The sequence below is a fragment of the Aquisalimonas asiatica genome, from assembly GCF_900110585.1.
In the GTDB taxonomy this organism is placed as follows: domain Bacteria; phylum Pseudomonadota; class Gammaproteobacteria; order Nitrococcales; family Aquisalimonadaceae; genus Aquisalimonas; species Aquisalimonas asiatica.
On sequence record NZ_FOEG01000006.1, the window covers coordinates 56,809 to 113,756 of the forward strand.

The window sequence follows — 56,948 nt, forward strand, 5'->3', positions numbered from 1 at the left end:
GCGTGCGCCGCCCGGGCGATGGTGGACAGTTCATGGGCAGGCTGGCCGGTGCGCAGCTCGGCATTGACGTGGAGTCCGGCCTCCTCGAGGACGGACTTCTCCTCTTCCAGCCGGCGATGCGCGTCCTGGCGATGAACTTCGTCCTGGGTCTCCGAGTGATGGGAGAGGAGCACGTCGACCAGCGTGATCTCCTCGGTACCGAGCCGACGAAGCTCGTCCATCTCCTCCAGCAGTCGCGATGAAGCGGATGCGAAATGGGCGGCGACTACAACGTGCTTGAACATCGACTCTCTCCTCTGGCAATCAGGGTGTTCCGGGGCAACTGGCCCGCCGCGTCGCGGCGGCGGGGACCACCATCGCTATCTCCATCATTGGGGCCGTCTCCGGGCGCGTCAACAGCGGCGGTCTCATCGGCGCCGCCGGGACCAGCCGGAGACGCTACGTGCCGGCGCGCGGGTGACGGTGAGACTGTCCGCCTCGGTATCCCGGGTGAGGGTCGTGCCCGCGCCGAGAACGGAACCGGACGCCACTGATACCGGCGCCACCAGCTGGGTGCCCGAACCGATGAACGCACCGTCGCCGATGGTGGTGTGGTGCTTGTTGGTGCCGTCGTAATTGCAGGTAATGGTGCCCGCCCCGACGTTCACGTCGCAGCCAAGCGTGGCGTCGCCGATGTAGCTCAGGTGATTGACCTTGCTGCCCGGCCCGATCACCGCCTTCTTGATCTCGACGAAATTGCCGGCCCGCGCACCGGTTCCGAGCTCGGCCCCCGGACGCAGGCGGGCGAATGGCCCGACACGGGCATCACGACCGACGTGTGCGCCCTCGAGAATACTGTGGGCCTCGATCACGGCACCGCTCTCGATGGAGACATCACGAAGGCAGACGTAGGGACCGATGCGGACATTGTCGCCAAGCGTGACGGCGCCTTCCATCACCACCCCTACGTCCACGGTGCAGTCCTGGCCGAACCGGAGGTGACCGCGAAGATCGAAGCGGTTGCGGTCCACCAGGCCAAGCCCGTCGCGCAGGGCGGTGTCGGCCTGCCGCCGCTGGTAGATACGCTCGGCCGCCTCCAGTTGCAGGCGATCATTCACACCGGCCACTTCTCCGGGGTCGGACGCCTGCGTCGCGGCCACCCGCCGCCCGTCGGCCCGTGCCGCGGCGACGCAATCCGGGAGGTAGTACTCGCCCTGGGCATTGCTGTTGTCGCAACGCGCGAGCCAGTCCCGCAGGGCACCCGCCGGCGCGGCCATCAACCCGGTGTTGGTCTCCGTCAGGGCGAGCTCCGCCAGCCCGGCATCCTTGTGCTCCACGATCCGCTCGACGAACCCCTCGGCATTCCTGACGATGCGACCGTATCCGGCGGGATTCTGGAGATCGACGGTAAGCACGGCGGGCCCGTCGCCCACCGCCGCCACCAGGTCGGCCATGGTCTCGGCACGGACCAGGGGCACATCGCCGTAGAGCACGAGGACCGTCGCGTCGTCGCCGATGTCCGGCATGGCCTGCTGGACGGCGTGGCCGGTGCCAAGCTGCTCGGCCTGCTCCACCCAGTTGACGGCGGCGTCGGCGAGGGCCTCGCGCACGCGCTCTCCGCCATGACCATGGACCACGTGAATGGCCGCCGGCTCCAGGGTCCTGGCGGTATCCACCACGTGGCGCAACAACGGACGCCCGGCGAGAAGGTGGAGCACTTTCGGCAGGGCAGAGCGCATCCGCTTGCCCTGACCGGCGGCAAGAATCACGACGTGGAGAGGAGGGCGTGGATCAGACATGGGCGCAGCTCTCTGGACGGGCTCCAACAAAAAAGCCGCCGCTCCCGGCAGTCGGGGCGGCGGCTGTCACAAGGCGCGGTTGACCACGAACGGTGTCGCGGTCAGCTACCCCGCTTGCGGCGCAGACTCTGCAGTGCCCGCAGCTGCGCGGCAGCTGCAGCAAGCTCGGTCTGGGCGCGTGCGTAGTCCACTTCCGAACTGCGGTCGCGCAGCGCTTCCTCGGCGCGGCGCTTCGCCTGCTCCGCCTCCGCCTCGTCGATATCCTTCGCCCGCACTGCCGTGTCGGCGAGGATGGTGACAACGTGGGGCTGGATTTCCAGCATGCCGCCGGAGACGTAGAAGAACTGTTCATCGCCGCCGGGCATGCGCACGCGGACTTCACCGGGCTGGAGCTGTGCCATCAGCGGGGCGTGCCGCGGCATGATGCCGAGTTCCCCTTCGGTGGCTCGCGCCGCCAGGAACTCGACCTCACCGGCAAACACGGCTTCTTCCGCGCTGACGATGTCCAGTTGCATGGTATTGGCCATTAGGGCACCTATGCGACAGATTTACAGGTTCTTCGCCTTCTCGACGGCTTCGTCGATCGTGCCGACCATGTAGAAGGCCTGCTCGGGCAGCTCGTCGTACTCGCCGTCGACGATGCCCTTGAAGCCGCGAATGGTCTCCTTGAGGGAGACGTACTTGCCGGGCGACCCGGTAAACACCTCCGCAACGAAGAACGGCTGGGACAGGAACCGCTGGATCTTGCGCGCCCGGGACACGGTGAGCTTGTCCTCTTCCGACAGCTCATCCATGCCGAGAATCGCGATGATGTCCTTGAGTTCCTTGTAGCGCTGCAGGGTCCCCTGCACGGCGCGCGCGGTGTCGTAGTGCTCGTCGCCGATGATCAGCGGATCCAGCTGGCGGCTGGTGGAGTCCAGCGGGTCCACCGCCGGGTAGATACCCAGCGAGGCGATGTCACGGGACAGCACGACCGTGGCGTCCAGGTGAGCAAACGTGGTGGCCGGCGACGGGTCGGTCAGGTCGTCAGCAGGCACGTACACGGCCTGGATCGACGTGATGGAACCGGTCTTGGTGGAGGTGATGCGCTCCTGCAGGACACCCATTTCCTCGGCCAGGGTCGGCTGGTAACCCACCGCGGACGGCATGCGCCCGAGCAGCGCGGAGACTTCCTGCCCGGCCAGGGTGTAACGGTAGATGTTGTCGATGAACAGCAGCACGTCACGGCCTTCATCACGGAAGTACTCCGCCATGGTCAGACCGGTCAGGGCCACGCGCAGGCGGTTGCCCGGCGGTTCGTTCATCTGCCCGTACACCAGCGCAACCTTGTCCAGCACGTTGGACTCGGTCATCTCGTGGTAGAAGTCGTTACCCTCACGGGTCCGCTCCCCGACACCGGCGAACACCGAGTAACCGGAGTGCTCGATGGCGATGTTGCGGATGAGCTCCATCATGTTGACGGTCTTGCCGACACCGGCGCCGCCGAACAGGCCAACCTTGCCGCCCTTGGCGAACGGGCAGATCAGGTCGATGACCTTGATGCCGGTCTCCAGCAGTTCCGCGCTGGCGGACTGCTCGTCGTAGGCGGGCGCACTGCGGTGGATACCCCAGTTTTCCTCGTTACCGATGTCGCCCTTTTCATCGATGGGCCGGCCCAGCACGTCCATGATGCGGCCCAGCGTCTTCTTGCCGACAGGCACGGAGATCGCCTTGCCGGTGTTGGAGACTTCCAGCCCGCGCTTGAGCCCGTCGGTGCTCCCCATGGCGATACAGCGCACCACACCGTCACCGGTCTGCTGCTGGACTTCCATCACCAGGTCAACCTCGTTGACCGTCAGGGCGTCGTAGACATTGGGCACGGCGTCACGGGGGAATTCGATATCCACCACGGCGCCGATGATCTGGACAATTTTTCCTGAGCTCATACCCCAGTTCCTCTAAAAACGATTCTTGAAAACGGCACGGGCATCCTGATCGCGGGCCTCCTGACGCGCCGCCGGGCCTAGACGGCCGCGGCGCCGGAGACGATCTCCGTGAGCTCCGTGGTAATGGCCGCCTGGCGCGCCTTGTTGTAGACGAGCTGCAGGTCCTCGATGACGCTCTCGGCATTATCGGAGGCAGACTTCATCGCAACCATGCGCGCCGCCTGTTCACTGGCGATGTTCTCCACCACGGCCTGGTAAACCATCGACTCCACGTAGCGCTGCAGCAGCTCGTCGAGAACGTGCTCCGCGTCCGGCTCGTAGATGTAATCCCAGCTGTAGGGCTGCTCGTCCAGTACCGGATCCGTCAGGGCGGGCAGTGGCAGCAGGGTTTCCACCTGCGGCGTCTGCGTCATCGTGTTCACGAACTCGTTGTAGACGAGGCAGACCTGGTCCAGCTCCCCGTCGCGGAAACCGTCCAGCATGACCTTGATGGTCCCGATGAGATCGGCGATGTGCGGCGTGTCACCGAGATGGGTCACCTGGGCGACCAGGTTGCCGCTAAGACGCCGCAGGAACTGGGCGCCCTTGTTGCCGATGGCGCACAGGTCCACCTCGACGTTGCGCTCCTGGCACTTGCGCAGCTCGGGAATGAGCTTGCGGAACAGGTTGCTGTTCAGCCCGCCACAGAGCCCGCGATCCGACGTGACCACGATGAACCCCACCCGTTTGACCTCCCGCTCCGCCATGAACGGGTGCCGGTACTCGGGCTGGGCATGGGCCAGATGGCTGACGACGTTGCGGATCTTCTCGGCATAGGGCCGAGACGCTTCCATGCGCCCCTGGGCGGAGCGCATCTTGCTCGCCGCGACCATCTCCATCGCGCCGGTGATCTTCTGCGTGCTCTGCACGCTCTTGATCTTGGTACGTATCTCTTTAGCGCCGGACATCGGCGGACCTCGCTTGGCTTACCAGGAACCCTGCGACTTGAATTCGGAGATCAGCTTCTTCAGCTGACCCTCGATTTCGTCGTTGAAATCGCCGGTCTCGTTGATGGTCTTGCAGAGATCGGGATAGTTGGAGCGCATGTGTCCATGCAGCGCCGCCTCGAAGGTACCGATCTCCTTGAGATCCAGATCATCCAGGTAGCCTTCGTTGACCGCGTACAGCGACAGCGCCATCTCGGCGATGGGCAGCGGGCTGTACTGCTTCTGCTTCATCAGCTCCATGACCACCTGACCACGCTCCAGCTGCTGCCGGGTGGCCTCATCAAGGTCCGACGCGAACTGCGCAAACGCCGCCAGCTCACGGTACTGGGCCAGGGCCAGACGAATGCCGCCACCGAACTTCTTGATGATCTTGGTCTGCGCCGAACCACCCACGCGGGAGACGGAGATACCGGCGTTGATGGCCGGCCGCACACCCGAGTTGAAGAGGTCCGACTCCAGGAAGATCTGCCCGTCGGTGATGGAGATCACGTTGGTCGGCACGAATGCGGACACGTCACCGGCCTGGGTCTCGATGATGGGCAGCGCCGTCAGCGAGCCGGTCTTGCCGGTCACCTTGCCACCGGTCTGCTGCTCGACGAAGTCGGCATTGACGCGTGCGGCGCGCTCCAGCAACCGGGAGTGGAGGTAGAACACGTCACCCGGATAGGCTTCGCGGCCCGGCGGGCGCCGCAGCAGCAGGGACACCTGGCGGTAGGCCCAAGCCTGCTTGGTGAGGTCGTCGTACACGATCAGGGCGTCCTCGCCCTTGTCGCGGAAGTACTCGCCCATGGCGCACCCGGCGTAGGGCGCGATGTACTGCAGGGCGGCGGACTGGGACGCGGCGGCGGCAACGATGATGGTGTGTTCCATCGCGCCGTGCTCTTCCAGCTTGCGGACCACGCTGGCGATGGACGAGTTCTTCTGTCCGATCGCGACGTAGATGCAGGTAACGCCCGTGCCCTTCTGGTTGATGATGGCGTCGACGGCGACGGCGGTCTTGCCGGTCTGACGGTCACCGATGATCAGCTCACGCTGGCCACGGCCGATGGGCACCATGGCGTCGATCGCCTTGAGGCCGGTCTGCACGGGCTGGTCGACACTCTGGCGCGCGATGACGCCGGGAGCGACCTTCTCGATGGGCTCGCTCTGGGTGGTTTCCACCGGCCCCTTGCCGTCAATCGGGTTGCCCAGCGGGTCGACCACTCGGCCCTTCAGGGCGTCGCCCACCGGCACTTCCAGAATGCGGCCGGTGCACTTGACCGGATCGCCTTCCGAGATGTGGCGGTAGTCGCCCAGGATGACGACACCCACGGAGTCCCGCTCGAGGTTGAGCGCCATGCCGTAGGTTTCGTTCGGGAACTCGAGCATTTCGCCCTGCATGACGTCAGCCAGCCCCGCGACACGCACGATACCGTCCTGCACGGAGACGGCGGTGCCTTCATTCCGGGCTTCGGCGACGGCATCGAAGTTCTCGATGCGCTGCTTGATGAGATCGCTGATTTCCGAAGCTTTGAGTTGCATAGGAGTTATCCCCTTACCGGTTCAGGGCCGTCGCCAGGCGTGTCAGGCGGCCGCGCACCGAACCATCGATTACCAGATCCCCTGCCCGAATGATCGCGCCGCCCATGAGGCGGTCGTCGATCTCGCTGGTGAGGTGAACTTTCCGCTTGAGGCGCTTGCCCAGGGAGGCCTCCAGCTCGGCCTGGAGCTTGTCGTCCACAGGCTGTGCCGAGACGATGGTCGCCTCCAGCGTCCCCTCTTCCTCGGCGCGCAGCGCCTCGTACTGTTCCGCGAGCGCGGGCAGCGCAATGAGCCGGCCCTTTTCCGCAAGCAGACGCACGAGATTCTGCCCGGAGCCATCCAGGTGTTCACCGCAGATGTCCCGAATCAGGGCGTTCGCCTGGTCGGGCGACAGCCGGGGACTGGCCAGCAACGGGTGAACCCGTTCATCACTGGCCACGGCGGCAAGCAGCCCGAGGGTATCGGACCACTTGGCGAGCTCACCCTTGTCTCGGGCGAGCTTGAACACCGCTTGGGCATAGGGCCGTGCGATGGTGTTGAAGTCGGCAGCCATCGATATCGCCTCAGAGCTGTTTCGCCAGGTCCTGGAGCAGGTCGTTGTGGGCCTTGGCATCCACCTCGCGCTCCAGCACGCGGCTGGCGCCAGTGACGGCCAGGGTCACAACCTGATCCCGGAGTTCGGTCTTGGCCTGGTTGATCTCCTGCTCGATCTGCGCCTGGGCCTGGGCCAGCTGACGCTCACCCTCGTTGCGGGCCGTCTCGCGCGCTTCCTCGATGATCTCGCTGGAGCGCTTGTTGGCCTGCTCAAGGATGTCACTGGCCTGCTGACGGGCTTCCTTCAGGATTTCCGCCTGCTTGGCTTCGGCCTTTTCGAGCTCTTCGCGACCACGTTCGGATGCGGCAAGACCATCGTTGATCTTTTCCTGCCGCTCCTTCATGGCCGTGGCGAGATTCGGCCAGACGAACTTCATCGTGACCCAGACGAACACCCCGAAGGCGATCATCTGGCCTAAGAGCGTGGCATTGATATCCATGCCATCACCTCCCGTGCGTGTACCTATGAATTAGACGCAACCAGCGTTACGCGCCAGCCGCGGCTTCAATAGCACCGACGAACGGGTTGGCGAAGATGAAGAACAGGGACAGGCCCACGCCGATCATGGAGATGGCATCGAGCAGACCGGCCAGCAGGAACATGCGGCCCTGCAGCATGGCGGCGAGCTCGGGCTGCCGGGCAATGCTCTCGAGGAACTTGCCACCCATGATGGCGAAGCCGAGGGCGGTGCCGAGGGCGCCGGCGGAGAGGATGATGGCGACGGCGATGACGGTCATGCCCTGCACGTCGGCAATGAGTTCTGCGAGTTCCATTGTCTACCTCCGAGTCGTATGACAGATACGTAAAGTGAAATCGGTGAACGCTTAGTGATCCTCGGCCGCCATGCTGAGATAGACGACACTGAGCATCATGAAGATGAACGCCTGCAGCGGAACCACCAGGATGTGGAAGATGGCCCAGATCGACGCAAGAATGGTCTGCCCGGCGAACAGCATGAGACCACTGACACTGGTGAGCATCTCACCCCAGGCCGTACCGAAGCCGAGGGTCAGCGTCGCGATCAGGATGAAGATCAGCTCCGCCGCGTAAAGGTTGCCGAACAACCGCAGCGAGAGGGAGATCGGCTTGGCCAGCAGCTCGACGATGTTCAGCACCAGGTTGAACGGCATCAGCCACGGGCCGAACGGGTGGAACAGCAGCTCCTTGATGAAACCGCCGATGCCCTTGTAGTACAGGCTGAAGCCGATGATCAGCGCCAGCACCGACAGCGACAGGCCGAAGGTGATGTTCAGGTTCACCACGGGCAGGACCTTGAAGTAGTCCCAGCCAAGTGCACCCATGGTGTCGGGGACCAGGTCGATGGGAATGAGGTCCATGAAGTTCATGAGAAAGACCCAGACGAAGATGGTCAGGGCCATGGGTGCGACGAGGGAGTTCTTGCCGTGGAAGGTGTCCTTGCTGATGCCGTCGATGAACTCGACCATCATCTCCACGAAATTCTGTAGCGGCCCCGGAACGCCGGCGGTCGCGCGGCGGGAGACCATGCCAAAGACAAGCAGGAAGAGACCTCCGAGCAGAATGGACACGAGAAGGCTGTCGAGATGCAGTGTCCAGAACCCTTCGCCGACCTGCCAGTGCGTAAGGTGGTGCTCGATATAGCCCGTGACGCCCGAAGAATTATCGCTCATCGTTAGTTCACCGCTGTTCAGCCCGCGCCGGCTCTCAGCGCGAGCCAGTAAACGAGTATGGCCAGAATGTAGGTCGTAATCAGGGGAGCAAAAGCCGAAGCAAACACCTGCAGTGCGATGGCGAACAGCACCACGGTCAGGCCGAACTTGAGCACTTCCCCCCGATAAAACGCGCCGACGATCCGCTTTGGTTCAGCATCCGCCGGCACCGAAAACACTTTGACCGCGAGGTAGAGGGCCGGAAGTATGGCCACAACACCTCCAGCGAGCGCAGCCATCCCTGCTTGACCGCCCTGGAGGATGCCCCAGACGGCGCCGCTGATCAGAGTCACCACGCCTTGCCCGATGATTACGGTGCGGGCGGCATGTCTAGCGCTCATGGCGCACCGGGCCGGGGGCGCTTCGCCTGGTCATGCAGCAGGCGGGCTGCCGGTGGGTAATCGGTCCGGACGCCATTCGCTGTGCCATCACGATACGGTTTTGTCAGCACCGCGCTTCGCCTTGTGCCTGGCCGCGCGGTGTCACATTGAGCCGCGGAGTATAATGACTCCCCCCCGGGGGGTCAACGCTGTCACCGGCGGGGTCAGCGGATGCGCTCGATGATGCCGTCCAGTTCGTCGAGACTGCCGTACTGGATCACCAGTTTGCCTTTGCCCTGGCGCCCCTGCTGGATGGACACGCTGGCGCCGAGGCGATCGGCCAGGTCATCCTGAAGGCGGCGGATGTCCGGATCCAGGGCCTGGGTGCGCTGGGGCGTCTCCTGCTTGTTCTGCTCGAGAGCCTTGCGCACCAACGCCTCGGTGGCCCGCACGGACAGGCCCTTGGCGACGATGCGGGCGGCGATGGCGTTCTGCTCCGCGGTCGGCAGAGCGGCGAGGGCACGCGCATGGCCCATTTCCAGCTCGCCACGCTGGATCCGTTCGCGGACTTCGGGGCTGAGGTCCAGGAGACGCAGCAGATTGCTCACCGATGCCCGCGACCGGCCCACCGCTTCCGAAACGGCCTGGTGGGTCATGCCGAATTCGTCCACCAGACGGCGCAGGGCCACCGCTTCCTCCAGCGGATTGAGGTCCTCGCGCTGGATGTTCTCGATCAGGGCCACGGCGACGGCGACTTCGTCGGGGATTTCCCGCACGATCGCCGGCACCTCGGCGAGACCGGCCAGCTGGGCCGCCCGCCAACGCCGTTCCCCGGCGATGATCTCGAAGCGGTCGTCCTCGTCGATGGGCCGGACCACCAGGGGCTGGATGACCCCCTGGGCGCTGATGGAGTCCGCCAGCTCCTGCAGGGCGGTCGGGTCCATCTCCCGGCGGGGCTGATATCTGCCCCGCTCCAGCCACTCCACGGGCAGGCGACGCAGATCGCCCTGGTCGTCGCCGTCGATCTCGTCGGTTGCCCCCAGCAACGCGTCCAGACCGCGTCCCAGTCCTCGTTTCTTCGCGCTCATCAAGAGCCTCTGTGCGTTCAGGCGGTGGCCGCCGCCGTCATGTCCTTGCGGATGATCTCGCTGGCCAGGGCCATGTAAGCCAGCGATCCGCGGGAGTACCGGTCGTACTGGATCGCGGAAAGCCCGTGACTGGGCGCTTCCGCGAGCCGAATGTTCCGCGGAATCAGCGTGCTGTAGACCTGCTTCGGGAAATGCTGCATGAGCTGCGCCCCGACCTGGTTGGCGAGATTGTTACGGGGATCGAACATAGTCCGCAACAGCCCCTGGATTACCAGCTCGTTGTTGGCCTGCTGCTGCACGCGACGAATGGTGTCCAGCAGCGCGGTCAGCCCCTCCAGCGCGTAGTATTCGCACTGGATCGGGATCAGTACACCGTGCGCCGCGACCAGTGCGTTGACGGTGAGAATGTTCAGCGATGGCGGACAGTCGATCAGGATGTAATCGAAGTCATCCCGTACCCGCGCAAGCTGGCGGCGAAGGTGCTGCTCCCGCCCTTCGGAGTCCATCAGGCGGACCTCGGCGGCGGTGAGATCGCCGTTACCGGGGACGACCTGAAAGCTGCCTTCCGGCGCATCGATGAGCGCTTCGCGCACGGAGCGCTCGTCCATCAGCACATGGTAGCCGCTGACATCCACGCCGTTGCGGTCGATACCGGAGCCAACGGTGGCATTCCCCTGGGGGTCCAGATCGACCAGCAGCACCCGTTGGCGGTTCATGGCCAGCGCGGCCGCCAGGTTCACGCATGTGGTGGTCTTGCCGACCCCGCCCTTCTGGTTGGCGATGGCGATGATTCTACCCATCGGTCTCTCCGCTTGTGGCTTCCTGGCGGCGGATACGGACGACACAGCGCGCGGCATCCACTCCCGGCACCTCCAGCGTTTCGACGTCGTAACCCCAGCCCGGCGGCATCGCCGCCGTCTCGCTGTCACCGTCGAAGCGCCCCTTCATCGCCAGGATCAGGCCGCCCGGTGCGACGAGCCGGCCTGCACCCTGGACCAGTTGATCCAGTCGCGCGAATGCGCGTGCGATTACCGTGTCAAAAACGCAATCCGTGGACCAGCGTTCAATCCGGTCCTGCACCACGGTCACCTGTTGCAGATCCAGCTCCAGCGCCGCCTGACGCAGGAAACGCGTCTTCTTGCCATTGGTGTCCAGCAGGGTGACCTGAAGCTCCGGCCGGCACAGCGCCAGCGGGATCCCCGGCAACCCGGCCCCCGAACCCACATCAAGCAGCCGCGACCCTTCAACATAGGGAAGCGTCGCCAGGCTGTCCAGCAGATGCCGCGGCACCATCTCCAGCGGGTCGCGGACGGCGGACAGGTTGAACGCGCGGTTCCAGCGGCTCAACAGGGCCAGGTAGTCCACCAGGCCGTCCACGGGGGGCGCGCTCGGCAACGCCAGGCGGTCAATGCCGTCGACCACGGCGCGCGTGACCGCCGTCCGGGGGAAATCCTGCGTCATGCGCGCTGACGGTGCTGCGCCGGGTCATCGCCGCGGCGCAGGTGCACCAGCAGCAGGGACACCGCGGCGGGCGTGACGCCCTGGATGCGGGAGGCCTGACCAATGGTGGTCGGGCGATGATCAATCAGTTTCTGCCGCACCTCACTGGAGAGACCGGCGACGGCGTTGAAATCGACACCGTCCGGTATGGTCAGGTGTTCGAAACGCTGCGCGCGGTCGATCTCGTCACGCTGACGGTCCAGATAGCCGGCGTACTTCGCCTGAATCTCGATCTGCTCGGCCACCGCCGGGTCGGCCACGCCGGCATCTCCGGTCAGGGCCGTCAGCCCTGCATAGTCCACCTCCGGCCGACGCAGAATGGCGTCGAGATGCTGTTCACGCTTCAGCGGGCCGCCGAGCACACGCTGCGCGACGGCCGGGTCGACATCGGCCGGCCGCAGCAGGGTGGTGGCCAGTCGCTGCTGCTCGGCGGCGATGGCGTCGCGCTTGCGCTGGAAGGCATCCCAGCGCTGGTCATCCACAAGCCCCAGATCCCGGCCTGCCGGGGTCAGCCGGAGGTCGGCGTTGTCCTCTCGCAGCAGCAGGCGATACTCCGCCCGGCTGGTGAACATGCGGTAGGGCTCCTGGGTCCCGCGGGTGATCAGGTCGTCGATGAGTACGCCGATGTAGGCCTCGTCACGGCCGGGTGTCCACGGCGCTTCCTGGCGCACGGCGCGGGCGGCATTCAACCCGGCCACCAGGCCCTGGGCTGCAGCCTCCTCATAGCCGGTGGTGCCGTTGATCTGGCCGGCGAAGTAGAGCCCGCCCACGTAGCGGGTTTCCAGGCTGGGGCGCAGGTCCCGCGGGTCGAAATAGTCGTATTCGATGGCGTAGCCCGGCCGCGTGATATGCGCATTCTCCAGACCGACACAGGAGCGAACCAGCGCAAGCTGCACATCGAACGGCAGGCTCGTGGAGATGCCGTTGGGGTAGACCTCGTGCGTGTCCAGACCCTCTGGCTCCAGAAAGATCTGATGGGATGTCTTGTCGGCAAAGCGCACCACCTTGTCTTCCACCGAGGGGCAGTAACGCGGACCCACACCATCGATCTCGCCCGAGTACATGGGCGAGCGGTGAAGGGCGCCACGGATCAGCTCATGGGTCGCTTCGTTGGTGTGGGTGATCCAGCAACTGACCTGTTGCGGATGCTCGTCCCGGGACCCCATGAACGACGCCACCGGGGCCGGATCGTCCCCGGGCTGCTCGGACAGACGCGAGTAGTCGATGGTCTTGCCGTCGAGCCGCGGCGGTGTGCCGGTCTTCAGACGGCCGACACGGAACGGGCGCGCGCGCAGCTTCTGCGCCAGCGCATTGGCCGGCGGATCGCCGGCGCGGCCACCCTGGAAATTCTCCTGCCCGATGTGAATCTGCCCGCCGAGAAAGGTTCCCACGGTGAGCACCACGGCGGGAGCGTGGAAGCGCAAGCCCATCTGGGTCACCACGCCGTGGACGCACTCGCCGTCCATCAGCAGATCGTCCACACCCTGCTGGAAGACGGTAAGCCCGGGCTGGTTCTCCACCGCTTCACGGACGGCCGCCTTGTAAAGGGCACGGTCAGCCTGGGCCCGGGTGGCCCGCACAGCCGGCCCCTTGCGGGCATTGAGGGTGCGGAACTGAATGCCCGCGCGGTCGGTGGCGCGGGCCATGACACCACCCAGCGCATCCACTTCGCGCATCAGATGGCCCTTGCCGATGCCGCCGATCGCGGGATTGCAGCTCATCTGGCCAATGGTTTCGATGTTGTGGGTGAGCAGCAGCGTGCGCGCACCGGTGCGCGCCGAGGCGAGCGCCGCCTCGGTGCCGGCGTGACCACCGCCAACCACGATCACGTCGAAACGATCCGGATAATCCAAAGCTGCGACCTCCCGGCCAGACAATCAGTTACGAAGAACACGGTAGTGTAGCAGGCTGTCCGGACCCGGTCCCAGTGCGCGGGCTCCGGATCCGGTTCCACGTGGAACGCCGTGGCTGGCTACTTGCCGATGCAGAAGGTGGAGAAGATCTCGCCCAGCAAATCTTCCGTGGTGAACGCGCCGGTGATCTCGCCCAGCGCATCCTGCGCGCGACGCAGATCGTCGGCCACCAGCTCCCCCGCCCCCAGGCCCAGCTGCTGGTTCGCCGCAGCCAGGGCCGTGTCCGCCCGGGCGAGTGCATCCAGGTGGCGCCGGCGGGCAATGAAACCGCTCTCCGTTGCGGCGTAACCCATGGCGTCCTTGAGGTGCTGGCGCAGCGCCGGCAGGCCCGCGCCGGTCATGGCGCTCAGGGTGACGGTGTCATGGTCACCGGCCCGATCCACTCCGGGCTCCGAGCCGCTCAGATCGGCCTTGTTGCGCACCACGGTAACCGGCAGCCCCGTTGCCAGTCGGGCAAGAATGTCCCGTTCAGGTGCCCCGACACCATCCCGGTCATCCACGACCAGCAACAGACGGTCGGCCGCGTCGATGGCCTGCCAGGCCCGGCGAATCCCCTCCTGTTCCACCGGCTCGTCGCTGTCCCGAAGCCCGGCCGTGTCAATGACATGAAGGGGCATGCCGTCGATCTGGATATGCTCGCGCAGAACATCCCGGGTGGTGCCGGCGATATCGGTGACGATTGCCGCACTGTCGCCCGCAAGGGCGTTCAGGAGACTGGACTTCCCCGCATTGGGCCGGCCGGCGATCACCACGGTCATGCCATCCCGCAGCACCCGGCCCTGTCCTGCAGCGGCACGGACTGCGTCCAGATCGGCACGGACCCGCTGCAGGCGCGCGGCGACCTCCCCATCCCCCAGAAAATCGATCTCCTCGTCCGGGAAGTCGATGGCGGATTCCACGTACACACGCAGTTCGACAAGGGCATCGGTGAGCGTATGAACCCGCGACGAGAAGGCGCCCTGCAACGAGGCCATGGCCGCCTTCGCCCCCGCCTCGGAGCCTGCGGCGATGAGGTCCGCCACGGCTTCCGCCTGGGTCAGGTCCAGACGGCCATTGAGAAAGGCGCGTTCCGAGAACTCCCCTGGACGGGCAAGGCGGGCACCCAGGGCTGTCAGACGCCGGAGTAGCCGGTCCATGACCACGGGTCCACCATGGCCCTGGAACTCGACCACGTCCTCGCCGGTAAACGAACCCGGGCCGGGAAACCACAGCACCAGGCCCTCGTCCAATGCATCACCGCCATCGCCACGGAACGGCCGGAAAACGACCTGCCGGGGCTCGGGTAACGTACCGGCAACAGCCTCAAGCAGATCCCGCGCAGCCGGCCCGGAGACCCGCACCACGCCGACGCCCCCCTGTCCGGGGGGCGTGGCGACGGCGCAGATGGTCTCGGTATGCACGGCGTCTACCGCGGATCTACTCGCTTTCGCCGCGTTCGATCCGGCGCGTGATGAACCACTGCTGCGCGATGGAGAGCACGTTGTTCGCCACCCAGTAAAGCACCAGCCCGGCCGGGAAGAACATGAAGAACACGGTGAACACCACGGGCAGCGCCATCATGATCTTCTGCTGGATCGGGTCCAGCGGTGCCGGGTTGAGCTTCTGCTGCAGCAGCATGCTGGCACCCATGAGCAGCGGCAGCACGAAGTAGGGATCCGGGCTCGACAGATCATTGATCCAGAGGATGAACGGCGCATGCCGGAGCTCCACACTTTCGAGCAGCACCCAGTACAGGGCGATGAACACCGGTATCTGTACAAGGATCGGCAGACAGCCGCCGAGCGGATTGATCTTCTCCTCCTTGTACATCTTCATCATGGCCTGGTTCAGGGCCTGACGGTCGTCCCCGTACCGCTCCTTGAGCTGCTGCATACGCGGCTGCAGCTTGCGCATGCGCGCCATGGAGCGATAGCTGGTTTCCGACAGCTTGTAGAACACCAGTTTGATACCCAGCGTCAGAATGACGATCGCCCAACCCCAGTTGCCGACAACCCCGTGAATCCATGACAGGGCGATGAACAGGGGCTTGGAGATGATCGTCAGCCAGCCGTAGTCGACGGTGAGATCAAGCCCCTCGGCGACTTCGGCGAGCCGTTCCTGCTCCTTGGGACCAACCCAGAGCTTGTGCTCGAATGTCCCCGACGAACCGGCCTCAATGGTCTTGCGCGGCGACGACAGCCCGAGCAGGTACTGATTGTCGTCCAGCGAGCGGGTGTAGTACGTGTGCCGCTCGTCCCGCGGCGGAATCCATGCACCCACGAAGTAATGCTGGAGCATGGCTGCGTAGCCGTTGGTGAGGTCCCGGGACAGATCGCTGCTGCGCATGTCGGAGAAGGAGATCTTGTCGTAGCGCTCCTCCTCGCCGTGGACCACACCCCCGGTGTAGGTGTAGATGAACCAGGAGGTGCCGTCGTCGATCTCGCCGCTGCGCAGTTGCGCGTACTGGAACGGTGCCCAGTCGGCGTCCGAGGCGTTCTCCACTTCATGGCGGACGTCGATGACGTAACTGTCCCTGGAGAAGATGTAGCGACGGGTGACCCGCACGCCGTCCTCGTTCTCCCAGACCATGGGGACCTCGAGGGTGTCCTCGTCCTCCCCGAGCTCGAACTCCGTGGACTCGACGGAGAATTCACTCCGCGGTCCCGGGCCGTCACCCTCTCGCGGCAACAGTCCGATCTGGGCGATGAAGAGCTCGTCGAGCCGATCGCTCATGAGCCGGAGCGGCTCTTCCCCGTCGATGGTCTTGAAGTGCTGGAGGAGATCCACCTGACGGATGTCGCCGCCCCTGGTGCTCAGCTCCACGTCCAGCTTGTCGGTGCGCACGCGCACGGTATCGCCGCGCTCGAGCCGCTCACCGGATGCGGTGGCCGGCGTTGCGTCATCCTGGGCGGAGGGCTGGTCCTCCGGGGCCTCGTCGGCGGGGGACTCCGGATCGGCCGGCTCGGCCGGCGCATCGGCGGGGGCTTCCGCTTCCTCTTCGGTCACCGTCTCTTCCGGCACACCGGCGCCGTAATCTTCCTGCCAGGCTGTCCAGATCAGGACGAGCACCAGGCCGAGGGCAAAGAACTGAAGTATCCGTTGCGTATCCATCGAGTCTCAGTCTTTCGCACGTGGTTCGGGAACGGGGTCAACCCCACCGGGATGCCAGGGATGACATTTGAGCAGGCGCCTGACAGCAAGCCAGGTCCCCCGCAGGACACCATGGCTGTTGACAGCCTCGATGGCGTACTGCGAACAGGACGGGTGGAACCGGCAACACGGACCGAACAGCGGACTGATGATCAGCTGGTAGAGCCGGAGGATGCGTGTGACGACTGTTCGCATCGTTTCACCAATCGCTGCCAGAGATTCGCCAGCGCACCGTGAAGATCAACCCTGCTGGCGTGTCGGGCTGCGGGCCGGGCCATCAGCACCACGTCAACCGGTGGCAGCGAGGCGCGTTGATGGCGAAAGGAGTCCCGCGCGATTCGTTTTATTCTGTTCCGGTCCACCGCGCGCGACGCGGCCTTGCGTCCTACTGCCAGCCCCAGGCGCGCGGTCGACCGATCCGACACCCTGAAAAGAACAGTGAAATACCGGTCGGACACGCGATCCGCGCCGGCGAACACCCTTCCGAAATCGTGCGGCGTCAACAGACGCGCCGCGCGCGGGAATGCCAGCCGGTAGTCGCCCATCCGGTGGCGATTCAGGGGGTCAGCCGGGCACGACCCTTGGCACGACGAGCCTTGATCACCTGCCGGCCATTCTTGGTGGCCATGCGGGCGCGAAAACCGTGTGTCCGCTTGCGCTTGATAACGCTGGGCTGATAGGTGCGCTTCATGATTCAGTTCCGTTTTCTGGTGGCGTACCGGATGAATGGATACGGCGGAAATGGAGCCGGCGAATTTACCGCCGTCACCGGCCCGTGTCAACGAAAGCCGCGCGCAAGCCCTCGGTCGGCGGGGCATTCCCGCAACAGCGCCGACCACTCCGTTCGGGTTGTGGATAGACAGGGGCTGTGGGTATAGACTTCGGAGATTCATGAAGACGGCCGGTGTCAGTCGGCATAAGGGCGCTGCCCTCGACGCAACCGCGCGGAATCGATCACGTCTTTGCACTGCCTCTCGCGACACACGGCTGACATGTGGCCGGCAGGACCGGGAGGGAGTCACGATTCCAGAATCTTACTCGACATCAAGACTGCCTGAATCTTACTCGACATCAAGACTGCCTGTTATTGGGGGCCACTCGTGGGCAACTCAGCGTGGAATTATTGTCTCTCGCGGCTGGAAGGCGAGATTCCCGAGCAACAACTGAACACCTGGATCCGCCCCCTGCAGGCCGTGGAGGAACAGGGGCAACTGCGTCTGCTGGCGCCGAACCGGTTCGTCATGGACTGGGTTCGCGATCACTTCCTGGACCGGATCCGGAGCCTGATCACCGCTCCGGACGGTCCCGGCCTGAACGCGGTGGTGCTGGAGATCGGCAGCCAGGCGGCGCCGGCAGTAAAGACGAACAGCCGCACCGCCAGTCAGCCGCAGCAGGAGCAGGCACGCACGCCCGCCAGCAGCAACATCAACCCGAAGTTCACTTTCGACACCTTTGTCGAGGGCAAGTCAAACCAGCTGGCGCGGGCCGCATGCACGCAGGTGGCCGGTAACCCCGGTGCCGCGTACAACCCCTTGTTTCTCTACGGTGGTGTCGGCCTGGGGAAAACACACCTGATGCATGCCGTGGGCAATCTCATCCTCCGCGACCGGCCCGGGGCAAAAGTTCTGTATCTCCACTCCGAGCGCTTTGTCGGAGATATGGTGAAAGCGTTGCAGCACAATGCCATCAATGAGTTCAAGCGGCATTACCGGGGCGCCGACGCGTTGCTGATCGACGACATTCAGTTCTTCGCGCGCAAGGAGCGGTCCCAGGAAGAGTTCTTCCATACCTTCAACGCGCTGCTGGAGGGCCAGCAGCAGGTGGTGCTCACATGCGACCGCTACCCCAAGGAAGTGGACGGGCTGGAGGAACGCCTGAAATCCCGTTTCGGTTGGGGGCTGACCGTCGCCATCGAGCCGCCCGAGCTGGAGACCCGCGTCGCCATTCTCATGAGCAAGGCCAGCCAGGACGGCGTTGATCTGCCCGATGAGGTGGCCTTCTTCATCGCCAAACGCATCTGGTCGAACATTCGCGAGCTGGAAGGGGCGCTGAAGCGCGTCGTCGCCAACGCCCAGTTCACCGGCCAGGCCATCACACTGGATTTCACCAAGGAAGCGCTCAAGGACCTGCTGGCGCTCCAGGACAAGCTCGTCACCGTGGAGAACATCCAGAAGACCGTCGCCGAATACTACAAGATCCGCGTCGCGGATCTCCTGTCGAAGCGGCGCAGCCGGTCCATCACCCGCCCCCGGCAGGTCGCCATGGCGCTGGCGAAAGAGCTCACCAGCCACAGCCTGCCGGAGATCGGTGACGCGTTCGGTGGGCGCGATCACACCACGGTGCTGCATGCTTGCCGTAAGGTCGAGGAACTGCGCCAGGGTGACAGCCGCGTCGACGAGGACTTTGGAAACCTGTTGAGAACCCTGACCACTTGATGTGGATAACCCATGGATAACTTTCAGCCGCAAATCACGGGCCGATTTATCCACAGGTTGTCTTCAGGCTGTACGGTGATATGTACATGCATCCATACAGCAGTGGCGGGCGAGCAAGTCACTGACTTGCAGTGTGATTACCAGGTTGCCCACAATCCGGGGCAGTTGTAATAACAACAACAGGTTCTTTAGGTAAAGAAAAGATAGTAATGATAACCAGGTGGACACTGACATGAAGATCAAGCTCCAACGCGAAGCGCTCCTGCGACCGCTACAGTCAGTCATCGGCGTCGTTGAGCGCAGACAAACCCTTCCGGTTCTGGGCAACGTTCTCCTGGTTGCTGATGAACAAGGCATCGCCTTGACCGCCACGGACCTGGAGGTGGAACTGGTCGCCAGGACCAGCACCGGTGTGGAAGAGCCCGGACAGATCACCCTCCCCGCCAGGAAACTGATGGACATCATGCGCAACCTCCCGGAAGGTGCCGAGGTGTCCATGAGCCTGGACGGCGACCGGGCCGTGATCACCGCGGAGCGCAGCCGGTTCACCCTGGCGACCTTGCCGGCCACGGAGTTTCCGACCGTGGAGGACATTGGCGAGACCCGCCCGCTGCTGCTGCCTCAACCGGAACTGCGTCGGTTGATCGAGAAGACGCACTTCTCCATGGCACTGCAGGATGTGCGCTACTACCTCAACGGGTTGCTTCTCGAGCTGGAGCCGGGGCGTCTGCGGGCCGTGGCGACGGACGGTCACCGCCTGGCGCTGGGAGAGCTCGAGGGTGACGTGGCGGCGGAGGAACCCTCCCAGGTCATCGTGCCGCGCAAGGGCGTACAGGAGCTGCTGCGACTGCTGGATGACACGGACGAACAGGTTCGGGTGGAACTCGGCGGCAATCACATCCGGGTCACGCTTCCTGAGCTGCGATTCACGTCGAAACTCATCGATGGGCGGTTCCCCGATTACCAGCGGGTTATCCCCACCGTGGAGGATCGGATCATGCAGACCGACCGGGAGCCGCTCCGGCAGGCTCTTGTCAGGGCGTCCATCCTGTCCAACGAGAAGTATCGCGGTGTGCGGTTCATGCTGGAAGCCGAGCAGCTGCGAATCCAGTCCAACAACCCCGAACAGGAACAGGCCGACGAGGAACTCGGGGTGGACTACCAGGCCGAAGGGATGGAGATCGGTTTCAACGCCAGTTACCTGCTGGATGCATTGAATGCAATCGACGGGGACCGGATCCAGATGGGGCTGGTGGATTCCAACAGCAGTACGGTGGTTGAAGATCCCGACGATGGTCGGTACCGGTACGTTGTCATGCCCATGCGCCTGTAGCGTCCAGAGCATCGGTGGCAATCGCGAGCCTGACAGTCTCCGGCGTGCGGAACCTCGCCGATGCGACCCTCGAATGTGACCCGCGGTGCAATGTCATTGCCGGGGCCAATGCGGCGGGCAAGACCAGTGTGCTCGAGGCGATACACGTACTTGCCCGGGCCAGGAGTTTTCGTACGGCGCGACTGGACCAGGTCCGGCGTGACGGGACAGCGGAGTTGCTGGTGCGCGGCGATGTGCAAGTGGGCACCGGCGCACACAGGCTCGGTGTTGCGCGGGGGGAAAGCGGCACACGGGTCCGGATCGATGGTGCCGACGCGCGCGGACTGTCCGAACTGGCGCGCTGGCTGCCGGTGCAGGTCATCAACACGGAAAGTCAGCGGCTGCTACAGGATGGCCCGTCCGCGAGGCGGAGTTACCTGAACTGGTCGGCGTTCCACGTGGAACATGGTTATCACGAGGCGTGGCGCCGTTATGATCGGGCGCTGCGACAGCGTAACGCCGCGTTGCGCGAGGGTGATAGCCGAACGGCACGTGCGCTCGAGGGTGAGCTGGTGTCTGCGGCCGGCGCTGTCGATACGCTCCGCTCCGGAGTGCTGGCCGAGCTTCAGCCCCATCTCGATGTCTATCTCCAGCGCTGGTTACCGGAGACGCCCGTGCAGATCGTGTATCGCCGGGGGTGGTCGCAGTCCAGGACCCTGGCGGACACACTGGCCGACCAGCACGAGTCGGAGTTGAACATGGGGTATACCCTCTCGGGTCCGCATCGCGCGGATCTTCAATTGCGGGTCCACGGAATGGATGCGCAGCATCGACTGTCCAGGGGGCAGCAGAAAGTCCTAGTGGTTGCCATGCTGCTGGCTCAGGCGTCGGTGATTGCGACCCAGGGCGGCGTTCAGCCCGTGCTGCTGGTCGATGATCTCCCGGCGGAGCTTGATGTGGAGTACCGTGCAGCGGTGCTTCAGGCCATCGAAGAGAGTCAGGGGCAGGTCTTTTTCACGGCGATCGAGACCGAAGCGCTGGCGGTGTCCGCGGGACGGCTGTTCCACGTGGAACAGGGCACACTGCAGGAAATGATATAATGCCGGCACACAGCAAAAGGGAACCGTCATGAGCACCAATCCCAGTTATGATTCCGGAAGCATCAAGGTCCTGCGAGGGCTGGATGCTGTCCGTAAACGTCCGGGCATGTACATCGGGGACACGGACGATGGCACCGGCCTCCACCACATGGTGTTCGAGGTGGTGGACAACTCCATCGATGAGGCCCTGGCCGGTCACTGTTCCACCATCAGCGTGCAGATTCACACGGACAACTCGGTGACGGTGACCGATGACGGGCGCGGGATCCCGGTGGACACCCACACGGAGGAAGGCCGCTCCGCCGCCGAAGTGATCATGACGGTCCTCCACGCCGGCGGGAAGTTCGACAACAACAGCTACAAGGTCTCGGGCGGTCTTCACGGCGTCGGTGTCTCCGTGGTTAACGCCTTGTCGGAGAACCTGCAGCTCACCATCAAGAAGAACGGGCAGATTCATCTGCAGGAGTTCCAGCTTGGTGAACCGGTCGCGCCCCTGAAGGTCATCGGCGAAACCGACGAGTCAGGCACCCAGATTACATTCCGCCCCAGTGCCGAGATCTTCACGAATATCGATTTCCATTTCGACCTCCTGGCAAAACGGTTCCGCGAGCTGTCGTTCCTGAATCCGGGGATCCGTATCGAGCTGCGCGATGAGCGTACCGAGAAGTCGGATGTATTCCAGTACGACGGCGGCATCCGTGCCTTTGTTGAGCATCTCAACAAGAACAAGAACCCCCTGCACAAGGACGTCATCCACATCACCGCCTGGCGCGGCGATCTGGGGGTGGACGTCGCGCTGCAGTGGAATGATTCCTACCAGGAGAATATCTTCTGCTTCACCAACAACATCCCCCAGCGGGATGGTGGCACGCACATGGCCGGGTTCCGGGGCGCACTGACGCGAACGCTGAATCAGTACCTGGAGCGTGAAGGTTTTCTCAAGAAGGTGAAGACAACCCCCACCGGTGATGACGCGCGAGAGGGGTTGACGGCCGTTGTGTCCGTAAAGGTGCCGGACCCGAAGTTCTCTTCCCAGACCAAGGACAAACTGGTGTCGTCCGAGGTCAAGACGGCCGTGGAGTCGGTCATGGCCGAGAGCCTCAGCGAGTTCCTGTCGGAGCATCCGAACGAGGCCAAGGCCATCGCGGAGAAAGTCGTTGATGCGTCGCGGGCGCGTGAGGCGGCGCGCAAGGCGCGGGAGATGACGCGGCGCAAGGGCGCGCTGGACGTCGCCGGGCTACCCGGAAAGCTCGCGGACTGCCAGGAGCGTGACCCGTCCCAGTCCGAGCTCTATCTGGTCGAGGGTGACTCGGCGGGCGGCTCGGCCAAGCAGGGTCGGGATCGTCGCACCCAGGCGATTCTTCCCCTGAAAGGCAAGATCCTGAACGTGGAAAAGGCCCGTTTCGACAAGATGCTCTCCTCCGCGGAAGTGGGCACGCTCATTACCGCACTGGGATGCGGGATCGGCCGGGAGGATTTCGACCCGGACAAGCTCCGTTACCACCGCATCATCATCATGACCGATGCGGATGTGGACGGTTCGCATATTCGCACGCTGCTGCTGACGTTTTTCTATCGCCAGATGCTGACCCTGGTGGAGCGGGGCCACGTCTACATCGCTCAGCCGCCGCTCTACAAGGTCAAACGGGGCAAGCAGGAACATTACGTCAAGGACGAAGCCGAGCTCACGGAGTACTTGCTGCAGCTCGCGCTGAACAACGCCGTGCTTTATCCCGGGGGGGATCAGGCTCCGATTCGGGAGCAGGGTCTGGAAAGTCTTGCCCGCCAGTATCTTCGTGTCATGGATATCATCACGCACATGGCCCGCACCCGTGATGGTGAGTTTCTGGAGGCGTTGCTGGACGCCGAGGTGATCGGGGAGCCGGATTTCGCAGATGCAGCGCGCATGCAGCGCTGGTTCCAGGGCGTCATTGATCAGCTCAACGAGCACCAACCCCAGGGGACCCGCTACCAGGTCACGGTGACCGCCGGCACTGACGGTGGTTTCCAGGAAGCGGTCGTCTCAAAGCGTCGGCACGGTATCCGTCATGACTACCGCTTTACCCCGGAGTTCTTCCTGACACCGGAATACCGGGCCATTGGTGAACTTGCCAAGGTTCTGGACGAGTTGCTCGCGGAGGACGCTTACATCCAGCGTGGCGAGCGGACGCAGCCCGTGGAGACGCTTCGTGACGTGGTCGAGTGGCTCCTTGAAGAGTCCAAGCGTGGGCAGAATATTCAGCGTTACAAGGGCCTTGGCGAGATGAATCCGGAGCAGCTGTGGGAGACGACCATGAATCCCGACAGCCGGCGGCTGCTACAGGTCCGTATTGAAGACGCGGTGGCGGCTGACGAGGTCTTTACCACGTTGATGGGGGATCACGTTGAACCCCGGCGGGACTTCATCGAGCGTAACGCGCTGGCCGCCACCAACCTGGACATCTGACGGGGCGCTAGGCCAGGTAGCGGTCACGTCCCCATCACCGTTCTCTGCGGGTGATTGCGCCCTGTGCTGGCTGTCACCCGCAGTCATTCCCCTGGATGTTCCACGTGGAACACGCTCCCTCACCTGCCACCCGTGCTCGCCCCAGCCGACGGTGCAGGCTCCTCGTAGACCTGGCTGAGCTCCCGGGTGTTCGACTCGATCCACTCCCGGATCTCGTCCAGAAACGCATCTGCCGACGGAGCTGTTGTCGGTTGCATTGGTTTGCCGATGCGCACGCGGATGACGCCGGGATACTTCAGCAGCGAATTCCGGGGCCACGATTCCCCTGCATTGTGCGCCACAGGCACTACGGGCGTTCCCGTCTCCCAGGCCAGCACCGCACCGCCACGGCGGTACTGCCCGCTATAACCCGCCGGAATACGGGTCCCCTCCGGGTAGACGATGATCCAGCGGCCATCCGCCAGGCGGGCCCGCCCCTGGTCGAGCATCTGCTGCATGGCCTCCTTGCGGGCCGAACGGTCGATGGCGATGGGCGACAGCATGCCCAGAGCCCAACCCACCATGGGCACCTTGAGCAGCTCCTTCTTCAGAACCCATGTCTGGGGATTGAACCAGTACTGGGGTGCCAGCGTTTCCCAGGCTGACTGGTGCTTGCACATGACCACGCACGGCTTCTCGGGAATGTTCTCCTCGCCCTCGATCTCGTAGCGGATGCCGCAGGCAACGCGGGTCCACCAGAGCAAGCCGAAGCTCCATTGCAGGAAGAACCAGTAGCGGCGGTAGTAGGGAAGGAACAGCGCAATGATGATGCCGATGGTGCCAAAGAACAGCGTCCACACCATTGCCCCGATGAGCCAGAGCGCTGACCGCGGTATGGCGCGGATCTTCTCGCCGGTGGTTCGCTGCAACAACGGGGGATGGTGTTTATCGACCACAGTGTTCTCCTCACGTGTCCCGATGATCGGGTGTTCTAGTCGTCGTTCAGCAGCCGTGTCACCACGGCCATCAGATCGTTCTCGATCCAGTCCGGTAGCCCGGCACCGTCGGCGATTGTCCGTGCCCCCTTTCCGGTTCGCACCAGCACCGGCGTCGCGCCGGCCGCCCGCGCCGCGTCCATGTCCCGGCGGCTGTCACCGACGAAGGGTACGCCCTGGAGCGGGAAGGACAGCGCCGCTGCAGCCTGGATCAACAGGCCGGGCTTCGGCTTTCTGCATGAACAGTCTGCCTCGGGTGGATGGGGGCAGTAAAAGAACCCGTCCACATGGCCGCCGAGCGGGGCGAGTTGGCGCTGCAACTCGGCGTGGATGGCGTTGACGGTGGCGTCCGTGAAAAGACCGCGACCAACCCCGGACTGGTTGGTACAGACCGCGATCACCCACCCGGCCCGGGATAACCGCGCCATGGCTTCAAGACTCCCGGGCAGGGGGTGCCACTCGTCAACCGACTTGATGTAGGCGTCCGAGTCGGCGTTGATAACGCCGTCCCGATCGAGCATGATCGCCCGCCGCGCCATGGCGAGATCTACCCGGCCGGCAATCGCGACAGGTCCGCGACCCGCCCGAACAGCGCATTCAGGCGTGCGAGCAGTGCCAGCCGGTTGCGCCGCACGGCGTCGTCCTCGGCCATGACCATGACGCCATCAAAGAACGCATCCACGGGATCCCTGACCGTCGCCAGACGTTGCAAGGCGCTGCGATAGTCACCACGGGACGACAAATCGTCCACTTCGACAATCAGTGGTTCGAGCACCTCGGCGAGCTGTTGCTCTTCCGCCATCTGCAGCAGTTGGTTGTCCACGGCTTCCGGCGGTGCACCGTCCAGTTTCCGCAGTATATTGCGGACCCGCTTGTTGGCGGCCGCCAGGCTGTCCGCCTCGTCCAGCTTCAGAAACTCGGCGCAGGCCTGCAGACGACGGTGAAAATCCACCGGATCGTCGATGCCCAGGGCGTCGACGGCGTCGAACAGCTCGGCGCCAATGCCCTGCTCCTGGTAGTACCGTTTGAGCCGCTCCAGGCAGAACGAGCGCACGGTCTCCACCTGCTTCTCGCCTTGCAGTCCGGCCGGCAATTGCGCTGCGGCCCGCGTGAGCAGTTCGTGCAGGGACAGTGGGCGCTCCCGCTCGATGAGGATGCGTACCAGCCCCAACCCGGCCCGCCGCAATGCGAACGGATCCTTGTCGCCGGTGGGGCCCTGGCCGATGGCGAAGATCCCCGCCAGAGTGTCCGCCCGGTCGGCCACGGCCAGTACCTGTCCGATGGCACCTGCCGGCGTGACATCACCCGCAAAGCGGGGCTGATACTGCTCCTCCATGGCTGCAGCCACGGCGGGGTCTTCACCGTCGTGGGTGGCGTAATAGCGCCCCATGGTCCCCTGGAGTTCCGGGAATTCGTCGACCATCTCGGTGACCAGGTCACACTTGCCGATCATCGCGGCGCGTTCGGCCAGATCCGGGTCGGCGCCAAAGGCCGGTGCGATGGTCCGTGCCAGCGCGGCGACCCGGCGCTGCTTGTCATGCAGGGTGCCGAGCTTGTCCTGGAAAACGATGTTGTGCAGGTCATCCACCCGATCCGCCAGGGAGCGACGGCGGTCCTGCTGCCAGAAGAATTCGGCGTCGGCGAGGCGCGGTCGAATGACCCGCTCGTTGCCCCTGACCACCTCTCCCGGGTCGCGGCTCTCGAGGTTGGCGACCATGACGAAGCGGGGCAGCAATCGACCGGTGTTGTCGGTGACCGGAAAATACTTCTGGTGCCCTTGCATGCTGGAGATCAGGGCCTCTGCCGGGACATCCAGGAAGCGGTCGTCGAAACCGCCCACCATGACCACCGGCCATTCGACCAGGGCGGCGACTTCGTCCAGGAGCCCGTCGTCGGCCAGGATGTCCCCGCCCAGGTCCTTTGCCGCGGCACGGGCCTGCTCCTCAATGCGCGTGCGTCGGGCGTCCAGATCGGCGATGACCCAGCCGTCCTGCTCCAGGCGATGTGCGTACTCACCGGCGTTTGCCAGCTCGATGACATCGGGGGCGTGGAAGCGGTGGCCGCGGGTGTCGCGCCCGGTCCGGGTCTCCAGCAGCGTCATGGGCACCACGTCTTCGCCGTACAGCGCCACACTCCAGTGGACGGGTCGGACGAAGGTGGCCGAGCCCGCCCCCCAGCGCATGCGTTTGGGAATCGGCAGCGCGTCCAGGGCGGCCTGGACGATGTCCGGCAGCAGCGCGACCGTGTCAGCGCCCTCCTGGGTGCCGCGGTACATCAGCCACTCGCCCTTTTTCGTGCTCTCGGTTGCCAGATCGGCCACGGCAACGCCGCAGGAGCGCGCAAACCCTTCCGCGGCCTTGGTGGGGTTGCCGTCGGTGTCGAATGCGGCGGCCACGGCCGGCCCCTTGCGCTCCACTGTCTGGTCCGGCTGGCGGTCCGCCAGCCGCGTCACCTGAACGGCAAGCCGTCTCGGGCTGGCGAAGGAGCGCATGTTATCGAAGCCGATCCCGGCCTCCTCCAGTCCAGCGGAAACGCCTCGGGCGAAGGCATCCCGCAGGGACCGCAGTGCCGTGGGCGGCAGCTCTTCCGTGCCGATTTCGATCAGCAGGTCCTTGAACTCAGCCATGGGCCACCTCCTGACGGTCGGCGCACATGGGGAAGCCCAGTGACTCCCGGCGCTCGTAGTACAGCTTTGCCACTGCGCGCGCCAGCGTGCGCACACGGAGAATGTAGCGCTGGCGCTCGGTTACGGAGATTGCATGGCGTGCGTCCAGGAGGTTGAACGTGTGCGACGCCTTCAGGCACTGCTCGTAAGCCGGCAGCGGCAGGCCCAGCTCCACCAGCCGCATGCTCTCTTTCTCGCACTGTTCGAACCAGGCGAAGTGCGCCTCCACGTCCGCATGCTCGAAGTTGTACGCCGACTGCTCCACCTCGTTCTGGTGATAGACATCACCGTAGGTGACCGGCCCCTGCGGCCCGTGAGTCCACACCAGGTCGTAGACGCTCTCGCACGCCTGCAGGTACATGGCGATCCGTTCCAGGCCATAGGTGATCTCCCCCATGACCGGGTGGCAGTCCAGGCCACCCACCTGCTGGAAATAGGTGAACTGGCTGATTTCCATGCCGTTGAGCCAGACTTCCCAGCCCAGGCCCCAGGCGCCCAGTGTCGGCGATTCCCAGTTGTCCTCGACAAAGCGCACGTCGTGCACCAGGGGATCCAGGCCCACGTGCCGGAGCGACCCGAGGTAGAGCTCCTGGAACTCGGCCGGTGAGGGCTTCATGACCACCTGGAACTGGTAGTAGTGCTGCAGCCGGTTCGGGTTCTCGCCGTAGCGCCCGTCCGTTGGCCGGCGCGATGGCTGGACGTAAGCCGCATTCCACGGTTCGGGCCCGATGGCGCGCAGACAGGTGGCGGGGTGGAATGTCCCGGCGCCTACCTCCATGTCGAGCGGCTGGAGGACGATGCAGCCCTGCATCGCCCAGTAATCCTGCAACGCCTGGATCAGGCCCTGGAAAGTGTCCACGGCCCTCGCCGTCGTCTGCCCCTGCTGCGCCACGCTGCCCCCTGCGGTCTGCCTGTGGAAAAGTCCGTGCCGCCTTGCGCCTCCGGGACGCCCGGCCGGCTGTGGAGTATACCCTTTCGGTCTTCCGCGGGAGAAGGCGCACGCCGTGTGGCCCATGTTATTCTGTTCGATTTGCAACAGCTTTCGTACGGACGCGCCATGAGTCAACGCCAACCCCGCGCCGTCGCCCTGATCTCTGGCGGCCTCGATTCCATGCTCGCCGCACGGGCCATCCTCGACCAGGGGGTGCACGTGGAGGGCCTGAATTTCTATACCGGCTTCTGCGTGGAAGGCCACACCCATGCGGTCAGGGACAAGGACCGTGCCCGCCCCAAGCGCAACAATGCCCTGTGGGTGGCGGAGCAGCTGGGGATCAAGCTCCACATCATCGACACCGTGGAGGAGTACAAGGATGTGGTCATCAATCCGCGTCACGGTTACGGGCAGTTCATGAATCCCTGTCTCGACTGCAAGGGCTTCATGGTGGGCAAGGCCCGGCAATGGATGGAAGCGAACGAGTTCGACTTCATCATCACCGGCGAGGTCATCGGCCAGCGCCCGAAATCCCAGCTCAAGCGCACCATGCCGGTGATCGCCCAGGAATCCGGCGCCAATGACCGGCTTCTGCGCCCACTGTGCGCACGCCTGCTGGAGCCGACGTTGCCGGAGCGTGAAGGCTGGGTGGACCGCGAGCAGCTGTTCGACTGGAGCGGCCGCTCCCGCAAGCCGCAGATGGAACTGGCGGAGCGGTTCGGCCTTGACGATTATGCACAGCCCGCCGGCGGCTGCTGTTTTCTCACCGATCCGAGCTACTCGCGGAAGCTGCAGGACCTGTGGAAGGCCCGCGGCGAGCGCCGCTATGAACTCGACGACATCATGCTCCTGAAAATGGGGCGGCACCTGCGCCCGCGCCCGCACTTCAAGCTGATCGTCTCCCGGGAAGATGGTGAGAATCGCTTCATGCACGGCTATCGACGGCAGTTCACCCATCTGGTGCCGACCAGTCATGGTGGCCCGCTGGCGTTACTGGATGGAGAGGCCGGTGCCGACGATCTGGAGCTGGCGGCGCGCCTGGTGGCCCGTTTCAGTCAGGGGCGCGATGCCGAGCGCGTTCGCGTTGCCGTCACCGAAAAGGGCGGCGAGCCGCGCGAACTGGATGTCACCCCCATGGCGGCCGACGACGTGCCCCGGGAGTGGTACGTTGGCTGAGCCGCTCGTGGTGGACGCCCGCGGACTGTTGTGCCCCATGCCGGTGATCCGCGTGCAGGATGCCATCGCCAGCGCAACGCCCGGCACCGAGGTCCACCTGTTGGCAACGGATCCCGGCGTACAGGCCGACGTACCGGCCTGGTGCCGTGTGCACGGCCACCGGGTGGAAGCCGTCCGCGAAGAGGATGATACGCTCCGGGTCTGTATTCGCGTGGCGGAATGATGCCCCGAGTGTGCACCAGTTTGGTGCTTTATCGTTTTTGTGCGCACCATATGTGTGCGTTTTGGCGCGGTTTTCCGCGCTGCTGCACCAGAAACGCTCGTAACTTGCTGTCTTGTGGTGCTGGCACGGTCCATGCTTCCCGAAACGGCGAGTTAAAATTTTGCTGAGGCTTACGTCCCATCTGGAGGTTAAGGCATGTCACGCACCGCAGCCGACGTACTCAAACTGATCAAAGACGAAGAAGTGAAATTCGTGGACATGCGGTTCACGGATACCAAGGGCAAGGAACAGCACGTCACCATTCCTGCCGCCACCGTCGACGAGGACTTCTTCGAGGACGGCAAGATGTTTGACGGCTCCAGCATCGCCGGCTGGAAGGGCATCAACGAGTCCGACATGATTCTCATGCCGGATCCGCAGACCGCCACCATCGACCCCTTCTTCGATGAGCTGACCCTGAACATCACCTGCGACATCATCGAGCCCAACACCATGCAGGGCTACGAGCGCGATCCGCGCTCCGTCGCCAAGCGGGCCGAAGCCTACCTGCAGTCCACCGGGCTGGGTGACACCGCATTCTTCGGCCCGGAGCCGGAATTCTTCATCTTCGACGACGTCCGCTGGGGCGCCGAGATGAGCGGCAGCTTCTACCGCATCGACTCCGAAGAGGCGGGCTGGAACTCCGAGCGCGTCTACTCCGACGGCAACATGGGTCACCGTCCGAAGGTCAAGGGCGGCTACTTCCCGGTGCCGCCGGTGGATAGCCTGCACGACATCCGTACCTCCATGTGCCTGGCCATGGAAGAGCTGGGCCTGGACGTGGAAGTGCACCACCACGAGGTGGCCACCGCCGGCCAGTGCGAGATCGGTGTCCAGTTCAACACCATGGTCAAGAAGGCCGACGAGGTGCAGAAGCTCAAGTACGCCGTGCACAACGTGGCCGCCGCCTACGGCAAGACCGCCACCTTCATGCCCAAGCCCCTGGTGGGCGACAACGGCAGTGGCATGCACGTGCACATGTCCTTCTCGAAGGACGGCAAGAACCAGTTCCAGGGCGATCAGTACGGCGGCCTGAGCGAGACGGCGCTGTACTACATCGGCGGCATCATCAAGCACGCCAAGGCCATCAACGCCTTCGCCAACGCGTCCACCAACAGCTACAAGCGTCTGGTGCCCGGCTTCGAGGCCCCGGTGCTGCTGGCCTACTCCGCCCGCAACCGCTCCGCCTCCATCCGTGTGCCGTGGATTTCCAACCCCAAGGCGCGCCGTATCGAGGTCCGGTTCCCCGACCCCACCGGCAACCCGTACCTGGCCTTCGCCGCCATGCTGATGGCCGGCCTTGACGGGGTGCAGAACAAGATCCACCCGGGCGACGCCATGGACAAGGATCTCTACGATCTGCCGCCGGAAGAAGAGAAGGAGATCCCGAAGGTCGCCTTCTCCCTGGAGGAGGCGCTGGAAGCGCTGGACAACGACCGTGAGTTCCTCAAGCAGGGTGGCGTGTTCACCGATGACACCATCGATGCCTACCTGGAGCTCAAGGGCGAGGAAGTGCAGCGCCTGCGCATGACCACCCACCCGGTGGAATTCGACATGTACTTCAGCGTCTGAATCCGGCCGACACGGCTGCATCAGGGAAAGCCCCGGCGGTTACGCCGGGGCTTTTTTTGTGCGCGGTGGACACGCCCCCGTCCGCGCTCGTGCTACATTCCCCGTATGACGACAAGGAACGTGATCGTAATCCTCGGCCTGCTTCTGCCCCTGGCCGCTGTGGCGGACATCTACAAATGGGTGGATGAAGACGGCAACGTGGTCTACTCCGACGAGCCGCGCGAGGGCGCGGAGCGGCTGGAGCGTTCGACGCCGGAGTCGTCCTACCGCTTCGAGACGCCGCAGCGGCGTTCATCGGCAGACCGGTCCGGCGACGATGCCGACGAGGACGACTCCCGTTACGAAGAGATCCGCATCGTCCAGCCGGAGGACGAGGGGACCGTGCGCGACAATCAGGGGCTTGTGGACGTCCGGCTCGAGCTCAGCCCGTCGCTCCGGGCGGAGCACAGGGTGCAGTTCCTGTTCAACGGCGAGCCACGGGGCGACCCGTCCCGGTCCCTCGAGACCCGCCTCACGGAGGTGCACCGGGGGGAGCATCAGGTCGCGGCGCGCGTTCTCGGTGAAGGCGGCGAGGTGATTGCGGAATCCGACCCGGTGACGTTCTACATGCACCAGGCATCCCGTCTGCTCCCGGGAGGACAGGGTTCTGGCGCGAACCCCTGAAACGATCATCCCCCGGGAATTGACCCCGATCAACGATGCACCATAATGGGGCACTCTGACAGTGCAGCTGCGCCGTGATGACGCGTCGCCCTCTGTATCTGCGAGTTGCCTGGCCCCACAAATCCCTGAACGGTCGGCTGTTTCCCGACCAGAATGATTGCCCCGGCGCGTTCAGAGCCATTGTGGTTTGCTTTTTGCTTTCCTAATGGACATGACCATGCCGCCACAGACTTCGCCCGCCGAGCGCGCCCTGGAGCACATGAGCAATGCCGTGCTGCTCATGGGTGCCGACAGCTGCGTGCGCTACATCAACGGCGCCGCGCAGGTGATGTTTGCCGTCAGTGCACGCCAGGTTACGGGTTACCGGCTGCCATCCCACACCACCCCCTGTGTGCGGGTGCTGGAAGCCGCAGCCAGGAATGCCATCGAGACGGGCGAGCCGTTCACCAACCGCGAGCTCTCGCTGGAGGTCTCCCCCGATCGCCGCATGACCGTGGACCTCACCGTCACCCCGGTCAGTCACGACGAAGTGCTGCTGGAAGTCAGTGAGCTGGACCGCAGGCTGCGTATTACCCGCGAGCAGAACCTGATCAACCAGAACCACGCCACCCGCCACCTGCTTCGCGGTCTGGCCCACGAGGTCAAGAATCCCCTGGGTGGCCTGCGCGGTGCCGCGCAGCTGCTGCACAGGGAACTGGACGCGCCGGATCTGCAGGAGTACACGCAGATCATCATCGAGGAGGCCGACCGCCTGCGTACGCTGGTGAACGGCCTCCTCGGCCCCAGCAAGCACGTGGAAAAGCAGGAGACCAACATCCACGAGGTCCTGGAGCGGGTCCGTGGCCTGGTGGTGGCCGAGGCGCCCGAGGGGGTCACCATCCACAGGGACTATGACCCCAGCATCCCGACCCTCCTGGCCGAGCCCAATCAGCTCATCCAGGCGACCCTGAACATCGCCCGGAACGCCCTGCAGTCACTGGACGGCCACGGGACGATCACGCTGCGCACGCGCACGCAGCGGCAGTTCACCATTGCCGACGTACCCCACCGGCTGGTGGTGCGCGTGGACATCATCGACACCGGTCCCGGCATTCCCAAAGAGCTTCAGGACCGCATCTTCTACCCCATGGTTACGGGACGGGCCGAGGGCACAGGGCTCGGCCTCTCCATCGCCCAGACACTGATCCACCAGCACGGTGGGCTGATCGAGTGCTGGAGCGAACCCGGACATACGGAATTCACCCTGTGGTTGCCTCTGGAGGCGGACGATGACAACGAAGGATGACGTTTGGCTCGTCGACGACGACCGGTCCATCCGTTGGGTGCTGGACAAGGCCCTGCGCCAGGCTGGTCTACAGGCGCGCAGTTTTGAAACCGGGGACGCCGCTCTGGGCGCGCTGTCCGAGCAGCGTCCCGGGGTGCTGGTCACGGACATCCGCATGCCGGGCATTGATGGCCTGGAACTGCTGGAGCGCGTGCAGCAGCGCTGGCCCGATCTGCCAGTCATCGTCATCACGGCCCATTCGGACCTGGACGCGGCGGTCTCCGCCTACCAGGGAGGCGCGTTCGAATACCTGCCCAAGCCGTTCGACGTGGACGAAGCGGTGGACCTGGTGCGCAAGGCCCTGCAGAGCGCCCGGGAGACGGCCGCCGGCGGGCTGCATGCGGGTGAGGAAACCCCGGAGATCATCGGCGAGGCGCCAGCCATGCAGGAGGTCTTCCGTGCCATCGGCCGGTTGTCTTCGTCCAATATCACGGTGCTGATCAACGGCGAGTCGGGCACCGGCAAGGAGCTGGTGGCCCAGGCGCTTCACCGTCACAGCCCCCGTCGCGACCGCCCGTTCGTCGCCCTGAACATGGCCGCCATTCCCCGTGATCTCATGGAATCCGAGCTGTTTGGCCACGAGAAGGGCGCCTTCACCGGCGCACAGCAGACCCGCCAGGGGCGGTTCGAGCAGGCCGACGGCGGGACCCTGTTCCTGGACGAGATCGGTGACATGCCCGCCGAGCTGCAGACCCGCCTGCTGCGGGTCCTGGCCGACGGCGAGTTCTACCGCGTTGGCGGGCATACCCCGCGGACCGTGGACGTGCGCATCATTGCCGCCACCCACCAGGATCTGGAGTCCCGTGTCGCCGAGGGCACCTTCCGTGAGGACCTGTTCCACCGGCTCAACGTCATCCGCATTCATCTGCCCGCCCTGCGCGAGCGGCGGGAGGACATCCCGAAGCTGGCGCGCTTCTTTCTGCAGGGCGCCGCCGAGGACCTCAACGTCGAGGCGAAGCAGCTCCGTCCCGAGGTGGAACGCTTTCTCATGGGGCTTACCTGGGCCGGCAACGTCCGACAGCTGGAGAACACCTGCCGCTGGCTCACCGTCATGGCCAACGGCAAGGAGATCCACATGGAGGATCTGCCGCCGGAGCTGCGCCAGGACAAGGTGGTGGAGAGCAGCACCGATGACTGGGAGGAGTCACTGGCCGTGTGGGCGGAGCGCGCCCTGGCCCGCGGTGAGGAGCACATCCTCGATCACGCCACGCCCCGGTTCGAGCGCATCATGATCGAAGTGGCCATCCGCGCGACCGGCGGGCGGCGGCAGGAGGCGGCGCGGTTGCTGGGCTGGGGGCGTAACACCCTGACCCGCAAGATCAAGGAACTGGACATGGGTTTCTGAGCCCGGGGCCGGCGACTGTCCGCCGACCCCGGATGCGCGGATTACATGTAGACGCCACCATTGACGTTGATCTGCTGGCCGGTGATGTAATCACCGTCTGCAGCCAGGAAGACCACGGCACGGGCGATCTCCTGGGGCTGGCCGAACCGGCCCATGGGGATCTTGGCGAGAATCTTCTCCTGGATGTTCTCGGGCACCTGGGCCAGCATCTCCGTCAGCGTGAAACCCGGGGCGATGGCGTTGATGGTGATGTTGTTCTTCGCCACCTCCTGGGCCGCGCTCTTGGTGAACGCGATGATGCCGCCCTTGCTGGCGGAGTAGTTGCTCTGGCCGAAGTTGCCGGCCTGGCCGACAAACGAGCTGATGTTGACGATACGCCCGTACTGCTGGTCCTGCATGGTGGGCAGTGCCGCACTGACGGTGTAGTAGACGCTGTTCAGGTTGGTGTTGATGACGTCTTCCCAGTCTTCGTCCGTGAGCTTTTTCATGGTCTTGTCCCGGGTGATCCCGGCGTTGTTGACCAGGATATCCAGGCGCCCCCAGTGATCAATCGTCTGGGTGACCAGTCCCCGCGCCTGGTCCTTCTTGCTCACATCCGCCTGCAGCACCAGCGCCTCCGTGCCGTGCTCGCGGATCTCCTCGGCGACCTTCTCGGCCTCTTTCTGGCCGCCGCGGTAGTTGATCGCCACTTTTGCTCCCAGTGAAGCCAGTTCCAGCGCAATTGCGCGCCCGATCCCGCGGGACCCGCCGGTGACGATGGCTACCTGATTATCCAGACGTCGCGTCATGATCCAACTCCTCTCTCATTCAGGTTTTATCGATTCTATTGAGCAGTACAGCCTGAGCGCGGCCGTGATCCCGGAGCCCTTCCGTTGGCGTCCGCGGGTTCGCGGCCCCTGGGAGCATGGTCGGGCCTGCCACCGGGTGCTGGCAACCCCCGAACCCGGCGCCGTCCACGCCCCGTCCCTGTCAGCATAGCCCGGAATCGCCGCAGCGGGATATGGACAGCCGGCGCCGGCGGGGCGAGAATCCCGCCATGCTGCACGTCATCCTGCTCTGGCCCGAGATCCCGCCGAACACCGGCAACGCCATCCGGCTGTGCGCCAATACCGGCATGACCCTGCACCTGGTGGAGCCGCTCGGGTTTACCCTGGATGATGCGCGCATGCGGCGCGCCGGGCTGGATTACGCGGAGTGGTCGCGCATCCACGTCCACGACGATCTTGATGCATGTCTGACGGCGGTTACCCCGCGGCGGTGCTATGCGCTGACCACCCGGGGCGGCGGGGATGTGTTCGAGACCGACTTTGCGGCCGGGGATGCGTTGCTGTTCGGGCGGGAAACCGCCGGACTGCCGGATGACGTGCTCGCGCGCTTTCCGGAGCGGCACAGGCTGCGCCTGCCGATGCAGCCCGGCAGCCGCAGCATCAACCTCTCCAACGCCGTGGCCGTGACCGTCTTCGAGGCGTGGCGGCAGCTGGGCTTTCCCGGGGGGGAATGACCGGCGGCGTCAGAACTCGGACTTGCGTGCCCGTGCCATGAGCTGTTCCAGCGCCTCCCGGGCCGGGCGCTGATGATTCACCACCGCATGCACCTGCTCGCAGATGGGCATCTCCACGCCCTGGGCCTCGGCGAGGGCGTGCACCTCCGCCGCGGTGCGCACGCTCTCCACGGTCTGACCAATCTCGGCGACCGCATCGGCCACCGACTGACCCCGTCCCAGGGCCAGGCCCAGGCGGCGGTTGCGTGACTGATCATCGGTGGAGGTGAGAATCAGGTCGCCCACGCCGGACAACCCCATGAATGTGCGCGACTCCGCGCCCATGGCCTCGCCGAGCCTTACCACTTCGGCCAGCCCGCGGGTGATCAGCCCGGCGCGGGTATTGGCGCCGAGCCCCAGGCCGTCGGCGATGCCGGTGGCCACGGCCAGCACGTTCTTGACGGCGCCGCCCAGCTCCACGCCGATGATGTCGTGGCTGGTGTAGGGGCGGAACTGTTCCCCGTGGAAAGCGGCCGCCAGATCGGCGGCGAAGGCGTTGTCGCGGGAGGCGATGGTCACGGCCGTGGGCAGGCCGGCGGCCACCTCGCGGGCGAAACTGGGCCCCGAGAGCACGGCCGTTGGCCGCCCGGGCAGCTGCGCTTCAACCACCTGGTGCAGCAACCCGCCGGACTCCGCCTCCAGGCCCTTGGTCGCCCAGGCGATGCGGACACGGTCACCCAGGGAGGGCGCCAGCGTCTCCACCAGCGAGCGGAACCCGTGGCTGGGCACCACGAGCAGGAGGTCGCCCGCGCCGTCAACGGCACTGGCGAGCGAGTCCGTGGGCGTGAGAGTCTCCGGAAAGGGGGCGTCCGGGAGATGGCGGACATTGCAGCGCGCCTCGGCCAGCGCCGCCATGTGCGCGGGGTCGTGGCCCCACAGGCGCACCGGCACGCCGTTGTGCGCGAGCACCAGGGCCAGGGCCGTGCCCCAGGACCCGGCCCCGAGAACGGCGATTGGCTGCTGCGTCGTCATGGGCCTCAGTTCCCGGCCTGACCGCCGCTGCCCTGGTCGCCCTGGTCACCCTGAGCGCCGTTGCCCTGCTGCTGCTCCTGCTGCTTGCGGACGCGCTGCATGTGCAGCGCCTCGAAGTTCACGGGGGCCAGCACCATCTGCGGGAAACCACCCTTGGTGACCATGTCGGACACCGCTTCCCGGGCATAGGGGAAGATCTGCGCGGGGCAGTAGCTCCCGAGCAGGGCGTCCAGGGTCTTGTCGTCGAAACCGGAGAGCACGAAGATGCCGCCCTGCTCGACCTCGCAGAGATACGCCGTCTTGTCACCCTGCTTGGCGGTGACGGTCACGCGTACCACGGTCTCGTAGGTGTTCTCGGCGATCCGCGTGTTGCGGGTGTCCAGGTCGACGCTCACCTCGGGCTTCCACTCACCGCTGAATATCGCCGGTGCGTTGGGCACCTCGAACGACATGTCGCGGACGTAGACCTTGCGGATGCCGAACTGCTGCTTGTTCGCCTGCTGCTGGCCTGCTCCTGCGGCCTGATCTTCTGCCATGGTAATGACTCCCCCTGATGCGGACTTCAGGATTTGGTGTGAATGGGCAGGTTGGCGTCCTGCCAGCTCAGGTAACCGCCCCGAAGCTGATGGACCTGCTCGAACCCGGCGTCCTTGAGCTGTTTGCCCGCCTTGGCCGACTGCATGCCCTGGGCACAGTAGACGATGACCGGCTTGTTCTTGTGCTTCTGCAGTCGTTTGTGGCGCTGGTCCGTGCTGCCGTTGGGCACATTGATGGCACCCGGCAGATGGCCCTTGGCGAAATCCGCTTCACTGCGCACATCAACAAACAGCGCATCCTCGCGATTATAGAGCCGGGTCGCCTCGTTTGTATCCACCGGCTTGACGCCGCGGGTCATGCGCGTGAGTTCGGTGGAGATGATCCAGACCACCACCAGCAGCAGTGCGAGGAAGATCACCCAGTTGTTGACGACGAATTCGAGCAGGCGGTCCATACGGTAGTTGTCCTGGTGAGTCTCTGAAGAAAGCGGAGCCGGCCACGGTTCCAGTGACCGTGGGATCAGCGCGTCAGGGTAGCGGCTTGGCGCCGGGCTGCCAATCAGCGTCGTCGAGGCGCTGGCCGCCCAGCCCGAAAAGCCCGTATTTTGCCATGTCCTGTCGCTCGTTGTTGCACACCACCTGCCATTATTCACTATTTTCTATTCAAGTCGCTGATTTGACAGCGAAAACTTGTGTCCTGCAACGCTCCAGCGCATAATACTTAACAGGCTGCAACAGCCTGCAACTGATCCGATCCTGCACCATCTCCTGTGATCGTCCTATGTTCGTGAGGGGTCCAAATCATGGCTACGGCAAGACAGAAGGGTCATTCCACATCAACGCGCACACAGCGCCGTTCACTGCGCATCAACGCGACGAACGTGAAGCGCCATGTACGCCCCACGGGCGGCGCGGCAATCACGCTGTGGGATACCGACTTGGGCGGCTTCGGCGTCGTGCTCGGCAAGACGCGCTGCAGCTATAAGGTGTTCCGCCAAGTGCGCGGCGGGCGGCAGTTCACGCGCACGCTCGGCGGCGTGGATGAGATCGGGGCAGAGGAGGCGCGCGCGGAGGCTGAGCGGCTGATCGCGCTCTGCAAGGCGGGCACTGACCCCGGCGCCTCCCCAGACCAAGGCGGCAGACTCACGCTTGGCGGGCTGTTCAATGAATATCTGGCAAAGCGCAACCGGCTCAAGGAATCGACGCGCCAGAGCTACCGCCGCTGCTTTGACAAGCACTTCTCCAGGCTGAGGGACATCGACGTGCGCGAGATCACGCGCGGCACTGTGCTCGACTGGCGGGACGCGATCATCGGCAACGTGCGCGAGGAGAAGGGTTTGCCGCGCACGCCGAGCGGGCCGCACGACACCACAGGGCTGACCACAGGCGATTTCGCCGTGACCATCCTGCGCGCCATGTTCGCCCTTGCGATTGAGTACCAACTTGCCGATCTGAGCGAGAACCCTGCCAAGCTCCCCAAGGGCGCACGGCACAAGCCCAAGCCACGCACCCGCACCCTGGCCGACGATGAACTACCGCTTTTCCATGAGGCTCTGCAGGCTGAGCCGTCGCTTGTGTTCCGCCACTTCCTCACCCTCCTGCTGCTCACGGGCTGCCGCGCGCAAGAGCTGGCGGCGCTGCCGTGGAGTGACGTGAACACGACCGGGCGCACGGCTGACGGCATACCACCCCATGCGATCCGCCTACGCGCCGAGCGCACGAAGTCCGGCCGGGAGCGCTTCGTTCCCCTGAGTGACTGGATGCTGGAGGAGTTGCTGGCGTTGCGCGCCCTGCGCGGGGGCGGCGTCCACTCCGGCGCCGCTTGGGTGTTTCCTTCCGTGCACGAGAGCAAGCACGGGCACATCCACGACGGCCTCTCCCACGTCCACGCCGCCGCCGACCGCGCGGGCATCCCCCGCGTCAGCCAGCACGACCTGCGCCGCACGTACACGAGCGTAGCCGCGCGGCTGAATCTGCCCTACGCCGCTCTCGTGGCGCTCACGGGGCACGCGCCCGACTCGCGGGACGTCACGCTCGTCCACTACATCCACCTAGGCGTCGACGACCTGCGCGCGCCGCAGCAGGCCATAACGGATGAACTCAAGCGGCTGTGTGGGCTAGAGCGGCCCGCAGCCGACAACGTAACCACCATCACGACGGGGGTGACCCATGCTTGAAGAGAACGACCGCCTGATCTCCGTCCGCGAAGCATGCCATTTGCTCGGCTGCAGCCGCACCACGCTGTGGCGCATGCGCCAAGTGGGCATCGGGCCGCGCTGGCAGCCAATCGGGCCGAACTCCTTGCGCTACAGCCTCAAGTCCGTCAACACCTTCGCGCGGCGCAAGAGGCTGCCTGTGCACATGGTAGAGGCCTATAAAGCGCGCATGGATGACAAGTGACCCATGTTTCACAACGTGAGGGCATCGCCATGTCCACCACCATCCAGCAACTCGCAGCCCTTGGCCGCTTGGCCTCGCGCCTGAGCATTGCCAAACCCGGCCCACGGCGCGCGCTGATCGCCGCCGAGGCGTCGGGCTACGCCAGCGCCGTCGTCGCCGCCCCAGGGTCCGAGAAGGCCGTCTCAGCGGCAAACGAGCTACAGGCCGATGCGATGGCCGCACTTGAGCAAGACCGTCCCCAGCTCCTGCAACGAGAGGTGATACACCATGACTGACCACCACCACCAGACCACTGAAATGTCCCTGGCCCGCTTGGCCGAGCTGATCGCACGCGCCGTGCTCGACAGCGCTGACCAGGCGGGCGTTGCCTTCGACCCCGACCACGGCGGCCCCCATGAGCGGGAGTACCTGAAGGAGATGATCCTGCGCCGCCGCGATCTGCCACTGACGGCGGAGCAGGCGGAGCTGGTCGCGGATCAGGTGATCGACCACATCCGCTACCTGAGCCATGAGCGGCAGCGCGTGAAGGACATGGGGGCGGGAGGGCGTGCATAAGCCCCGCACAGGTGCACCTCGAGCGGGGGTTCTAAAAAAATCCGAAATCCGTGATCCCCCGACACACGGGAGGTTCCAGGCTAGTGAGGGCGTCCAAGCACGGCTGGCAACCCCCAATTGAGACTGGACAGGCTTTCGGTGGGTAGGTACCGTATGCAGTGGGCTCGCATTAGCGGACCCCTACATATTGGTAAGACCCGTGGGCGCACAACGCACTATGCGCTTCTAGCGCCAATCGCACTACGCACACTTCCCCGGGCACTCAATCGTCTGCGCATCCAACAGGATGCGTGAGTGTCTAACCATGAAACTCATTGGAGTGTGATTGATGGTGTGCGTTATCCAACCGAATAGTCCCCGTCCCCGCCCTCGGCCCCGCCGTCGTCTGACCCCGGAAGTCCGGGAATCCGTCCGGCGTAGACTCTACGGGCCTCCTGTACTCGACCGTAACGCCCCCGGCGACAACGCGGTCGCCTTCCAGCGGCAGCGCCGACCGCTCCGGTACTGGAATAGCAACTGGTACGAATACGATGACGTCTGCGGTTGGCGGCTGACGGACCGCACGGAGCTGGCACGGGAAGTTCGTCGTTACCTCGAGGGCGCCGAAGCGCGTGTCTGGCGCGAAGATAGGTTCGTGAACGAGCCCTTCAACCCTAAGAGAGCACACGTCACTGCGGTGCTGGATGCGCTGGACGCGCAGGTAGGCATTCCCGACGCGCAGTATGTCCCCTGCTGGTGGCCATCAGTCTGTGAGTCGGGACTGGACCCCTCTGACCTGCTCATCCTGCAGAACGGCATCTTGGACATGGAGTCGGAGGAATTCAGGCCACACACCCCGGAGCTTTTCGCCCCAAGCGCGCTGCCCTACAGGTACGAACCTGAGGCACAGTGCCCTGAGTGGCTGCGGTTCTTGGATACGCTGTGGCCCGAGGATCAGTCGTCTATAGACGCGCTGCAGGAATGGTTCGGCTACCTGCTGACCAACGACACTCGATACCAAACCATCTTCCTGCTCATAGGTCCGCCAGCGGCCGGCAAGGGTGTCATCACACGGGTGTTGACGGAGTTGGTCGGGGCGACAAACGTCGCGCAACCCACCCTCACCACCCTTGCTAGCCCTTACGGACTCGGGCCGCTGATCCAGGAAGGTGTGACGAGGAAGCTCGCGATCATCACGGACGCCCGAGTGGGGCAGCGTGCACAGATCGCAGTGGAACGCCTTCTGCAGATCAGTGGAGAAGATCGAGTCACCATCGAGCGGAAGAACTCCAACAGATCCTGGCACGGCAAGCTGCCTACGCGGTTTCTCATCGTGAGCAACCACCCACCGGCGCTTCCTGATACCTCAGGCGCGTTGTTGAGGCGGTACGTGCCACTGGAACTCACCCGGACCTTCTCCGCCGAGCGAGACCCGAGCTTGGACAAACGCCTGTTGACTGAGCTTCCCGGCATCCTGAACTGGTCCCTCACAGGATTGCGGCGCCTCCGGCAACGAGAGAAGTTCGAGCAGTCAGCCGGTGGGGAGTCCCTGCTTGGACACCTGAGTCACAGTACGAGCTTGGTCCGTGCCTTCGTTGGGGAGAAGTGCACAATTGCTCCTCACCGCTACACCAGCCGCGTTGGACTCTATCGAGAGTGGCGAAAGTGGTGTGAGCATCGCGGCGAGAGACCGGGATCGCATTCCGCGTTCGGTCGCGAGCTGAGAGCCGCCTTCCCGGGTCAGATCGACGACGGAAGAGAGGGAAGCGGTGAACGCGCCTATAGGTACAACGGAATCGGCGTCGATGGCCCGTACTTCTTCGAGCTGTAACTGCGCAGTGAAATTGTAGATGAGTCGCTGAGGGCCACGGTAACCGTGGCCCTCAGCGTGTCTGCTGCTGACCTACTGCCCGCCCACGGCGTTAGCTTCTGAACGGCAATCGCGCCTCTCCTGCCAATCGAGCACTCAATACCCTCACGCCGGAATTCCTCCATACCGTAGACGGCATAGACGGACACCCTGGACGCGTCTACGGCGTCTACGGTCTGAGTGCATTCACACACGGCAAATGCGCGTTGTTACCACTCGCAGTTACCACAAGCGCTTACAGACGAAGGGCTGTTGTTGTTGTTGGAAACATCAAGCAAGCCTAGACGCCGTAGACGCGGCCCTCTCACCCCACCGCCGCCGTTGCGCCGTCTACGACGTCTACGCTCCGGCCCTATGTTGTTGTGCGCGGCGTAGACGGTCACCGCCCTTCCCGTTCCTCTACCGAGCGCCACGATCCAATGCCGTGATTGACGAAATGCGGCCCTGCTTGTCCAGTCAGCGTTATTGAATAATGGGGCCGCATAGCCCAAAAAAAGAAGTCGTGACCTTCAAAACAAGACGGACGTAAAATCGACGAATCAAAAAAAACCCCGGTGAGGGAGGATGTCCCACCGGGGCCACAACGGAGGCGATTCACAATCAACAGTTGGAGGACAACTGTAACAGCTATACGAGGATGACTGTAACGGCCACACAAGGACAACTGTTATGACGATTCTAGGCGGGAACTATGGCGAACGCAACGCCGAATATGTCCATTCAATCACCCTGTACAAGGGTGAATTCGGATCGCTCACACTCAGTGAAAAGAACGCGCTCACGTTTGAAGAATTAAAGGCGTACGAGCCGCTTGTCGAATCGCCGGAAGAGCGAAAGCAGCTCAGAACATTCAAAAAACGTGCACGTGAACGGGAGCGCTATGAGCAGTACCGCACTGGCTCAGCCCGACAGCGGTATGAATCCCTGCAGCGCCGCCCCGACCACAAGCACCTCAGCTCCGGCACCCGCAGCGTGTTCGACGCACTCTACTCCAGTGCTCGCGTCAGTGATGGCGTCACGAGCCCCACGGTTGCCGAGCTGATCGAGGCAACGGGCTTGGGGCGCGCCACTGTGAAACGCGCGATCAAGAACCTCTGTGAGCGTGGTTACATCACGCGGTTGGAGGGTGAAGGCAATGGTGAAGGCGGGCGTGGTAATCCCTCGATCTACCAACTCGGCACCCACAAGCGCTGATTTGAATAGGTTTCAGGTCCGCGAAAAAGGGGCTCATCGTCGGTTCCAAAACCGCGAAAAAGGGGCTCATTTTGGGCGTAACAGGATTCTGCCAAACAAGCCTCCCGCCCAAGCGCTCTGAAATTGCTAGAAGCCCCGGCTGGCAAGGTTATCAGCCCTTGGAGGGAGGAGAAGAGGCGGTTTCAAACGCGCTGAAAAGGGGCTCATGGTTCTATATTACTTTGAATACTATCTGTAGAACATAGAATACATACAGGCCGAAGGGCTGTATGTATGTATGTTCTACTAGTACGCCGAAGGCGTGCTAATAAAATATAGATAGACACAACAGAGCGCGCACACGTCAGCCTCAGGACACCGCCTCCGGCCTTCGGCCTTCGGCGGCGTCTAACAGGCTGAGGAGAGTGCCTCCGGCCTTCGGCCTTCGGCATCCCTCTCCTCAACCTGTTCCACAGGGCAAGCATGGTCTGTATGTCTGCATGCGTGTCGCGGGCAGCGTGCTTGGGTGGCGCGCAGCGCAGATGCTTGCCTTCGGAGTCGACCACCCGGCGCTTGATCGCAAGGGGTCCGGGCCGACCCAAGCGATTGAGCCTGCAACCTAGCCTCCCTTCCGCCGCGAGAATCCCCGAGAAGGTACCGAGAAGCTGTTCTCGCACGCGAAAAGAGCCTCGGAAGTACCGACACACGGGTTCCCTTTTCTTCGCAGCCGAAACAGGCTCTTTTGCGCTCCAAATCCGCAGCTTGCTGAATGGCATATCCATGCCAAAATTATGCGCTTGTACCAACCATCAGAGCGCCGTGCTGAAATGAAAGCTCCCGTCATCGACATTTTCACCCGCGACCGCATCACGCCGAATGGTCGGCGTCGCCGCCGCTTGCCCAAAAACTTCAAAAAGAAACTAGAGCCACCGACGCTTGCGGATCACGGGTGGTACAAAGACGATCTCGGCTATTATCGGCTGCAGGCTACCGGCATATCCTTCACTGTCTTCCCCGATCCCCACGTCAATGGCGCTTGGCGCGTGAGTGAGATTCGCCCCGAATGGGACTACCCGAAGATTTACTTCAATCAGTTCGATGCCGCGGTTATAGCGATGCAAACCGTTATTGGGTATCTGCACGAGAACGGAATCGAATTGAATACTAAGCGCTAGCGCTTGCCAGAATGGAACACCTTCGCAAGAATAGCTCTGCCCGTTATCGGGTGCGGCAGGTTGGTACAAATAAGGGCTGTCCAGCCCAGCAGCCCTGCCCTCGTACCTCCTGTCGCGAGACGCCCGCTTGGAGATTTCTCCGCTCCAACCGGGCGTCTTTTTTTGTGCGAAATGAATGCTTTTAGAACGAATTGAAGGTGGCAGAATAGTCGGGTAAGTCCATGAAATGCCGAGGCTTGCCATGACCACCAAACCGCGTAATCAGCGCACGATCACCCTAGCCCATCCCGGCGGCCCTCGCCGCGTCATCATTGAACGCCCCACTGAATGCAGCGGCCCATCATGTCGCAGCAAGAAGGACGCGAAGAAGAGTGGCTGACGAAGGCAAGACCCCGCGCGTCGAGGCGCTGATCCGCGCGATGGGTGCGCACACGGAGCCTTGCCGTGGGTGCCGCTGGTATGACCGCTGCGCCACCCAACAGCTCGCTTGCGGCGACTTCCAGCGATTCATTGCCCGACCGTATAGCGATTGCCGCGCCGAGTTCCAGCCCGACGATGAGCGCATCCCGACCCGCAGTCTGTATGTGGAAATATTCAAAGCCGATCAGCCTTAACCCCGGATTGAACACCGCGGGCGCCGCCAGCAAGTCCGAACATTCGAATGCGCTACATGCTGAACGGAAAGAATTTCTAGGACGCTCGTAATGAGTGAAGACGACCCCCGCACGGGGAATGAGTGCGCCCCTTCCTTCGACACACTAATCCGCGTGATGGGCAACCAACGCGATCCGTGCCAGACATGCTGCTGGTACCAGCGCTGCGCCACGTACCGGCTTGCGTGTGGAGACTTCCACAAGTTCGTGACCAACGAGCGCCGCACCCACCAGCCCACCTATGGCCCCGATCACGAGCGCTCCCCTTCAGATCGCCTGTATATACAAATCTTCAACGACAACGAAGAGATCCAAGCAACGAAGTCGGAATGCGGAAGGGTCAAGCCCGAGCAAGAACATTCAAACTCCCTACACGCTGAACAACAAGGAGTTCTGGAGTAATTGAATAACGCCCACAAAAGCCCCGCTTGCAGGTCACTGGCTCCCGCACACACTGAGTCTAGGGCGCAATCAACGCGCAACGTCGGTGGAACACGCGGGAGGTGAACAATGGGCAGCCCTGAAAGCTTAGGCGAACTCTATGGCGCAATATTCATGCTGGCCCTCTCTATCGGCCTGTACATCTTGCCGGGTGCGGTGGCCTCGGGCCGTGACCACCACCATCAGGCGCCGATATGGGTTCTGAATATACTGCTGGGATGGACGGTGATCGGCTGGGTACTCGCGCTTGTATGGGCTGCGATGCCAGTGAAGCGGCGACACACGAGCACATGACGACAAAGCCACGTTCCTGAGGCCAGGGACGGCCACCTCTTCAATCCCTCCCACTCCATCCCTTCAAAGCGGGTCGCCCGCAACCCCTATCTTCAAAACACGCTCAGTTCTGGTACCTTCAACCTCAGCCCGCATCGTCGCCCACGACAGGCGATGCACCAGCTCGACAGGGAAGTCAGCCGAAATGCGGCGTGCGGGCGCCACTCGGAAAATAGAGCGACAACAATGCGAATTGTGGGCTACCGGAGCGGCGTCGTTCTCGCCGTCTTACTATTGATCCAGCTCTCTACTCCAACCTTGGCGGAAACGACAAACGCGGACGACTCTGCCGGTAGTGAGAGCGCTGAAGTGCAGATACTTCGCGCACAGGTTGAAGCGATGGAGCGCCACCACGACGACCTTCTCTCGACGGTGCACTGGACGCTTGGCGTGATCTTGTCGGGCGTCGTTTTGCTTCTTGGCTACAACTGGTACCAGAACAGGCTTGTTTACGCGCAGGAGAAGGAAGCGCTCGTCAAAGAGCTAAGAACAACCCTCGGCCAGGAGCTTGATGAGGCGAGGGAAGAGCTGGCGCGACGCCACAAGGAAGAGTTTTCACAAAGACTGGCACGTATGGAATTCGATCTTCTGGAGTTGGAACGGTATAAGTGGAATCAGAAAGGGGTTCTGAAAAATGCGTTACGATGTGACGTGAGGCTTCTGAATACGGCTGTACAATCCGGCACAGACGAGTACATTGCTGGCGCCTTGAATGCACTTAAAGAAGATATGAGTGCGCTCAGCGAACAACCAGCCAATAACGTCTTAGGCTTCGAGGCGGCAGATATACAAAGCGCGCTCGCCAGAGTCCCTGCGCAACATCAGGCTACAGTAGAAAGGATCCAACAGCTATTGCGCGACACGCTGAATTGAGTCTATGGCCGCCATGCGCTAGTGAATAGAGAAAGGCGGCAAAGCGTCAGTGCATGGAGCACGAACACATGAAATATGGTCATGGACGACCAGTGCGCCGCATCGTCATTCCCCCTCTCTGGATGAACCAACCAGAACCACATCGACCAACCCCCTCAACCAAGGCGGCGTGAAGGTCCGTGCGCAGAATGCAGTGTTAGACGGGCGGGCGGCGGAACCCCCAAGACCACAAGGACTTAGAACTGGCGCGGTCTCGAACACAGGACTCTACATAGGACTTGGTGCGTGAAGAGGGCCACCACGGGGGCCTCTTCGCGCGCTCACAGGACAGGTCAACCGTGGTTCGGGAGGGGAGAAATTCTCCAAAAACCATACGATCCGACCCTTCAAATACCCCGCATGGAACGGGGGCAATGCCGCCTAATTACTGGCCCTGATTGCCCGCCATATCCAGCACCCACCAACCCGCTTGCCTGAACAACTCCTTCACTGGCTCCGGGGGCTTTCCCCTGACGCTTTCCCAAAGCGTTCTTCTTCGTTCTTCACACAGCGTTGATCCAGAACATTCAAAACAAAAAGCGCAATTTACGCGATTGTGGAATGAATTCGTGGTGGCAAACTGCGATGAAATACATTTGAAGTGAATGAAATGGCGGAACGCAAACGGCTTAATGATTGGACAGACTACAGGCGGCTTGATCCGCAGCAACAGCGTGTGAATGTCAGTCAGGACAATATCGACCGCGGGAGCGACATGTCCGCGACCGTCACGGTCAAGCCGCTTGACGGTCGCACCGCTGTTGCGCGCCGCGTGCGCGAGACGAAGCACGCGATCTGCAACGACTTAGGTGGTGAAGAGCGTCTGTCCACCCTTCAAATCATGCTCGCCGAGCAGGTGGCGGGCTTGTCGATCTTTTTAGAAGACGAGTTCCGCCGAATTGTTCAAAACGGCGAGCCGACGGGCATGTATCTCCCTTCAATCAACACGCTCAATCGCCTGTGCAAGACGCTTGGCATTAACCGTGTGCCGAGGAGTGAAGACATCGATTTGAATACTTATATGAAGAGGTTTCAGAAAGAGGACATGGAATGAACATGAGGAATTGAATGATGAAACGACTGCGACCCAACAAAGCCACGATCTCGAGGGGGAAACTCGCAAAGTTCTTGCAAAAAGAAGTAGCCAAGCAAGTGGATGAACTCAGCAAAGGGTCTGGGACATTCACCGATGTGAACGGAAATGAGGTATCAATTATGTCTGCTATGTACGGTAAAGATCACAAGGCGCACGCCGCCAAGGGCCAAGACTTCGCCCGCGTCATCCGCTCGCTTGCCAGCGAGGGCAACCGCCCCGCCGCGCACCTTTTCGCGCGTAAGCACTTCGGCGAGAACAGCCGCGTTGCCAAGGCGCTCGCCACGAGCCCCGGCAGTGCGGGCGGTGCGCTGATTGCGGAGGACATGCTCTCAGAAGTCGTGGATTTGCTGCGGCCCCGCAGCGTGATCCGCAACGCGGGCGCGGTCACGATGGATGTGCCGTGGGGCACGAAGACCGTGCCGCGCTTGGCTAGCTCTGCCACGGCGAGCTATGTGGCCGAGAACGCGGAGATCCCGGCCTCTGAGCCCGAGTTCGACAAGGACGAGGTGCCGCTCAAGAAGCTGGCCTGCCTTGTGCCGCTGAGTAACGAACTGCTCAACTTCACCTCCACCGTCCAGGGCGCCGATGACATTGTTCGCGACGACATGGTGCGCGAGATCGCACGCATTGAAGATCGTGAGTTCATCCGGGGCGATGGCGGCTCGGGTGGCCCCGAGGGCTTGCGCGAGCTTGCGCATAACGACCATGTGTTCTCTGCAGGCAGTGATGAAGAGGGCACGCTGCGCACGGCTGTGAATCATCTGGAGCAGGCGGACGTGCCGATGGAGCGGGTGGGATGGATCATGTCGCCCCGCACCTTCAACACGCTCTACACCATGCGGGCTGCGAACGACACGTTGGTATTCCCGGAGCTGCGCAACGACACGCCGACGCTGTGGAACTTCCCTGTCCATCGCACCAGCCAGATTCCCAACAATCTTGGTGACGGCGATGACGAGAGCGAAGTCTACCTCGCGGACTTCTCCCAAGTCGTCGTGGCCGAGGCGCTTGGTATTCGTGTCGACGTGAGTCAGGACGGTAGCTATCAGGTTGAAGGGTCGATGCGCTCGGCGTTCTCGCGCGATCAGACGCTCATCCGTGCCATTCGGCATCACAGCCTCTACTTGCGGCACCCCGAGGCTGTGAGCGTCATTACAGGCGTGCAGTGGGGCGCCTCCTAATCCGCCCCACCCACTGACCCCGAGGCCATGGACGGCCACGGGGTTCGTGGAGGCGTAAGCCTATGACCACGCTCGCCGAGATTGAATATCGAATAAACGTCAACACGCGCGGCATGCGTGGTGCTGTGCGTGATTTACGGCGCTTCGCGGAAACGGCTGACCGCGCAGGGCAGCGCGTGCAAAGGCTTGCCAGAGAGCCAGACCGCGCAGCGCGGAGCATGCAGCGTCAGGGGCAACAAGCCGCCCATGCTGCCCGCAGTACCAACCAGCTCGCGCAGGCCACAGCGCGCGCAGGCGCGCAGATGCGCAGTGGCAACACGCAAGTGGACGCGCTTGTGCGCGGACTCACGTCTACCGACCGCGCCACTCAGCGCGCGGCCCGAGCGCAAACCACCCTTCTCGGCACGCTTGGCGGCAGTAACCGCGCCATCGCCCAACAAGCGCAGGCCATGTCCCGCCTTGCGACTGCGCAGGCGCAGGGTGTCGCTACCGCCAGCCAAGCGGCGCAGCAACAGCGGTTGATCGCGCAGCGGTTTACCACCTCGGCTGTGAACAGCCGTGACCTACGGCTGAACCTGCAGGGCGTCAACGCGGGCATGAATCAGCTCGCCGCCGCTGCCACCGCTGCAGGCGGTCCCGTAGGACGTCTTGGCGCGCAGTTCGGCATCCTTGCAAGCACCCTTGGTCGCGTGAACCCGATGCTACTGGCTGGTGTCGCCGCCTTGGCCGGTGCGGGCGGTCTGGCGGCGTCTGCGCGCCGTGCCGCCGCCCGCATCGACCAGCTCCGCCTTGCCGCCGCAACCGCTGGCATGGGCGTGCAGGAGTTCGATGAGCTGACCTTCGCGATTCAGCAGATGGCGGGCGTGACCGAGCAACGCGCCTTGAGCGCGATGCAGCGCTGGACGCGAAGGGTCGGGGATGCGCGTGATGGTACCGGCCAGTTGGCAGAAGCTCTGCAGCAAGCCGGTGTGGACCTGGATGAGTTCCTGCAACTCAGCCCCGATGAGCAGTTCCGCGCCTTCTCAGACCGCGTCAGCGAGCTTGAGTCAGCGCAAGCGCGGGCGTCACTGGTCGCGGCAGCGTTCGGCGCTGAGAACGTCGCCATGACAAGCGCACTGGCGGAGGGTAGCGACGCGATAGACGAGCAGGCAGCGCGCGCCCGTGAGTTGAGCAGCGGGCTAGAGGATCAGGCGGAGGACGCTCAGCGGCTACAGGCCGCGCAGGGCGAACTAGCGCGCGCGGTTGAGAACGTGGGGCGCCAACTGTTAACCCACCTCGTCGACCCCATGGACGATACGCTGGAGCTTCTCACCGGCGTGTTCGATACCGTGGGCGACCTCATCGAAGCCTTCGACGGTTTTGAGCAGGCGGTGCGCAACGTCGGCGATACCGCCCTCAACGTTCTCCCGTACTTGCGTGTCATGGAGCAGCTCTTGCGCGTGGTCGCGGACGCGGATGTGGGGGTCAGCGGCGACGCCGCACGGATGCGAGATGTCAATGAAGAGCTGCAGCGCATGACTCGCTTACGCGATCAGGCGCAAGAGTTCGTTGATGACCCCGACCCCACGGCGACTGAAGACACGATCCGCGCGGCTGAGCGCCAGGTGGAAGTATTCGATCGCCGCATACGCGAGTTGCAGCAAGAATTGGCGAATCTCGTGGATCGGCGGACCCTGCCTCCGCCTCAAACCAGGGCAGAACGGCCCACAGCGACGACCCGGACGACTGGTACTGACGACGACGCGGAGAGCGACCGCCTTGACGCCGCTGAGCGCATGGTGCGGCGCCTGCGGGAGCAGCAGGAGTTGATGGAGCTGCAGGCAAGCATGGCCGAGGCCGACCAGCACCACCGCCGCATCGCGGTCGCGTTGCTTGAAGCGGAGCAGCAGCTCCGGCGCGACGGCATCGACCTAGAGAGCGAGCGCGCGCAGGAAGCGCTGCGGCTTACCGAGCAGATTGAGACCCGCCGTGCGGCGCAAGAGCGTGAGCAGGAAATCGCTAGGCAGGTGGAGCGTATCACTGCGGACATTGAGCGTGCCGAGCGGCACCGAGCCGAGCGCATGGAGCGCGGGATGCAGGAGCAGGAGCGTCGCCTCGCCATGCTCCAGGCGGAGCAGCGTCTGCTTGGTGAAACGGACGTGTTACGGCAGCGCGAGCTGGAGCGCCTGCGGGCGCAGCATGAGTTAAAGCGCCAAGGCGTTGACCTGTCGTCTGAGGAAGCCCGCCAGTATCTTCAGAATGCCGAAGCCATAGGCGAAATGAATGCCGAGCTGCGGCGGCAGCAGGATGTGCTCCGGCGCATCGAGCGCCAGAGCATGCAGGCATTCAACACCTTCTCTTCAGGGCTGCGGGATGGTCAATCGGCGTGGGTTGCGTTCCGCGAGGCGGCGCTGGATGCGTTGCAAGCGGTCGTGGATGAACTGTTCCGCGTGCTTGTCGTGCAACAGCTCGTCAATCAGGCCGCGTCCTCTATGTTCGGGGCTGGCGGCGGCGCCGCTGCCCCCTTGGGCGGCGGGCCTAACCCGATGGGCGCCCCCGCCAATGCGAAAGGCAACGTCTATGGCCCTTCAGGCCAAATGACGCGATTCGCTGACGGTGGCGTCGTCAGTAGCCCCCACTACTTTCCCTTCGCCGATGGCGTGGGCCTCATGGGCGAGGCTGGCCCGGAGGCCATCATGCCCCTGAGCCGCACCAGCGGCGGCGAGCTTGGCGTGAAGGCGCAAGGCCTTGGTGGTGGCGATCAGATTGTTGAAGTCTACGATCAGCGCAGCGGCGGTCAGCCGATTGAAGCGCAGCACGACGAAGGCCCGGATGGGGCCAAGCGCATACGGCTATTCATTCGCGACGAGGTACAGCGCATGTGGGGAGATGGCGGCGCCGACCGATCGCAGCGACGCAACTACGGCGTGAAGCGTCGGCCAGTGAAGCGCTCATAAGCCCGCAGTCTGTGCTGCCTTCTGCTTAACTCCTGTGTTTTTCCTGTGGTCGCCGTGAAGGCTGACATAGGAGTCCCTACGTAGGTCCTTGGACGGGCGGGATTACTAGAACGCGCGTGATGCGCTATAGCGTGCGTAGTGCGGGAGCCCGTATTATACAGGCGCCTGCGGTTCCGTGAATCGCCCCGTGGCGAGGCCGGTTCCAGCGAAGCGTCCCAATGCCCTCGACCAGGTGTGCCCTTGCCCATTCCCAGATCGCAACGGATTGTTCTGCCGGCCGTACTTGCTGCAGTGATCGGATCGGTAGCGGCCGATGATTACCAGCAGCGTGCGGAGGAGCTCGAGGCCCTGCGGGAGCGTATTGCCGCCATCGAAGCCGGACTGGCCGAGCGCGAGGAGCAGCGAGACGCCGTGGTGGGCGATCTGCGGGCACTGGAGCAGGCGATCGGGCGTGCCGTGCGCCGGCTCGACGACCTGGACGAGCAGCTGGCCGAGCGGGAGGCGCGCGTGGACGAGCTGCGGGATGCCGTCGAGGCCGAGCGCCAGGCGGTTGCCGACCACCGAGACGTGCTGCGCGAGGAGATCCGGGATGCCTACGCCAGTGGTCGTCAGGAGTATCTGAAACTCCTGCTGAACCAGGAGGACCCGGCGGCCCTGGACCGGATGCTGATCTACTTCGACTACATCGGCCGTGCCCGTTCTGAGCGCATCCGCACGGCCATGGCCGCCATGGCGGATTACCGTGACATGCGTGCCGAGTTGCAGACCGAAGTGGACCGGCTCGAGGCGGTGCGCCACGAGCAGGAGGCGGAGCGCCAGGAACTGGCGCAGCAACGCCAGGACCGTGAAGCGGTGCTGGAACAGGTGGAGGCGGCCATCGGTGATGACCAGGACCGCCTCGAACGCCTTGCCGAGGATGAAGAGGAGCTGCAGGCGCTGGTGGATGACCTCCAGGATGCGCTGACCGACATCACCGATGAGGATCTGGACCGGACGCCATTCCAGGACCAGCGCGGCGCCCTGCCCTGGCCCACCGGCGGGAGCCTTGCCGCACGCTACGGTGACAGGCGCAACGGTGGTGGCGAGTGGAGCGGTCTGCTGGTGCGTGCCGATCGCGGCACACGGGTGGAGGCAGTTTCCCATGGCCGGATCGTGTTCGCAGACTGGCTACGTGGTCTCGGGTTACTATTGATCATCGATCACGGCGATGGCTACATGACGCTTTACGGCTACAACGAGAGTCTTTACAAGGACGTCGGCGACTGGGTGGATGCCGGCGACGTCGTTGCCCGGGTCGGTGATACCGGCGGGCGTGACAATGCGGGGCTCTACTTCGAGCTCCGTGTCCAGGGCCAGCCGGAGGATCCCTTGCAGTGGCTCGAAGGCAACAGCCCCTAGTGCTGCAGCCGGTACGGGCCGAAGCCAACAGGCGGGAGAACGCCATGCATGTCAGGAAAACGCTGCTCGCGGTGGCCGCGGGGGTCATTCTCGGGGTGACCGGGACACTGGCCACCAGCGTTGTCGCGGATCGCTCCGGCGCGTCCGTCGAGCTGCCGCTGGAGCAGCTGCGCACGTTCAGCGAGGTGTTCTCGCGCATCCGCTCTGATTACGTCGAGGAGGTCTCCGCGGGCGATCTCATCGAGGACGCCATCCGCGGCATGCTGGACGGGCTGGACCCCCACTCCAGCTACATGAAGCCCGACGAGTTCGAGGAGCTGCAGTCCGGCACCCGGGGCGAGTTCGGTGGCCTCGGGCTGGAAGTGGGCCGCGAGGATGGCTTCGTCAAGGTCATCGCGCCCATCGATGACACGCCCGCCCAGCGGGCCGGCATGCAGGCCGGCGACATGATCATCCGCATCGACGGCGAGTCCACCAAGGGCATGAGCCTGAATGATGCCGTGCGCCAGATGCGCGGCGAGCCGGGTACCGAGGTGGAGTTGACCGTGGTACGCGAGGGCGAGGACGGCCCCGTCACCGTCACCATCGAGCGGGACATCATCCGCGTGACCAGTGTGCGTGCACGCATGCTGGAGGACGGCTTCGGGTACGTGCGCATCAGCCAGTTCCAGTCGCGCACCGGGCCGCAGCTCCTGGAAGCCCTGGATGAGCTCAACGGCGAGGGCAAGGCGCCGCTGCAGGGGCTGGTTCTCGACCTGCGCAACAACCCCGGCGGCGTCCTGCAGGCGTCCGTGGCCGTCGCCGACGCGTTCCTGCGCGAGGGCCGGATCGTCTACACCGAAGGCCGGCGTGACCGGGCGATGATGGAGTTCGATGCCACCCCCAACGACGTGCTCGGCGGCGCACCCATCGTCGTGCTGGTGAACAGCGGCTCGGCATCCGCCTCCGAGATTGTCGCCGGTGCGCTCCAGGACCACCGGCGTGCCGTGCTCATGGGGGGCAATACCTTCGGCAAGGGCTCGGTGCAGAGCGTGCTGCCGCTGGAGAGCGGCTCCGCCGTGAAGCTCACCACCGCGCGCTATTACACGCCGTCGGGCCGCTCCATCGAGAAAGACGGTATTACCCCCGATGTGGTTCTCGACGAGGGCCTGCGTGTCGCGCGCGACGACGACGACGAGGCCGACGCGGCGCTGGAGCGGCAGCTGGAGGAAGGGGTCGACCGGGACGTGGATGAGGACGCCCGCGAGCGTCGCCGCCAGATCGCCCGCGACGATTACGCCATCTATGAGGCACTCAACCTGCTCAAGGGGCTGACCATCCTCCAGGGTCAGGGGGCTGCGGACTGATGCGGCGGCTGTGGGCACTGGTGGCAGGGCTGTGTCTGGCCGCGCCGGGCGTGCTGTCGGCAGAGGCGGCGTCGCCGCCTGCCGTCGTCATCGTCATTGACGACATGGGTGATCGGCCGCTGGAGGGGCAGCGCGTGGCCGATCTGCCGGTGCCGGTGGTGTGCGCATTCCTGCCGCATACGCCCCATGCGCCGCGCCAGGCCAGGGCATGCCACGGCGCCGACAAGGACGTCATGCTGCACCTGCCCATGGAAGCGCTCAACGGCGGCGAGCTCGGGCCCGGCGGGGTGACCCTGGACATGACGCCGGAGCGATTCCGGGACGTGGTCCAGGACAACCTCGATGCCATTCCCCATGCCGCGGCGGTCAACAACCACATGGGCAGCCTGCTGACCCAGCATCCCGGGCACATGAGCTGGCTCATGGAGGTGCTGGTGGATGCCGGTGACCTGCTGTTCCTGGATAGCCGCACATCGCCCAACTCCGTGGGCAAGCAGATGGCCCGGGAAGCCGATTTGCCCGCCCTGGAGCGGGACGTCTTCCTGGATCACTACCGGGATCGCGGCACCATCGACCGCCAGCTGCAGCAGCTGTTGCGCCAGGCCCGGCGGGATGGCACCGCCGTTGGTATCGGGCACCCCTATCCGGAGACCCTGGACGTGCTGGAGTCGCGCCTGGAAGAGCTGGCGGACAGATACGGTGTGGAAATCGTCGGGCTGGACGAGCTGTATGACCGGCGCAATGGCCGGTAGCAAAGGAGGGCAGGAATGAATCCGTCGACACTGATCGGCATGTTATTCGGCATCGGGCTCCTCGCGGCCGTGCTGCTGTTTGCCGCCGAGGATCCCGTAGCCTACGTCAACCTCCCCGGCCTGGGCATCGTCATCGGCGGCACGCTGGCGGCGACGTTCATCAGCTACCCCCTGCGAGAGGTGCTCCGGGTGTTCGGGCTGCTGGGCATCGTGTTTCGCAACGAACGCCTGTATACCCGCGACGACATGGACGAGCTGGTACAGATGGCTCGCCTGTGGTTCCGCAACGACCTGCGCGCCGTGGAGCGCGCCCTGGACCGGGTGCGCAACCCGTTCCTGCGCACCGGGGTGCAGCTGGTCATCGACGGCACCCCGGAAGAGGACATCCTCGACCTGCTGCGCTGGCGCATCGCCCGTCTACGCACCCGCGAGCATGCCGAGGCGCAGATGTTCCGGTCCATGGCCACCTTCGCGCCCGCCTTCGGCATGATCGGCACCCTGGTGGGGCTGATCAACATGCTGTTTGTCCTGGAAACCAGTGACATGGCCGTGATCGGGCAGCACATGGCCATCGCCCTGCTGACCACCTTCTACGGCATTCTGCTGGCGAATCTCGTGTTCAAGCCGGTTGCCGTGAAGCTTGAGCGCCGGACCGAGGAGCGCCTGATCGCCATGAACATGGTGCTGGAAGGGGTGGCGCTGATCTGTCAGAAGCGCAATCCAGCCTTCGTGCGAGAGACCCTGCGGTCGTTCATGGCCGAGTATCAGGACGAGATCCGGGAGGCTCCGGGCGGGGATCCCGCAACGCGGGGAGCCGGTCCCAATGGCTAGCGAGATCGCCGGCGACCGGCGGCAGGCTCGCGGGGCCGGGCGGTTCCGTCCCGAGCTGCTGGACCCCACGGCGCAGGACAGCGACGACGACACCGGCTGGCTGCTCACGTACCTGGACGTCATGACCCTGCTGCTGGTGCTGTTCATCGTCCTGCTGGCCTTCGCTGACCTGGACCCGGATGATACGTCCCCGTCGCCGCGGGTGCTGCCGGACTCGCTCA

The 56,948-nt window shown here is 64.1% G+C and carries 58 protein-coding genes (2 of these 58 only partly in view); 30 read left to right on the forward strand and 28 right to left on the reverse strand.

The features are described from left to right. The 20 genes from BMZ02_RS13190 to rpmH form a co-directional block, all read right to left on the reverse strand. On the reverse strand, positions 1-284 hold the start of the coding sequence (locus BMZ02_RS13190; protein WP_091644743.1) for a universal stress protein. It extends 559 nt beyond the left edge of the window; only the first 284 of its 843 coding nucleotides appear in the window; its start codon is at positions 282-284; its stop codon lies off the left edge, out of view. A gap of 123 nt (positions 285-407) precedes the next feature. Then, complete coding sequence (gene glmU, locus BMZ02_RS13195; protein WP_091644745.1) at positions 408-1,778, reverse strand: bifunctional UDP-N-acetylglucosamine diphosphorylase/glucosamine-1-phosphate N-acetyltransferase GlmU; 1,371 nt, start codon at positions 1,776-1,778, stop codon at positions 408-410. A gap of 101 nt (positions 1,779-1,879) precedes the next feature. After that, positions 1,880-2,305: a F0F1 ATP synthase subunit epsilon gene (locus BMZ02_RS13200; RefSeq protein ID WP_091644747.1), complete on the reverse strand. Its 426-nt coding sequence runs from the start codon at positions 2,303-2,305 to the stop codon at positions 1,880-1,882. 21 nt (positions 2,306-2,326) lie between these two features. Next, positions 2,327-3,703 (reverse strand): F0F1 ATP synthase subunit beta, encoded by a 1,377-nt coding sequence (gene atpD, locus BMZ02_RS13205; protein ID WP_091644749.1) that lies wholly within the window; start codon positions 3,701-3,703, stop codon positions 2,327-2,329. Positions 3,704-3,780: 77 nt separating this feature from the next. Then, a complete protein-coding gene (gene atpG / locus BMZ02_RS13210) occupies positions 3,781-4,650 on the reverse strand; it encodes a F0F1 ATP synthase subunit gamma (RefSeq protein WP_091644751.1) in 870 nt (289 codons plus the stop codon). A gap of 18 nt (positions 4,651-4,668) precedes the next feature. Beyond that, the gene (gene atpA / locus BMZ02_RS13215; RefSeq protein ID WP_091644752.1) at positions 4,669-6,210 is read right to left on the reverse strand and encodes a F0F1 ATP synthase subunit alpha; all 1,542 of its coding nucleotides are present in this window, start codon (positions 6,208-6,210) and stop codon (positions 4,669-4,671) included. A gap of 13 nt (positions 6,211-6,223) precedes the next feature. Next, positions 6,224-6,763: a F0F1 ATP synthase subunit delta gene (locus tag BMZ02_RS13220; protein ID WP_091644754.1), complete on the reverse strand. Its 540-nt coding sequence runs from the start codon at positions 6,761-6,763 to the stop codon at positions 6,224-6,226. Positions 6,764-6,773: 10 nt separating this feature from the next. Next, complete coding sequence (locus BMZ02_RS13225) at positions 6,774-7,244, reverse strand: F0F1 ATP synthase subunit B (protein ID WP_091644755.1); 471 nt, start codon at positions 7,242-7,244, stop codon at positions 6,774-6,776. 46 nt (positions 7,245-7,290) lie between these two features. Next, positions 7,291-7,578: a F0F1 ATP synthase subunit C gene (gene atpE, locus BMZ02_RS13230; protein ID WP_091644757.1), complete on the reverse strand. Its 288-nt coding sequence runs from the start codon at positions 7,576-7,578 to the stop codon at positions 7,291-7,293. 51 nt (positions 7,579-7,629) lie between these two features. Next, positions 7,630-8,454: a F0F1 ATP synthase subunit A gene (gene atpB, locus BMZ02_RS13235; RefSeq protein WP_091644758.1), complete on the reverse strand. Its 825-nt coding sequence runs from the start codon at positions 8,452-8,454 to the stop codon at positions 7,630-7,632. Between the two features lie 17 nt (positions 8,455-8,471). After that, complete coding sequence (locus BMZ02_RS13240) at positions 8,472-8,834, reverse strand: ATP synthase subunit I (protein ID WP_091644760.1); 363 nt, start codon at positions 8,832-8,834, stop codon at positions 8,472-8,474. A gap of 203 nt (positions 8,835-9,037) precedes the next feature. Next, on the reverse strand, positions 9,038-9,901 hold the full coding sequence (locus BMZ02_RS13245; protein ID WP_091644761.1) for a ParB/RepB/Spo0J family partition protein: 864 nt from the start codon (positions 9,899-9,901) through the stop codon (positions 9,038-9,040). A 17-nt stretch (positions 9,902-9,918) separates the two neighbouring features. Beyond that, complete coding sequence (locus BMZ02_RS13250; protein WP_091644763.1) at positions 9,919-10,701, reverse strand: ParA family protein; 783 nt, start codon at positions 10,699-10,701, stop codon at positions 9,919-9,921. Then, a complete protein-coding gene (rsmG, locus tag BMZ02_RS13255; protein WP_091644765.1) occupies positions 10,694-11,362 on the reverse strand; it encodes a 16S rRNA (guanine(527)-N(7))-methyltransferase RsmG in 669 nt (222 codons plus the stop codon). Before rsmG ends, BMZ02_RS13250 begins: the two co-directional genes overlap by 8 nt. Then, positions 11,359-13,254 (reverse strand): tRNA uridine-5-carboxymethylaminomethyl(34) synthesis enzyme MnmG, encoded by a 1,896-nt coding sequence (gene mnmG, locus BMZ02_RS13260; RefSeq protein WP_091644766.1) that lies wholly within the window; start codon positions 13,252-13,254, stop codon positions 11,359-11,361. The genes rsmG and mnmG overlap by 4 nt, the downstream gene beginning before the upstream one ends. A 119-nt stretch (positions 13,255-13,373) precedes the next feature. Then, complete coding sequence (gene mnmE / locus BMZ02_RS13265) at positions 13,374-14,714, reverse strand: tRNA uridine-5-carboxymethylaminomethyl(34) synthesis GTPase MnmE (protein ID WP_091644768.1); 1,341 nt, start codon at positions 14,712-14,714, stop codon at positions 13,374-13,376. A 16-nt stretch (positions 14,715-14,730) separates the two neighbouring features. Next, positions 14,731-16,404: a membrane protein insertase YidC gene (gene yidC, locus BMZ02_RS13270; protein WP_091644770.1), complete on the reverse strand. Its 1,674-nt coding sequence runs from the start codon at positions 16,402-16,404 to the stop codon at positions 14,731-14,733. A gap of 6 nt (positions 16,405-16,410) precedes the next feature. Continuing rightward, a complete protein-coding gene (gene yidD, locus BMZ02_RS13275; protein ID WP_091644771.1) occupies positions 16,411-16,638 on the reverse strand; it encodes a membrane protein insertion efficiency factor YidD in 228 nt (75 codons plus the stop codon). Continuing rightward, positions 16,596-16,988, reverse strand: coding sequence for a ribonuclease P protein component (gene rnpA, locus BMZ02_RS13280; RefSeq protein WP_091644773.1), 393 nt, complete (start codon positions 16,986-16,988; stop codon positions 16,596-16,598). Before rnpA ends, yidD begins: the two co-directional genes overlap by 43 nt. 11 nt (positions 16,989-16,999) lie before the next feature. Continuing rightward, positions 17,000-17,134 carry a 50S ribosomal protein L34 gene (gene rpmH / locus BMZ02_RS13285; protein ID WP_091644774.1) on the reverse strand — a complete coding sequence of 45 codons (135 nt, stop codon included), beginning with the start codon at positions 17,132-17,134 and terminating at the stop codon, positions 17,000-17,002. A 409-nt stretch (positions 17,135-17,543) separates the two neighbouring features. Between rpmH and dnaA the strand changes: the two genes are divergently transcribed. The 4 genes from dnaA (at position 17,544) to gyrB (ending at position 23,736) form a co-directional block, all read left to right on the forward strand. Then, positions 17,544-18,878: a chromosomal replication initiator protein DnaA gene (gene dnaA, locus BMZ02_RS13290; RefSeq protein ID WP_091644776.1), complete on the forward strand. Its 1,335-nt coding sequence runs from the start codon at positions 17,544-17,546 to the stop codon at positions 18,876-18,878. 232 nt (positions 18,879-19,110) lie between these two features. Next, a complete protein-coding gene (gene dnaN / locus BMZ02_RS13295; RefSeq protein ID WP_091644778.1) occupies positions 19,111-20,211 on the forward strand; it encodes a DNA polymerase III subunit beta in 1,101 nt (366 codons plus the stop codon). A gap of 14 nt (positions 20,212-20,225) precedes the next feature. After that, entirely contained in the window at positions 20,226-21,290 is a 1,065-nt protein-coding gene (recF, locus tag BMZ02_RS13300; RefSeq protein ID WP_091644780.1) for a DNA replication/repair protein RecF, read from the forward strand. Positions 21,291-21,318: 28 nt separating this feature from the next. Next, on the forward strand, positions 21,319-23,736 hold the full coding sequence (gene gyrB / locus BMZ02_RS13305) for a DNA topoisomerase (ATP-hydrolyzing) subunit B (RefSeq protein WP_091644782.1): 2,418 nt from the start codon (positions 21,319-21,321) through the stop codon (positions 23,734-23,736). Between the two features lie 119 nt (positions 23,737-23,855). Here the strand turns inward: gyrB and BMZ02_RS13310 are convergent, their stop codons facing one another. The 4 genes from BMZ02_RS13310 to glyQ are packed head-to-tail and all read right to left on the reverse strand — an operon-like array spanning position 23,856 to position 28,267. Further along, positions 23,856-24,671 carry a lysophospholipid acyltransferase family protein gene (locus BMZ02_RS13310; RefSeq protein ID WP_139209214.1) on the reverse strand — a complete coding sequence of 272 codons (816 nt, stop codon included), beginning with the start codon at positions 24,669-24,671 and terminating at the stop codon, positions 23,856-23,858. Positions 24,672-24,706: 35 nt separating this feature from the next. Next, positions 24,707-25,249, reverse strand: a complete 543-nt coding sequence (gene gmhB, locus BMZ02_RS13315; protein ID WP_091644786.1) for a D-glycero-beta-D-manno-heptose 1,7-bisphosphate 7-phosphatase — start codon at positions 25,247-25,249, stop codon at positions 24,707-24,709. 8 nt (positions 25,250-25,257) lie between these two features. Further along, the gene (gene glyS, locus BMZ02_RS13320) at positions 25,258-27,336 is read right to left on the reverse strand and encodes a glycine--tRNA ligase subunit beta (protein ID WP_091644788.1); all 2,079 of its coding nucleotides are present in this window, start codon (positions 27,334-27,336) and stop codon (positions 25,258-25,260) included. Then, positions 27,329-28,267, reverse strand: a complete 939-nt coding sequence (gene glyQ, locus BMZ02_RS13325) for a glycine--tRNA ligase subunit alpha (protein ID WP_281244342.1) — start codon at positions 28,265-28,267, stop codon at positions 27,329-27,331. Before glyQ ends, glyS begins: the two co-directional genes overlap by 8 nt. A gap of 165 nt (positions 28,268-28,432) precedes the next feature. Here glyQ and BMZ02_RS13330 point away from each other — a divergent pair, with 165 nt between their 5' ends. From BMZ02_RS13330 to glnG, 6 genes are all read left to right on the forward strand, one after another. Continuing rightward, positions 28,433-29,482 carry a tRNA (5-methylaminomethyl-2-thiouridylate)-methyltransferase gene (locus BMZ02_RS13330; RefSeq protein WP_091644791.1) on the forward strand — a complete coding sequence of 350 codons (1,050 nt, stop codon included), beginning with the start codon at positions 28,433-28,435 and terminating at the stop codon, positions 29,480-29,482. Then, positions 29,475-29,705, forward strand: a complete 231-nt coding sequence (locus BMZ02_RS13335) for a sulfurtransferase TusA family protein (RefSeq protein WP_245754040.1) — start codon at positions 29,475-29,477, stop codon at positions 29,703-29,705. The genes BMZ02_RS13330 and BMZ02_RS13335 overlap by 8 nt, the downstream gene beginning before the upstream one ends. A 195-nt stretch (positions 29,706-29,900) precedes the next feature. After that, positions 29,901-31,316 (forward strand): glutamate--ammonia ligase, encoded by a 1,416-nt coding sequence (glnA, locus tag BMZ02_RS13340; RefSeq protein WP_091644795.1) that lies wholly within the window; start codon positions 29,901-29,903, stop codon positions 31,314-31,316. Between the two features lie 120 nt (positions 31,317-31,436). After that, positions 31,437-31,979 carry a DUF4124 domain-containing protein gene (locus tag BMZ02_RS13345; RefSeq protein ID WP_171909927.1) on the forward strand — a complete coding sequence of 181 codons (543 nt, stop codon included), beginning with the start codon at positions 31,437-31,439 and terminating at the stop codon, positions 31,977-31,979. A gap of 217 nt (positions 31,980-32,196) precedes the next feature. Next, a complete protein-coding gene (gene glnL, locus BMZ02_RS13350) occupies positions 32,197-33,264 on the forward strand; it encodes a nitrogen regulation protein NR(II) (protein ID WP_245754041.1) in 1,068 nt (355 codons plus the stop codon). Continuing rightward, positions 33,248-34,648: a nitrogen regulation protein NR(I) gene (gene glnG / locus BMZ02_RS13355; protein WP_091644799.1), complete on the forward strand. Its 1,401-nt coding sequence runs from the start codon at positions 33,248-33,250 to the stop codon at positions 34,646-34,648. Before glnL ends, glnG begins: the two co-directional genes overlap by 17 nt. Before the next feature lie 41 nt (positions 34,649-34,689). On the opposite strand, the gene fabG is transcribed toward glnG, so the two are convergent. Continuing rightward, complete coding sequence (gene fabG / locus BMZ02_RS13360; RefSeq protein WP_091644801.1) at positions 34,690-35,436, reverse strand: 3-oxoacyl-[acyl-carrier-protein] reductase; 747 nt, start codon at positions 35,434-35,436, stop codon at positions 34,690-34,692. A gap of 248 nt (positions 35,437-35,684) precedes the next feature. Here fabG and BMZ02_RS13365 point away from each other — a divergent pair, with 248 nt between their 5' ends. After that, positions 35,685-36,149: a tRNA (cytidine(34)-2'-O)-methyltransferase gene (locus BMZ02_RS13365; protein WP_091644962.1), complete on the forward strand. Its 465-nt coding sequence runs from the start codon at positions 35,685-35,687 to the stop codon at positions 36,147-36,149. 9 nt (positions 36,150-36,158) lie between these two features. On the opposite strand, the gene BMZ02_RS13370 is transcribed toward BMZ02_RS13365, so the two are convergent. Genes BMZ02_RS13370 through BMZ02_RS13380 form a run of 3 tightly spaced genes read right to left on the reverse strand, consistent with a single transcriptional unit; the run spans position 36,159 to position 38,151 of the window. Beyond that, positions 36,159-37,160: an NAD(P)H-dependent glycerol-3-phosphate dehydrogenase gene (locus tag BMZ02_RS13370; protein WP_091644802.1), complete on the reverse strand. Its 1,002-nt coding sequence runs from the start codon at positions 37,158-37,160 to the stop codon at positions 36,159-36,161. A gap of 5 nt (positions 37,161-37,165) precedes the next feature. After that, positions 37,166-37,696 carry a protein-export chaperone SecB gene (gene secB / locus BMZ02_RS13375; RefSeq protein ID WP_091644804.1) on the reverse strand — a complete coding sequence of 177 codons (531 nt, stop codon included), beginning with the start codon at positions 37,694-37,696 and terminating at the stop codon, positions 37,166-37,168. Positions 37,697-37,722: 26 nt separating this feature from the next. After that, complete coding sequence (locus BMZ02_RS13380; protein ID WP_091644805.1) at positions 37,723-38,151, reverse strand: rhodanese-like domain-containing protein; 429 nt, start codon at positions 38,149-38,151, stop codon at positions 37,723-37,725. Positions 38,152-38,499: 348 nt separating this feature from the next. Between BMZ02_RS13380 and BMZ02_RS13385 the strand changes: the two genes are divergently transcribed. The 19 genes from BMZ02_RS13385 to BMZ02_RS13470 all read left to right on the forward strand — a co-directional run. Further along, positions 38,500-39,873 (forward strand): tyrosine-type recombinase/integrase, encoded by a 1,374-nt coding sequence (locus tag BMZ02_RS13385; protein WP_091644807.1) that lies wholly within the window; start codon positions 38,500-38,502, stop codon positions 39,871-39,873. Further along, on the forward strand, positions 39,866-40,096 hold the full coding sequence (locus tag BMZ02_RS13390; RefSeq protein ID WP_091644809.1) for a helix-turn-helix transcriptional regulator: 231 nt from the start codon (positions 39,866-39,868) through the stop codon (positions 40,094-40,096). Before BMZ02_RS13385 ends, BMZ02_RS13390 begins: the two co-directional genes overlap by 8 nt. 29 nt (positions 40,097-40,125) lie before the next feature. Next, positions 40,126-40,371 (forward strand): hypothetical protein, encoded by a 246-nt coding sequence (locus tag BMZ02_RS13395; protein WP_139209215.1) that lies wholly within the window; start codon positions 40,126-40,128, stop codon positions 40,369-40,371. Beyond that, entirely contained in the window at positions 40,364-40,651 is a 288-nt protein-coding gene (locus BMZ02_RS13400; protein ID WP_091644812.1) for a hypothetical protein, read from the forward strand. Before BMZ02_RS13395 ends, BMZ02_RS13400 begins: the two co-directional genes overlap by 8 nt. Before the next feature lie 328 nt (positions 40,652-40,979). Further along, positions 40,980-42,461, forward strand: coding sequence for a DNA primase family protein (locus tag BMZ02_RS13405; protein WP_091644814.1), 1,482 nt, complete (start codon positions 40,980-40,982; stop codon positions 42,459-42,461). Between the two features lie 708 nt (positions 42,462-43,169). Then, positions 43,170-43,694, forward strand: coding sequence for a MarR family transcriptional regulator (locus BMZ02_RS13410; protein ID WP_091644815.1), 525 nt, complete (start codon positions 43,170-43,172; stop codon positions 43,692-43,694). 806 nt (positions 43,695-44,500) lie between these two features. Next, positions 44,501-44,848 (forward strand): hypothetical protein, encoded by a 348-nt coding sequence (locus BMZ02_RS13415; protein ID WP_091644817.1) that lies wholly within the window; start codon positions 44,501-44,503, stop codon positions 44,846-44,848. A 371-nt stretch (positions 44,849-45,219) separates the two neighbouring features. Then, complete coding sequence (locus BMZ02_RS13420) at positions 45,220-45,462, forward strand: hypothetical protein (protein WP_091644818.1); 243 nt, start codon at positions 45,220-45,222, stop codon at positions 45,460-45,462. 90 nt (positions 45,463-45,552) lie between these two features. Beyond that, complete coding sequence (locus tag BMZ02_RS18845) at positions 45,553-45,903, forward strand: hypothetical protein (RefSeq protein WP_139209216.1); 351 nt, start codon at positions 45,553-45,555, stop codon at positions 45,901-45,903. 108 nt (positions 45,904-46,011) lie between these two features. Beyond that, a complete protein-coding gene (locus BMZ02_RS13425; RefSeq protein ID WP_091644820.1) occupies positions 46,012-46,236 on the forward strand; it encodes a superinfection immunity protein in 225 nt (74 codons plus the stop codon). 153 nt (positions 46,237-46,389) lie between these two features. Then, positions 46,390-47,148 (forward strand): hypothetical protein, encoded by a 759-nt coding sequence (locus BMZ02_RS13430; protein WP_139209217.1) that lies wholly within the window; start codon positions 46,390-46,392, stop codon positions 47,146-47,148. A 649-nt stretch (positions 47,149-47,797) separates the two neighbouring features. Beyond that, complete coding sequence (locus tag BMZ02_RS13435; protein WP_091644823.1) at positions 47,798-48,241, forward strand: hypothetical protein; 444 nt, start codon at positions 47,798-47,800, stop codon at positions 48,239-48,241. 14 nt (positions 48,242-48,255) lie between these two features. Next, entirely contained in the window at positions 48,256-49,464 is a 1,209-nt protein-coding gene (locus BMZ02_RS13440) for a phage major capsid protein (protein WP_091644825.1), read from the forward strand. 62 nt (positions 49,465-49,526) lie between these two features. Next, on the forward strand, positions 49,527-52,400 hold the full coding sequence (locus tag BMZ02_RS13445) for a phage tail tape measure family protein (RefSeq protein WP_091644826.1): 2,874 nt from the start codon (positions 49,527-49,529) through the stop codon (positions 52,398-52,400). 240 nt (positions 52,401-52,640) lie between these two features. Next, positions 52,641-53,798 carry a murein hydrolase activator EnvC family protein gene (locus BMZ02_RS13450; protein ID WP_139209218.1) on the forward strand — a complete coding sequence of 386 codons (1,158 nt, stop codon included), beginning with the start codon at positions 52,641-52,643 and terminating at the stop codon, positions 53,796-53,798. Positions 53,799-53,842: 44 nt separating this feature from the next. Beyond that, on the forward strand, positions 53,843-55,144 hold the full coding sequence (locus BMZ02_RS13455; protein WP_091644964.1) for a S41 family peptidase: 1,302 nt from the start codon (positions 53,843-53,845) through the stop codon (positions 55,142-55,144). Then, positions 55,144-55,896, forward strand: coding sequence for a divergent polysaccharide deacetylase family protein (locus BMZ02_RS13460; protein WP_091644829.1), 753 nt, complete (start codon positions 55,144-55,146; stop codon positions 55,894-55,896). The genes BMZ02_RS13455 and BMZ02_RS13460 overlap by 1 nt, the downstream gene beginning before the upstream one ends. Before the next feature lie 15 nt (positions 55,897-55,911). After that, a complete protein-coding gene (locus tag BMZ02_RS13465; protein WP_091644831.1) occupies positions 55,912-56,727 on the forward strand; it encodes a motility protein A in 816 nt (271 codons plus the stop codon). Further along, positions 56,720-56,948, forward strand: partial view of an OmpA/MotB family protein gene (locus BMZ02_RS13470; protein WP_091644832.1) — the beginning only. It continues 488 nt past the right edge of the window; only the first 229 of its 717 coding nucleotides appear in the window; it begins with the start codon at positions 56,720-56,722; its stop codon lies beyond the right edge, outside the window. Before BMZ02_RS13465 ends, BMZ02_RS13470 begins: the two co-directional genes overlap by 8 nt.

Coding starts and splice junctions, on each gene's coding strand:
- BMZ02_RS13400 (WP_091644812.1), top strand. CDS start 40,364: ATGACTGACCACCACCACCAGACCACTGAAATGTCCCTGGCCCGCTTG.
- BMZ02_RS13410 (WP_091644815.1), top strand. CDS start 43,170: ATGACGATTCTAGGCGGGAACTATGGCGAACGCAACGCCGAATATGTC.
- BMZ02_RS13455 (WP_091644964.1), top strand. CDS start 53,843: ATGCATGTCAGGAAAACGCTGCTCGCGGTGGCCGCGGGGGTCATTCTC.
- BMZ02_RS13200 (WP_091644747.1), bottom strand. CDS start 2,305: ATGGCCAATACCATGCAACTGGACATCGTCAGCGCGGAAGAAGCCGTG.
- BMZ02_RS13225 (WP_091644755.1), bottom strand. CDS start 7,244: ATGGATATCAATGCCACGCTCTTAGGCCAGATGATCGCCTTCGGGGTG.
- BMZ02_RS13390 (WP_091644809.1), top strand. CDS start 39,866: ATGCTTGAAGAGAACGACCGCCTGATCTCCGTCCGCGAAGCATGCCAT.
- dnaN (WP_091644778.1), top strand. CDS start 19,111: ATGAAGATCAAGCTCCAACGCGAAGCGCTCCTGCGACCGCTACAGTCA.
- glnL (WP_245754041.1), top strand. CDS start 32,197: ATGCCGCCACAGACTTCGCCCGCCGAGCGCGCCCTGGAGCACATGAGC.
- atpE (WP_091644757.1), bottom strand. CDS start 7,578: ATGGAACTCGCAGAACTCATTGCCGACGTGCAGGGCATGACCGTCATC.
- BMZ02_RS13380 (WP_091644805.1), bottom strand. CDS start 38,151: ATGGACCGCCTGCTCGAATTCGTCGTCAACAACTGGGTGATCTTCCTC.
- BMZ02_RS13405 (WP_091644814.1), top strand. CDS start 40,980: ATGGTGTGCGTTATCCAACCGAATAGTCCCCGTCCCCGCCCTCGGCCC.
- gyrB (WP_091644782.1), top strand. CDS start 21,319: ATGAGCACCAATCCCAGTTATGATTCCGGAAGCATCAAGGTCCTGCGA.
- atpG (WP_091644751.1), bottom strand. CDS start 4,650: ATGTCCGGCGCTAAAGAGATACGTACCAAGATCAAGAGCGTGCAGAGC.
- atpA (WP_091644752.1), bottom strand. CDS start 6,210: ATGCAACTCAAAGCTTCGGAAATCAGCGATCTCATCAAGCAGCGCATC.
- BMZ02_RS18845 (WP_139209216.1), top strand. CDS start 45,553: ATGAGTGAAGACGACCCCCGCACGGGGAATGAGTGCGCCCCTTCCTTC.
- BMZ02_RS13415 (WP_091644817.1), top strand. CDS start 44,501: ATGAAAGCTCCCGTCATCGACATTTTCACCCGCGACCGCATCACGCCG.
- BMZ02_RS13370 (WP_091644802.1), bottom strand. CDS start 37,160: ATGACGACGCAGCAGCCAATCGCCGTTCTCGGGGCCGGGTCCTGGGGC.
- BMZ02_RS13245 (WP_091644761.1), bottom strand. CDS start 9,901: ATGAGCGCGAAGAAACGAGGACTGGGACGCGGTCTGGACGCGTTGCTG.
- BMZ02_RS13435 (WP_091644823.1), top strand. CDS start 47,798: ATGGCGGAACGCAAACGGCTTAATGATTGGACAGACTACAGGCGGCTT.
- BMZ02_RS13425 (WP_091644820.1), top strand. CDS start 46,012: ATGGGCAGCCCTGAAAGCTTAGGCGAACTCTATGGCGCAATATTCATG.
- rpmH (WP_091644774.1), bottom strand. CDS start 17,134: ATGAAGCGCACCTATCAGCCCAGCGTTATCAAGCGCAAGCGGACACAC.
- BMZ02_RS13365 (WP_091644962.1), top strand. CDS start 35,685: ATGCTGCACGTCATCCTGCTCTGGCCCGAGATCCCGCCGAACACCGGC.
- BMZ02_RS13430 (WP_139209217.1), top strand. CDS start 46,390: ATGCACCAGCTCGACAGGGAAGTCAGCCGAAATGCGGCGTGCGGGCGC.
- BMZ02_RS13250 (WP_091644763.1), bottom strand. CDS start 10,701: ATGGGTAGAATCATCGCCATCGCCAACCAGAAGGGCGGGGTCGGCAAG.
- gmhB (WP_091644786.1), bottom strand. CDS start 25,249: ATGGCGCGGCGGGCGATCATGCTCGATCGGGACGGCGTTATCAACGCC.
- atpB (WP_091644758.1), bottom strand. CDS start 8,454: ATGAGCGATAATTCTTCGGGCGTCACGGGCTATATCGAGCACCACCTT.
- yidD (WP_091644771.1), bottom strand. CDS start 16,638: ATGCGAACAGTCGTCACACGCATCCTCCGGCTCTACCAGCTGATCATC.
- rsmG (WP_091644765.1), bottom strand. CDS start 11,362: ATGACGCAGGATTTCCCCCGGACGGCGGTCACGCGCGCCGTGGTCGAC.
- atpD (WP_091644749.1), bottom strand. CDS start 3,703: ATGAGCTCAGGAAAAATTGTCCAGATCATCGGCGCCGTGGTGGATATC.
- rnpA (WP_091644773.1), bottom strand. CDS start 16,988: ATGGGCGACTACCGGCTGGCATTCCCGCGCGCGGCGCGTCTGTTGACG.
- BMZ02_RS13395 (WP_139209215.1), top strand. CDS start 40,126: ATGTCCACCACCATCCAGCAACTCGCAGCCCTTGGCCGCTTGGCCTCG.
- glyS (WP_091644788.1), bottom strand. CDS start 27,336: ATGGCTGAGTTCAAGGACCTGCTGATCGAAATCGGCACGGAAGAGCTG.
- glnG (WP_091644799.1), top strand. CDS start 33,248: ATGACAACGAAGGATGACGTTTGGCTCGTCGACGACGACCGGTCCATC.
- BMZ02_RS13220 (WP_091644754.1), bottom strand. CDS start 6,763: ATGGCTGCCGACTTCAACACCATCGCACGGCCCTATGCCCAAGCGGTG.
- secB (WP_091644804.1), bottom strand. CDS start 37,696: ATGGCAGAAGATCAGGCCGCAGGAGCAGGCCAGCAGCAGGCGAACAAG.
- BMZ02_RS13445 (WP_091644826.1), top strand. CDS start 49,527: ATGACCACGCTCGCCGAGATTGAATATCGAATAAACGTCAACACGCGC.
- yidC (WP_091644770.1), bottom strand. CDS start 16,404: ATGGATACGCAACGGATACTTCAGTTCTTTGCCCTCGGCCTGGTGCTC.
- glmU (WP_091644745.1), bottom strand. CDS start 1,778: ATGTCTGATCCACGCCCTCCTCTCCACGTCGTGATTCTTGCCGCCGGT.
- BMZ02_RS13330 (WP_091644791.1), top strand. CDS start 28,433: ATGAGTCAACGCCAACCCCGCGCCGTCGCCCTGATCTCTGGCGGCCTC.
- BMZ02_RS13440 (WP_091644825.1), top strand. CDS start 48,256: ATGATGAAACGACTGCGACCCAACAAAGCCACGATCTCGAGGGGGAAA.
- BMZ02_RS13385 (WP_091644807.1), top strand. CDS start 38,500: ATGGCTACGGCAAGACAGAAGGGTCATTCCACATCAACGCGCACACAG.
- BMZ02_RS13465 (WP_091644831.1), top strand. CDS start 55,912: ATGAATCCGTCGACACTGATCGGCATGTTATTCGGCATCGGGCTCCTC.
- glnA (WP_091644795.1), top strand. CDS start 29,901: ATGTCACGCACCGCAGCCGACGTACTCAAACTGATCAAAGACGAAGAA.
- fabG (WP_091644801.1), bottom strand. CDS start 35,436: ATGACGCGACGTCTGGATAATCAGGTAGCCATCGTCACCGGCGGGTCC.
- BMZ02_RS13240 (WP_091644760.1), bottom strand. CDS start 8,834: ATGAGCGCTAGACATGCCGCCCGCACCGTAATCATCGGGCAAGGCGTG.
- BMZ02_RS13460 (WP_091644829.1), top strand. CDS start 55,144: ATGCGGCGGCTGTGGGCACTGGTGGCAGGGCTGTGTCTGGCCGCGCCG.